Source organism: Cellulosimicrobium sp. GQ32, assembly GCF_059758455.1.
Window position 1 is genome coordinate 1 of sequence record NZ_JCAXEP010000001.1, and the last position, 56,555, is coordinate 56,555.

General features: G+C 74.6%; 55 protein-coding genes and 1 pseudogene (1 of these 56 running past the window's edge). 12 read left to right on the forward strand and 44 right to left on the reverse strand.

The features are described 5' to 3' along the window. The 23 genes and pseudogenes from AC6CH9_RS00005 to AC6CH9_RS00115 all read right to left on the reverse strand — a co-directional run. Nucleotides 1-985 (reverse strand): annotated as a pseudogene (locus tag AC6CH9_RS00005) (Ig-like domain-containing protein); the annotation flags it as partial. A gap of 358 nt (nt 986-1,343) precedes the next feature. Beyond that, a complete protein-coding gene (locus AC6CH9_RS00010) occupies nt 1,344-2,348 on the reverse strand; it encodes a polyprenyl synthetase family protein (RefSeq protein ID WP_498153694.1) in 1,005 nt (334 codons plus the stop codon). A 65-nt stretch (nt 2,349-2,413) separates the two neighbouring features. Further along, nucleotides 2,414-4,189 carry an NADH-quinone oxidoreductase subunit NuoN gene (gene nuoN / locus AC6CH9_RS00015; protein WP_498153064.1) on the reverse strand — a complete coding sequence of 592 codons (1,776 nt, stop codon included), beginning with the start codon at nt 4,187-4,189 and terminating at the stop codon, nt 2,414-2,416. Continuing rightward, nucleotides 4,186-5,856, reverse strand: coding sequence for an NADH-quinone oxidoreductase subunit M (locus AC6CH9_RS00020; RefSeq protein ID WP_498153065.1), 1,671 nt, complete (start codon nt 5,854-5,856; stop codon nt 4,186-4,188). Before AC6CH9_RS00020 ends, nuoN begins: the two co-directional genes overlap by 4 nt. Nucleotides 5,857-5,869: 13 nt before the next feature. Further along, nucleotides 5,870-7,900 (reverse strand): NADH-quinone oxidoreductase subunit L, encoded by a 2,031-nt coding sequence (nuoL, locus tag AC6CH9_RS00025; RefSeq protein WP_498153066.1) that lies wholly within the window; start codon nt 7,898-7,900, stop codon nt 5,870-5,872. Nucleotides 7,901-7,913: 13 nt separating this feature from the next. Further along, nucleotides 7,914-8,213 (reverse strand): NADH-quinone oxidoreductase subunit NuoK, encoded by a 300-nt coding sequence (nuoK, locus tag AC6CH9_RS00030; protein WP_047234414.1) that lies wholly within the window; start codon nt 8,211-8,213, stop codon nt 7,914-7,916. Further along, entirely contained in the window at nt 8,213-9,178 is a 966-nt protein-coding gene (locus AC6CH9_RS00035) for an NADH-quinone oxidoreductase subunit J (protein ID WP_498153067.1), read from the reverse strand. The genes nuoK and AC6CH9_RS00035 overlap by 1 nt, the downstream gene beginning before the upstream one ends. Continuing rightward, nucleotides 9,175-9,906, reverse strand: a complete 732-nt coding sequence (gene nuoI, locus AC6CH9_RS00040; protein ID WP_498153068.1) for an NADH-quinone oxidoreductase subunit NuoI — start codon at nt 9,904-9,906, stop codon at nt 9,175-9,177. The genes AC6CH9_RS00035 and nuoI overlap by 4 nt, the downstream gene beginning before the upstream one ends. After that, on the reverse strand, nt 9,899-11,296 hold the full coding sequence (nuoH, locus tag AC6CH9_RS00045) for an NADH-quinone oxidoreductase subunit NuoH (protein ID WP_498153069.1): 1,398 nt from the start codon (nt 11,294-11,296) through the stop codon (nt 9,899-9,901). Before nuoH ends, nuoI begins: the two co-directional genes overlap by 8 nt. After that, a complete protein-coding gene (locus AC6CH9_RS00050; RefSeq protein WP_498153070.1) occupies nt 11,293-13,983 on the reverse strand; it encodes an NADH-quinone oxidoreductase subunit G in 2,691 nt (896 codons plus the stop codon). The genes nuoH and AC6CH9_RS00050 overlap by 4 nt, the downstream gene beginning before the upstream one ends. Next, complete coding sequence (nuoF, locus tag AC6CH9_RS00055; protein ID WP_498153071.1) at nt 13,983-15,350, reverse strand: NADH-quinone oxidoreductase subunit NuoF; 1,368 nt, start codon at nt 15,348-15,350, stop codon at nt 13,983-13,985. Before nuoF ends, AC6CH9_RS00050 begins: the two co-directional genes overlap by 1 nt. Then, nucleotides 15,347-16,231: an NADH-quinone oxidoreductase subunit NuoE gene (nuoE, locus tag AC6CH9_RS00060; RefSeq protein ID WP_498153072.1), complete on the reverse strand. Its 885-nt coding sequence runs from the start codon at nt 16,229-16,231 to the stop codon at nt 15,347-15,349. Before nuoE ends, nuoF begins: the two co-directional genes overlap by 4 nt. Beyond that, nucleotides 16,228-17,607, reverse strand: a complete 1,380-nt coding sequence (locus AC6CH9_RS00065; RefSeq protein WP_498153073.1) for an NADH-quinone oxidoreductase subunit D — start codon at nt 17,605-17,607, stop codon at nt 16,228-16,230. The genes nuoE and AC6CH9_RS00065 overlap by 4 nt, the downstream gene beginning before the upstream one ends. Continuing rightward, nucleotides 17,604-18,305 carry an NADH-quinone oxidoreductase subunit C gene (locus AC6CH9_RS00070; protein ID WP_498153695.1) on the reverse strand — a complete coding sequence of 234 codons (702 nt, stop codon included), beginning with the start codon at nt 18,303-18,305 and terminating at the stop codon, nt 17,604-17,606. The genes AC6CH9_RS00065 and AC6CH9_RS00070 overlap by 4 nt, the downstream gene beginning before the upstream one ends. A 71-nt stretch (nt 18,306-18,376) precedes the next feature. Further along, nucleotides 18,377-18,928, reverse strand: coding sequence for a NuoB/complex I 20 kDa subunit family protein (locus AC6CH9_RS00075; protein WP_047234408.1), 552 nt, complete (start codon nt 18,926-18,928; stop codon nt 18,377-18,379). A gap of 56 nt (nt 18,929-18,984) precedes the next feature. Then, nucleotides 18,985-19,347, reverse strand: coding sequence for an NADH-quinone oxidoreductase subunit A (locus AC6CH9_RS00080; protein WP_047234407.1), 363 nt, complete (start codon nt 19,345-19,347; stop codon nt 18,985-18,987). A gap of 106 nt (nt 19,348-19,453) precedes the next feature. Next, nucleotides 19,454-20,755, reverse strand: a complete 1,302-nt coding sequence (locus tag AC6CH9_RS00085; protein WP_498153074.1) for a geranylgeranyl reductase family protein — start codon at nt 20,753-20,755, stop codon at nt 19,454-19,456. 311 nt (nt 20,756-21,066) lie between these two features. Further along, nucleotides 21,067-21,771: a hypothetical protein gene (locus AC6CH9_RS00090; RefSeq protein WP_498153075.1), complete on the reverse strand. Its 705-nt coding sequence runs from the start codon at nt 21,769-21,771 to the stop codon at nt 21,067-21,069. After that, entirely contained in the window at nt 21,768-22,346 is a 579-nt protein-coding gene (locus tag AC6CH9_RS00095; protein ID WP_498153076.1) for a signal peptidase I, read from the reverse strand. The genes AC6CH9_RS00090 and AC6CH9_RS00095 overlap by 4 nt, the downstream gene beginning before the upstream one ends. Continuing rightward, a complete protein-coding gene (locus AC6CH9_RS00100; RefSeq protein WP_498153077.1) occupies nt 22,339-22,815 on the reverse strand; it encodes a hypothetical protein in 477 nt (158 codons plus the stop codon). The genes AC6CH9_RS00095 and AC6CH9_RS00100 overlap by 8 nt, the downstream gene beginning before the upstream one ends. After that, nucleotides 22,812-23,363: a hypothetical protein gene (locus tag AC6CH9_RS00105; protein WP_498153078.1), complete on the reverse strand. Its 552-nt coding sequence runs from the start codon at nt 23,361-23,363 to the stop codon at nt 22,812-22,814. The genes AC6CH9_RS00100 and AC6CH9_RS00105 overlap by 4 nt, the downstream gene beginning before the upstream one ends. Nucleotides 23,364-23,373: 10 nt before the next feature. Beyond that, nucleotides 23,374-23,907 carry an alternate-type signal peptide domain-containing protein gene (locus AC6CH9_RS00110; RefSeq protein ID WP_498153079.1) on the reverse strand — a complete coding sequence of 178 codons (534 nt, stop codon included), beginning with the start codon at nt 23,905-23,907 and terminating at the stop codon, nt 23,374-23,376. Between the two features lie 162 nt (nt 23,908-24,069). After that, nucleotides 24,070-24,765 (reverse strand): demethylmenaquinone methyltransferase, encoded by a 696-nt coding sequence (locus AC6CH9_RS00115; RefSeq protein WP_498153080.1) that lies wholly within the window; start codon nt 24,763-24,765, stop codon nt 24,070-24,072. Between the two features lie 67 nt (nt 24,766-24,832). Here AC6CH9_RS00115 and AC6CH9_RS00120 point away from each other — a divergent pair, with 67 nt between their 5' ends. Beyond that, on the forward strand, nt 24,833-26,200 hold the full coding sequence (locus AC6CH9_RS00120; protein WP_498153081.1) for an isochorismate synthase: 1,368 nt from the start codon (nt 24,833-24,835) through the stop codon (nt 26,198-26,200). A gap of 106 nt (nt 26,201-26,306) precedes the next feature. Further along, on the forward strand, nt 26,307-26,843 hold the full coding sequence (locus AC6CH9_RS00125; protein WP_498153082.1) for a GNAT family N-acetyltransferase: 537 nt from the start codon (nt 26,307-26,309) through the stop codon (nt 26,841-26,843). A 208-nt stretch (nt 26,844-27,051) separates the two neighbouring features. On the opposite strand, the gene AC6CH9_RS00130 is transcribed toward AC6CH9_RS00125, so the two are convergent. The 6 genes from AC6CH9_RS00130 to pdxR form a co-directional block, all read right to left on the reverse strand. Next, complete coding sequence (locus tag AC6CH9_RS00130) at nt 27,052-28,764, reverse strand: S1C family serine protease (RefSeq protein ID WP_498153083.1); 1,713 nt, start codon at nt 28,762-28,764, stop codon at nt 27,052-27,054. 96 nt (nt 28,765-28,860) lie between these two features. Continuing rightward, nucleotides 28,861-30,822 (reverse strand): 2-succinyl-5-enolpyruvyl-6-hydroxy-3-cyclohexene-1-carboxylic-acid synthase, encoded by a 1,962-nt coding sequence (menD, locus tag AC6CH9_RS00135; protein WP_498153084.1) that lies wholly within the window; start codon nt 30,820-30,822, stop codon nt 28,861-28,863. Beyond that, a complete protein-coding gene (locus AC6CH9_RS00140) occupies nt 30,819-31,820 on the reverse strand; it encodes an o-succinylbenzoate synthase (protein ID WP_498153085.1) in 1,002 nt (333 codons plus the stop codon). The genes menD and AC6CH9_RS00140 overlap by 4 nt, the downstream gene beginning before the upstream one ends. 52 nt (nt 31,821-31,872) lie before the next feature. Further along, on the reverse strand, nt 31,873-32,478 hold the full coding sequence (locus tag AC6CH9_RS00145; RefSeq protein ID WP_498153086.1) for a TetR/AcrR family transcriptional regulator: 606 nt from the start codon (nt 32,476-32,478) through the stop codon (nt 31,873-31,875). A 5-nt stretch (nt 32,479-32,483) separates the two neighbouring features. Next, complete coding sequence (locus tag AC6CH9_RS00150) at nt 32,484-32,807, reverse strand: DMT family transporter (RefSeq protein WP_047231563.1); 324 nt, start codon at nt 32,805-32,807, stop codon at nt 32,484-32,486. Nucleotides 32,808-32,882: 75 nt separating this feature from the next. Next, entirely contained in the window at nt 32,883-34,358 is a 1,476-nt protein-coding gene (gene pdxR / locus AC6CH9_RS00155) for a MocR-like pyridoxine biosynthesis transcription factor PdxR (RefSeq protein WP_498153087.1), read from the reverse strand. 67 nt (nt 34,359-34,425) lie between these two features. Here pdxR and AC6CH9_RS00160 point away from each other — a divergent pair, with 67 nt between their 5' ends. Further along, nucleotides 34,426-35,448: an EamA family transporter gene (locus AC6CH9_RS00160; protein WP_498153088.1), complete on the forward strand. Its 1,023-nt coding sequence runs from the start codon at nt 34,426-34,428 to the stop codon at nt 35,446-35,448. Between the two features lie 5 nt (nt 35,449-35,453). Further along, nucleotides 35,454-36,473: a 1,4-dihydroxy-2-naphthoyl-CoA synthase gene (locus AC6CH9_RS00165; protein WP_498153089.1), complete on the forward strand. Its 1,020-nt coding sequence runs from the start codon at nt 35,454-35,456 to the stop codon at nt 36,471-36,473. A gap of 9 nt (nt 36,474-36,482) precedes the next feature. On the opposite strand, the gene AC6CH9_RS00170 is transcribed toward AC6CH9_RS00165, so the two are convergent. After that, complete coding sequence (locus tag AC6CH9_RS00170; protein WP_498153090.1) at nt 36,483-36,740, reverse strand: hypothetical protein; 258 nt, start codon at nt 36,738-36,740, stop codon at nt 36,483-36,485. Nucleotides 36,741-36,879: 139 nt separating this feature from the next. Next, nucleotides 36,880-37,956, reverse strand: coding sequence for a DUF3048 domain-containing protein (locus tag AC6CH9_RS00175; RefSeq protein ID WP_498153091.1), 1,077 nt, complete (start codon nt 37,954-37,956; stop codon nt 36,880-36,882). A 98-nt stretch (nt 37,957-38,054) separates the two neighbouring features. On the opposite strand from AC6CH9_RS00175, the gene AC6CH9_RS00180 reads away from it, so the two are divergent. Both AC6CH9_RS00180 and AC6CH9_RS00185 read left to right on the forward strand, forming a co-directional pair. Beyond that, a complete protein-coding gene (locus AC6CH9_RS00180) occupies nt 38,055-39,332 on the forward strand; it encodes an AMP-binding protein (protein ID WP_498153092.1) in 1,278 nt (425 codons plus the stop codon). A gap of 53 nt (nt 39,333-39,385) precedes the next feature. Further along, nucleotides 39,386-40,255, forward strand: a complete 870-nt coding sequence (locus tag AC6CH9_RS00185; RefSeq protein ID WP_498153093.1) for a 1,4-dihydroxy-2-naphthoate polyprenyltransferase — start codon at nt 39,386-39,388, stop codon at nt 40,253-40,255. Between the two features lie 27 nt (nt 40,256-40,282). On the opposite strand, the gene AC6CH9_RS00190 is transcribed toward AC6CH9_RS00185, so the two are convergent. Further along, complete coding sequence (locus tag AC6CH9_RS00190; RefSeq protein ID WP_498153094.1) at nt 40,283-40,633, reverse strand: DUF4229 domain-containing protein; 351 nt, start codon at nt 40,631-40,633, stop codon at nt 40,283-40,285. Between the two features lie 31 nt (nt 40,634-40,664). Here AC6CH9_RS00190 and AC6CH9_RS00195 point away from each other — a divergent pair, with 31 nt between their 5' ends. Further along, entirely contained in the window at nt 40,665-41,135 is a 471-nt protein-coding gene (locus AC6CH9_RS00195) for a PLD nuclease N-terminal domain-containing protein (protein ID WP_498153095.1), read from the forward strand. Between the two features lie 111 nt (nt 41,136-41,246). Here the strand turns inward: AC6CH9_RS00195 and ccsB are convergent, their stop codons facing one another. The 6 genes from ccsB to AC6CH9_RS00225 form a co-directional block, all read right to left on the reverse strand. Beyond that, the gene (gene ccsB, locus AC6CH9_RS00200) at nt 41,247-42,266 is read right to left on the reverse strand and encodes a c-type cytochrome biogenesis protein CcsB (RefSeq protein WP_498153096.1); all 1,020 of its coding nucleotides are present in this window, start codon (nt 42,264-42,266) and stop codon (nt 41,247-41,249) included. A gap of 3 nt (nt 42,267-42,269) precedes the next feature. Beyond that, nucleotides 42,270-44,156, reverse strand: coding sequence for a cytochrome c biogenesis protein ResB (gene resB, locus AC6CH9_RS00205; RefSeq protein WP_498153097.1), 1,887 nt, complete (start codon nt 44,154-44,156; stop codon nt 42,270-42,272). Between the two features lies 1 nt (nt 44,157). Then, a complete protein-coding gene (locus AC6CH9_RS00210) occupies nt 44,158-44,913 on the reverse strand; it encodes a cytochrome c biogenesis CcdA family protein (protein ID WP_141389617.1) in 756 nt (251 codons plus the stop codon). 110 nt (nt 44,914-45,023) lie between these two features. Beyond that, the gene (locus AC6CH9_RS00215) at nt 45,024-45,656 is read right to left on the reverse strand and encodes a TlpA family protein disulfide reductase (protein WP_237841854.1); all 633 of its coding nucleotides are present in this window, start codon (nt 45,654-45,656) and stop codon (nt 45,024-45,026) included. Between the two features lie 127 nt (nt 45,657-45,783). Then, nucleotides 45,784-46,455 (reverse strand): histidine phosphatase family protein, encoded by a 672-nt coding sequence (locus tag AC6CH9_RS00220; protein ID WP_498153098.1) that lies wholly within the window; start codon nt 46,453-46,455, stop codon nt 45,784-45,786. Nucleotides 46,456-46,560: 105 nt separating this feature from the next. Next, nucleotides 46,561-47,088: a MarR family winged helix-turn-helix transcriptional regulator gene (locus AC6CH9_RS00225; RefSeq protein ID WP_498153099.1), complete on the reverse strand. Its 528-nt coding sequence runs from the start codon at nt 47,086-47,088 to the stop codon at nt 46,561-46,563. Between the two features lie 171 nt (nt 47,089-47,259). Between AC6CH9_RS00225 and AC6CH9_RS00230 the strand changes: the two genes are divergently transcribed. After that, a complete protein-coding gene (locus AC6CH9_RS00230; RefSeq protein WP_498153100.1) occupies nt 47,260-47,811 on the forward strand; it encodes a YceI family protein in 552 nt (183 codons plus the stop codon). 106 nt (nt 47,812-47,917) lie between these two features. Here the strand turns inward: AC6CH9_RS00230 and AC6CH9_RS00235 are convergent, their stop codons facing one another. Both AC6CH9_RS00235 and AC6CH9_RS00240 read right to left on the reverse strand, forming a co-directional pair. After that, nucleotides 47,918-48,592 (reverse strand): redox-sensing transcriptional repressor Rex, encoded by a 675-nt coding sequence (locus AC6CH9_RS00235; protein WP_498153101.1) that lies wholly within the window; start codon nt 48,590-48,592, stop codon nt 47,918-47,920. Nucleotides 48,593-48,650: 58 nt separating this feature from the next. Beyond that, on the reverse strand, nt 48,651-48,944 hold the full coding sequence (locus AC6CH9_RS00240) for a glutaredoxin family protein (protein ID WP_498153102.1): 294 nt from the start codon (nt 48,942-48,944) through the stop codon (nt 48,651-48,653). Between the two features lie 60 nt (nt 48,945-49,004). On the opposite strand from AC6CH9_RS00240, the gene AC6CH9_RS00245 reads away from it, so the two are divergent. After that, nucleotides 49,005-49,886, forward strand: coding sequence for an HAD family hydrolase (locus AC6CH9_RS00245; protein WP_498153103.1), 882 nt, complete (start codon nt 49,005-49,007; stop codon nt 49,884-49,886). A gap of 522 nt (nt 49,887-50,408) precedes the next feature. Here AC6CH9_RS00245 and AC6CH9_RS00250 read toward each other — a convergent pair. Beyond that, entirely contained in the window at nt 50,409-50,507 is a 99-nt protein-coding gene (locus tag AC6CH9_RS00250; protein WP_003792170.1) for a 30S ribosomal protein bS22, read from the reverse strand. 221 nt (nt 50,508-50,728) lie between these two features. Continuing rightward, nucleotides 50,729-51,958: an acetoin utilization protein AcuC gene (locus tag AC6CH9_RS00255; RefSeq protein ID WP_498153104.1), complete on the reverse strand. Its 1,230-nt coding sequence runs from the start codon at nt 51,956-51,958 to the stop codon at nt 50,729-50,731. A 166-nt stretch (nt 51,959-52,124) separates the two neighbouring features. Between AC6CH9_RS00255 and AC6CH9_RS00260 the strand changes: the two genes are divergently transcribed. Together AC6CH9_RS00260 and AC6CH9_RS00265 are read left to right on the forward strand one after the other, a co-directional pair. Beyond that, nucleotides 52,125-53,501 carry a TrkH family potassium uptake protein gene (locus AC6CH9_RS00260; protein ID WP_498153105.1) on the forward strand — a complete coding sequence of 459 codons (1,377 nt, stop codon included), beginning with the start codon at nt 52,125-52,127 and terminating at the stop codon, nt 53,499-53,501. 141 nt (nt 53,502-53,642) lie between these two features. Further along, entirely contained in the window at nt 53,643-54,347 is a 705-nt protein-coding gene (locus AC6CH9_RS00265) for a potassium channel family protein (RefSeq protein WP_253055131.1), read from the forward strand. 17 nt (nt 54,348-54,364) lie between these two features. Here the strand turns inward: AC6CH9_RS00265 and AC6CH9_RS00270 are convergent, their stop codons facing one another. Continuing rightward, nucleotides 54,365-54,940 (reverse strand): ArsR/SmtB family transcription factor, encoded by a 576-nt coding sequence (locus AC6CH9_RS00270; RefSeq protein WP_498153106.1) that lies wholly within the window; start codon nt 54,938-54,940, stop codon nt 54,365-54,367. Between the two features lie 77 nt (nt 54,941-55,017). Here AC6CH9_RS00270 and AC6CH9_RS00275 point away from each other — a divergent pair, with 77 nt between their 5' ends. Next, nucleotides 55,018-56,331 (forward strand): MFS transporter, encoded by a 1,314-nt coding sequence (locus AC6CH9_RS00275; protein ID WP_498153107.1) that lies wholly within the window; start codon nt 55,018-55,020, stop codon nt 56,329-56,331. 48 nt (nt 56,332-56,379) lie between these two features. Here AC6CH9_RS00275 and AC6CH9_RS00280 read toward each other — a convergent pair whose 3' ends face one another. Then, nucleotides 56,380-56,555, reverse strand: the final stretch of a protein-coding gene (locus AC6CH9_RS00280; protein WP_498153108.1) for a hypothetical protein. The gene runs 460 nt beyond the window's last position; the window shows 176 of its 636 coding nt (coding positions 461-636); its start codon lies beyond the right edge, outside the window; it ends in the stop codon at nt 56,380-56,382.

Here is a 56,555-nt window from a genome sequence, read left to right on the forward strand (position 1 = left end):
CGAGATCGTTCAGCACGATCACCTGCCGGTTCACCCGGTACTCGAGCCGCGCCTGAGGATCGATCCCCTCCAGGCGGGTGTCCAGGTCGCGGTCGGTGCCCTCGCAGTCACGGATCACCTGACCCGTCGAGGCCCACGCGCCGTACGTGCACGCACCGAGCTGCACCGGCGCACCCGGTCGTCCCTCGGCCGACCGTCGCAGGGCGTCGCCGCCCTTCAGCGGCTGCGTCACCAGTCCCGTGTTCGTGGCCACGACGACGTTCTGCGAGCCGGCCGAAGGCTGCTGCAGGCGCGCCTCCGCGCCGTCCTCCAGGGCGACCGTCTTCCCGCCCGGCAGGACCAGCTGCGACGCGGACCGGTCGAGCACCACGGGCTCGTCGCCCACCGCGGTCACCTCGACCTCGGCACCCTTGCTCACCGGGAGCGCGGTGGACGACGCCTCTCCGTCCACGGTGCCCCTGGACGTCGTCGCCACCGTCCACAACGTGCCCGTGGAGGGGATCGCCGCGAAGACCGTCCCGTCCTGCGCGACGACGACGTCACCCCCGCCGTCCACCTCGACCGTGGGATCGAGCTCCTCCGCGTCGAACGTCGCGACGCCGTCGAACGGCAGCACCCACAGCCGGCCCTCCTCGCCGTCGAGGATGGCGGTCGTCGCACCTCCGGAGACCACCAGGGCGTCGGGCGGCAGGCGGAGCTGCCCGTCCAGCTTGAGGTGCGCGACGCTCACCGGCGACGCCGTCCCGGTCCCCGAGTCCTCGAGGAGCACCCGTCCGGCGTCCTGCTGCACGTCGAACGACGCGCTGCCCGCGTTCAGGGTCCCGTCCACCGCCTGCGAGGCGGAGTTGAACCGACCCAGCAGCCCGGCCGACGTCTTCGTCACCCACACGCCCGAGTCGTTCAGGTCCACGTCCGCCGTGGCCTCGCCCTCGTAGAACAGCGCCATCCCCACCAGCGCCGTGGAGAACACCGACACGGTCGTCACCGACGCGACGGTGCGGCGGTGCTCGTTCAGACGCGCCAGGAAACCCACAGGTCCTCCGAGGAGTTGGATCGGGAGACGATCGGTCTCCTTCCCCAGCCCCCTCGATCTCGCACTCTCCAGGCGGCCCCACCGATCGCGCACTCGAGGATAGCGGGCGACAGGGTGAAATCCGACACCCGTTCCATGGGGAGCACTCCCCACCTTCCCGGCTGCGACGTCACGTCACAGTGACCTCCGCGACGGGGCGACGCGACGACGCGGCAGGTCAACCCGGTGACGGAGGCAACGATGCAGCCCGACGGCGCCGACGTACCGGGCGACCGGCCACCGGACGAAAGATCACCCTTCCGCGAGCCCGTCAGGCGGCGCGGTCGGCGAGCGCCTCAGCGAAGGAGCGCAGCGCGTCGGTGACCGGGCCCGCGGGGAGCGCGTCGAGCTCCTCCACGGCGGAGCGCGCCCAGCGCACCGCCAGCGCCCGCGTCTCCCCGAGCACCTCGTGGCGTCGCAGCGCGGCCACGGTCGCGGCGAGCGCGGCGTCGTCCGTCAGGTCGGAGTCGAGCAGCTCGACGAGCCCGGCGTCCGCCTCGCTCGCGGTCCCGTTCGCGATGCGGGCACGCAGCAGCAGGACCGGCATGGTCGGCACCTTCTCGCGCAGGTCCGTGCCCGGGGTCTTGCCCGACTCGTCGCCCGACGACGCCAGGTCGAGCACGTCGTCGGCGAGCTGGAACGCGACCCCGAGCTTCTCCCCGTAGGCCGCGACCGTGTCGACGACGGCCGTCGGGCACCCCGCGAACATCGCACCGAGCCGGGCGGACGTCGACAGGAGCGAGGCCGTCTTGTCGGCGAGCACCTCGAGATAGTGCTCGACGGGGTCGTCGCCCTCCCCCGGACCGATCGTCTCGTGCAGCTGTCCCAGGCACAGCCGCTCGAACGTCTTCGCCTGGATCAGGACGGCCTCCGGCCCGAGCGCCGCGACGGTCGACGCCGCGCGGGCGAAGAGCAGGTCGCCGACCATGATGGCGACCGAGTTCCCCCACACGGCGTGCGCGGACGGGGCTCCTCGGCGCACCGGGGCGGAGTCCATGACGTCGTCGTGGTACAGCGACGCGAGGTGCGTGAGCTCGACCACGACCGCGGACTCCACGACCTCCGGGCGCGTCCCGTCCCCGAGCTCGGCGGCGAGCAGCGTGAGCAGCGGCCGCAGCCGCTTGCCCCCCGCGTTGACGAGATGGCGGGACGCGGTGTCGGCGAGCGGGTCGGCGTGCGCGACGGCGTCGCGCAGCCGAGCCTCGACCCCGGCGAGCCGCTCGGTGAGGGCGGCCGCGAGCACGGGGTCCGAGATCGGGATCGCGGTGGTCGTCACGGGCGCGGTCCGATCACGCGGGCCGCGGGGCCCGGCGGGCGCGGGCGGCACGGAAGGCACAGAGGTCACGGGACGAACTTAACCGCCTCGGCCGCCAGATCGAGAACCGGGGACGGGAACACACCGAGAAGGAGCACCCCGAGCGCGCACACGGCGATCGCGATCGTCGTCGGGCCGGTCGACCGGACGACGGTCACTCCCGGCCCCTCGAGCGCGGCGCCGTCGTCGTCCGCCCCGTCCGCTGGCCCCCCGGAGGGCGCGGTGAAGAACATCAGCACGATGATGCGGACGTAGAAGAAGACCGCGACCGCCGACGCGAGGACGCCGACCACGGCGAGCACCCACGTCGAGCCCCCGCCCTGGCCGTCGGGCCCGGCGATGGCCGCGCCGAACGCGGTGAACTTCGCCACGAAGCCCGCCGTGAGCGGGATGCCCGCCATGGAGAGGAGGAAGAGGGAGAACACGCCCGCGAGCCACGGGCTCCGGCGTCCGAGCCCCGCCCACTGGGCGAGGTGCGTCGCCTCGCCGAGGACGGCGACCGGCTGCTCCGCCGCCCCGTCGGTCACGTTGTCCGCGGGGTCGCCCGCCCCGTCGGCCCCCGCTCCCACCGTGGCCGGCACGCGCTCACGCACGGGCGCGGTCTCGCGCACCAGCGTGACGACCGCGAACGCGCCGACCGTCGCGAGGCCGTAGACGAGCAGGTAGAAGACGGTGGCCCGCAGCGAGAGCTGCGAGAACCCGACGACGCCGACGAGGATGAAACCCGCGTGCGCGATCGACGAGTAGGCGAGCAGGCGCTTGACGTCGGTCTGCACGGCACCGACGACGGTCCCGACGACCATGGTGAGCAGCGTGACGATCCACAGCGCGACGAAGAGGTCCTCGCGCGTCGCCAGCGACGACTGCGCGAGCCCGAGGCTCACGACGTACAGGACGCGCAGGAGCGCGCCGAACGCCGCCGCCTTGGTGCACGCGGCCATGAAGCCGGTGATGGGCGTCGGGGCGCCCTGGTAGACGTCGGGCGTCCAGGCGTGGAACGGAGCCGCACCGATCTTGAAGAGCAGGCCCGCGAGGATGAGCAGGACGCCGACGACGACGAGACCGGGCATGGTCGCGAGCGGCCCCTCGGGCGTCGCGAGCGACTGGTACACCTCGACGAGGTCGACCGAGCCGGCGAAGCCGTACACGAGCGCGACGCCGAACACGAACAGCGCGGACGCGAACGCCCCGAGGAGGAAGTACTTGAACGACGCCTCCTGCGACAGGAGGCGACGCCGACGCGCCATCGCCGAGAGCACGTACAGCGGGAGCGAGAGCACCTCGAGCGCGACGAACATCACGAGGAGGTTGCCCGTGGCGGGGAAGATCATCATGCCGCCGACGGCGAAGAGCACGAGCGGGTAGACCTCGGTCTGCTCGAGGCCCTTGCGCCGTGTGAGGTCCTCGTACGGCGACCCGGGGACGGCCGCCGCGGACGGCGCGAACGCGTCCTGGCCGGTCGACGTCTTGTCCGCGATGACGAGGATCGCGAGGAACGCGAGCAGGACGACGATGCCCTGGATCGCGAGCCCGAACGGGTCGATCACCATCGACCCGCCGAGCACCCGCACCCCGTAGGGCGCGCCGTCGCTCCCCTGCACGGCCGGGTCGCGCCACAGCACGACGACGAGCGCGAACGCCGCCGCGGTCGCGAGCAACGCGAGGACGACCTGCGTCGTGCGCCGCACGCGCGCCGGGACGAACGCCTCGATCAGCACGCCGACGACGCCGGCACCCAGCACGACGAGGATCGGGGCGAGGTAGAGCCAGTCGACCGTGGGGGCCACGAAGGAGTCGTTCACGACTCGCTCCCTTCGTCGGTGCTACGGGTGAGGGACGACCCCTGGCTCTCGAAGGCGACCAGCTCGGTCCCCTCGGCGAACGGGTCGGAGCGCGGCGGGTCCTCGACGCCGGCGACCGCGAGGTCGGACAAGGTGACCTCCGCGGGCTCGCGCACGAGGTCGAGCGCCGGCGCCGGGTAGAAGCCGAGGACGAGCAGGACCGTGATCAGCGGCGCGACGACCCACTTCTCGCGCGCGCCGAGGTCGGGAAGCTGGTCGAGCCCTTCACGGGTGCCGCCGGTGAAGATCCGCTGGTAGGTCAGCAGCACGTAGAGCGCGGCGAGCACGACGCCGAGCACCGCGACCAGCGCGGCCCACGGGCTGCGCGCGAACGTGCCGACGAGCACCATGATCTCGCTGACGAACGTCGACAGGCCCGGCAGCGAGAGCGCGGAGAGGCCCGCCACGAGGAACGTCCCCGCGAGCACGGGGACGACCTTCTGGAGGCCGCCGTAGTCCGCGATGCGCTGCGAGCGCTCCGGGTGCCGGGCGATGAGGAAGCCCGCCAGGAGGAACAGCGCACCGGTCGAGATGCCGTGGTTGACCATGTACAGCGACGACCCGGACACGCTGAGCGACGTGAACGCGAAGATGCCGAGCACGATGAACCCGAAGTGCGACACCGACGTGTAGGCGATGAGTCGCATGAGGTCGCTCTGGCCGATCGCCATGAGCGCGCCGTAGAGGATCGAGACGACGGCCAGGACGATCACGACGGGGGCCGCCCATGCGCTCGCGTGCGGGAAGAGCGGGAGGCACAGCGTGAGCATCCCGAACGTGCCGACCTTGTCCAGCACGCCCACGAGGAGCGTGGAGGTGCCCGCGGGCGCGTGCTGCGCGGCGTCGGGCAGCCAGGTGTGGACGGGGAAGAGCGGCGCCTTGATGGCGAACGCGAGGAAGAACCCGAGGAACAGCAGCCGCTCGGTGGTGACCGGCATCGGGTTCTCGGCGAAGTACCCCACGAGGTTCGACGTGAGGAACGCGTCCTCGGGGCGCGCGCCCGTCGTCGGGTCGATCGGCACCTGCACGTACAGCGCGATGACGGCCGCGAGCATGATCAGACCGCCGGCGAGCGAGAACAGCAGGAACTTCACCGCCGCGTACCGCCGCCGCGCCCCGACGCCGAACCCGCCGATCATGAAGTAGACCGGGATGAGCATCGCCTCGAACAGCACGTAGAAGAGGAACACGTCGCGCGCGACGAACACCGCGACCATGAACGCCTCGAGCAGCAGGACGAGCGCGAGGTAGTGGCGCAGGCGGCGCACGTCGCCGTCCTGCTCCTTCCACGCGGCGAGCACCACGAGCGGGACGAGCAGGACTGACAGCGCCACGAGCGCGAGCGCGACGCCGTCGGCGCCCACGGCGTAGCTCGCGCCGATCTGCGGGATCCAGCGGTACGTCTCGGTGAGCTGGTGCGTGCCGGCGGCGGACGTGTCGAACGCGGTGAAGGCGCCGACGAGCAGGCCCAGCTCGACGAGCGCGGCGCCGAGGGCGATGCCGCGCACGGTGCGCAGCGCTCCCGCGCCGACGCCGCGCGTGCGGGCCGCGGCCGTGAGCCACACCGCCGCGGCACCCACGAGGGGCCAGGCGACGAGCAGGGACAGCCAGGGGACGGAGGTTGTCATGGGTGTCTCCCTCTCAGCTCGCGGAGCCGGTGGTCAGGGCGAGGACGACGGCGACGATCACCACGAGGCCGCCGAGCATCGTCGCGCCGTACGAGCGCACGTAGCCGTTCTGCCACCTGCGCAGCCACTCCCCGATCCGGCCGATCATGCCGGCGAGGCCCATCCAGCCGCCGTCGACCATCTCCTTGTCGGCGTAGACGAGCGAGCGCGTGAGGTACTGGCCGGGCCGCATGAACACGGCCTCGTTGACGTCGTCCTGGTACAGGTCGCGCCGGGCGGCACGCGTGAGCACGGAGCCCCGCGGCGCACGGACCGGGACGCTCGACATCGCGTACTGCCGCCACGCGAGCGCCGCACCGGCGAGGACGAGCAGGAGCGTCAGGGTGATGAGCGACCACACCGGCAGGACCGGCTCGTGGTGCTCGGCGTGCCCGGTGACCGGCTCGAGCCACGTGACGAACCGCGAGCCTGCGGCGAGGATGCCGCCCAGCGCGACCGACCCGACCGCGAGGACGATCATCGGCCACGTCATGAGGCGCGGGGACTCGTGCGGATGCTGGACGGGGCCGTCCTGCGGGCCGAGGCCGTCCGCGGATCCGCTGCCGTCGTTCCAGCGACGGCGCCCGGAGAACGTCATGAAGAACAGGCGCGACATGTAGAACGCGGTGATCCCGGCGCCGAGCAGCGCGACGCCGCCGAACACCCACGCCCGCCACGGCTCGCCGTCGACGGGGACGAACGCGGCCTCGATGATCTTGTCCTTGCTCCAGAATCCGGAGAACGGCGGGATGCCGAGGATCGCGAGCCAGCCCATCATGAACGTGATCCACGTGACCTTCATGTACCGCGCGAGCCCGCCGAACCGGCGCATGTCGACCTGGTCGTCCATGCCGTGCATGACCGAGCCCGCGCCGAGGAACATCCCGGCCTTGAAGAAGCCGTGCGTCACCAGGTGGAAGATCGCGAACGCGTACCCGATCGGCCCGAGCCCGGCGGCGAGGATCATGTACCCGATCTGCGACATGGTCGACGCCGCGAGCGCCTTCTTGATGTCGTCCTTGGCGCAGCCGACGATCGCCCCGAAGAGCAGCGTCACCGCACCGACGATCACGACGACGAGCTGCGCCGTGGGCGCGCCCTCGAAGATCGGGGCCGACCGGACGACGAGGTAGACGCCCGCCGTGACCATGGTGGCCGCGTGGATGAGGGCGGAGACCGGCGTCGGGCCGGCCATGGCGTCCCCGAGCCAGGCCTGGAGCGGGAACTGCGCCGACTTGCCGCACGCGGCGAGCAGGAGCGCGATGCTCGTGGCGGTGAGGAGCGCGGTGGACGCCTCCGGCGCCTGCGCGAACACCGTCGTGAAGTCGACCGCGCCGAACGTCGCGAACATGAGCATGAGCGCGACGATCAGGCCGATGTCGCCCACGCGGTTCATGACGAACGCCTTCTTGGCCGCGACCGCGTACGCGCGGTTGTGGTTCCAGAACCCGATGAGCAGGTACGACGCCAGGCCCACGCCCTCCCAGCCGACGAACAGCAGGAGGTAGGAGTCGGCGAGGACGAGCACGAGCATCGCCGCGACGAACAGGTTGAGGTAGGCGAAGAACCGTCGCCGGTCGCGGTCGTGCGCCATGTAGGCGACCGCGTAGACGTGGATGAGCGTGCCGACGAACGTCACGAGGAGCACGAACGTCAGGGACAGCGGGTCGATCCGCAGCCCCATCGCCAGGTCGAGGCCGCCGGAGACGATCCAGTCGCCGATGCGGAAGTCGACCACGCGCTCGTCGACGGGCAGCCCGAGCATCACGAGGAAGAGGACCAGGCCCACCACGAACGCGGCGCCCGACATGAGCACGCCGAACCACGCGCCCCAGCGGTCGCTGCGGCGCCCGGCGAGGAGCAGGACGGCCGCCCCGAGGAGCGGGAGCAGCACCAGGAACGGTGCCGCGAGGAACGCGCCCGGCACGGTCTCGGACGCGGGCACGACGTCGGTCGCGGCCAGCAGTCCGCTCGCCGTGGGCAGGGCGGGAAGGAGCGTCGTCATCGGTGCCGGCCCCTCAGCTCTTGAGCAGGTTGACGTCGTCGACCGAGGCGGACCGACGGGTGCGGAAGATGGACACGATGATCGCGAGGCCGACGACGACCTCCGCCGCCGCGACGACCATGACGAAGAACGCGAGCACCTGACCGGTGACGTCGCCGTGCATGCGGGCGAACGTCACGAACGCGAGGTTCGTCGCGTTGAGCATGAGCTCGATGCCCATGAACACGATGATCGCGTTGCGCCGCAGCAGCACGGTCGCGGCGCCGATCGAGAAGAGGATCGCCGCGAGCACGAGGTAGTTGGTGAGCTCCATCAGTCCTCTCCTCCCCGGTTCTCGCCGGGGTTGCCGTCCGGACCGGTGCCCGTCGACCCGCCGGGCACACGGGACCGCCCCGGGTCGTCCGGGCCGGCGACGTCGCCCGCCGGCGCCTCGCCCTCGGGCTGGTCGGCGGTCACGGTCTGCACGGTGCGCTCGTTCGCGTCCTGGGCCCGCAGCGCGGGCAGCGCCCGCAGCGGCTCGTGCTCGACGAGCACCTCGCGCTCGGCCTCGAGGATCGTCCCCGCCGATCGCTCCTGACCGCGGATGCGCAGGATGCGCGAGACCGACTCCTCGATGGGCCGGCCCTGCGGGTCGAGCGCCGGGGTGTCCATGGCGTTGTTCTGCGCGTACACGCCGGGGGCGGCGAGCGGCGTGAGCCGACCGCCCGCAGGCAGCGCCGCGACCTTCGCGTCGGCCTGCTCGCGCTGACCCACCTTCGGGGTGAGCCGGCGCCGGTGCGTGAGCACGAGCGCCGAGACCGCGGCGGTGATGAGCAGGATGCCCACGACCTCCATCGCGAACACGTAGTCCGCGAAGAGCACGCGCGCGAGCGCGACCGGGTTGGTCGCCGCGTTGGCGAGCTCGAGGCCCACCGACGGCGGGAACGTCGCCTGGGCGACCACGCCCACCAGCACGACCCCGAGCCCGAGCCCGAGGAGCACCCCGACCCAGCGCTGACCGCGGATCGTCTCCACGAGCGAGTCCGACGCGTCGACCCCGACGAGCATGAGCACGAAGAGGAACAGCATCATCACGGCACCCGTGTACACGACCACCTGGACGACGCCGAGGAACGACGCCTCCTGCGCGATGTAGAGGATCGCGAGGTCGACCATGACGAACATGACCGCGATGGCGGCGTGCACCGCCTTGCGCGCGAAGAGCAGCGAGAGCGCCGCCAGGACCATGAGGGGGGCGAGGACCCAGAAGAGGACCGCCTCGCCGCCGCTCGCGGTCACCGGGCGGCCTTCCGGGCCGACGCGGCGGAGGACCGCCCCGAGGTCGGCGTGACCCGCCGGACCTCCGGCGGCGGCCCCGTGGGCTCGGGCGGGAGGGTCGTGTCGTCCGGTCGGTGCTCGCGCACCCAGTCCACCTGCTCGGCCACCGGGCCGCTCACCTCTCCGCGGTAGTACTCGGTGTCCGAGGTCCCGGGCACCATCGGGTGCGGCGCGGCGAGCATCCGCTCCTGGAGCGGCGCGAGCAGGTCCTGCTTCTCCCAGATCATGCCCTCGCGCGTCGGTCCGGCGAGCTCGTACTCGTTGGTCATCGTCAGGGCGCGCGTCGGGCAGGCCTCGATGCACAGGCCGCAGAAGATGCAGCGCAGGTAGTTGATCTGGTAGACGCGCCCGTACCGCTCGCCCGGCGACATGTGGCCGCCGTCGGGGAGGTCCGCGTTGTCCGCGCCCTCGACGTAGATCGCGTCCGCGGGGCACGCCCACGCGCACAGCTCGCACCCGATGCACTTCTCGAGGCCGTCGGGGTACCGGTTGAGCTGGTGCCGCCCGTGGTAGCGCGGCTTCGTCGGCACCTTCTGGCGCGGGTACTGCTCGGTGACCGTCGGGCGGAACATCGAGGAGAACGTGACGCCGAACCCCGCGACGGGGGCGAGCGCCTCGCGCAGCCCCTTCGCCTGGGGGCGCCGGACCTCGTACTCGCCGGGCCGGGTCGGCTTCTGCTCGTCAGCCACGGTCGACCTCCTTGTCGTGGGGCGTGCCAGTTGACCCGGGCGTCCCGGGCGAGCCCACGTCGTCGGGCACGAGGGCGCGACGGCGCGGCGAGGGCGGGAGCGACTGCCCGGGCAGCGGCGGGACGGGGAACCCGCCCGCGAACGCGTCGAACGGCTCGGGCGCGGTACCCGCGGCGCGGGGCGTCGCACCGGGTGGCGCCTTCTTCTCGGGCCAGAACCACACGACGACCACCACCACGAGGGCGAGCGCGACGGCGATGCCGACGAAGACGCGCAGGTCGACGTCGAGGAACTGGCGCACGGCCTGCGCGACGGCGAGGAGCACGAGCCACGCGAGCGCGAACGGGATGAGGACCTTCCAGCCGAACCGCATGAACTGGTCGTAGCGCAGCCGCAGCAGCGTGCCGCGGACCCACACGAAGAAGAACATGACGGCCCAGACCTTGACGAGGAACCAGAGGATGGGCCACCAGCCCTCGTTGAACATCCCGTCGTTGATCGTCGACAGCGGCCACGGGGCGCGCCACCCGCCGAGGAACAGCGTCGTCGCGACCGCGGAGACGTTGAGCATGTTGATGTACTCCGCGAGGAAGAACCACGCGAACTTCATCGACGAGTACTCGGTCATGTACCCGGACACGAGCTCGCCCTCGGCCTCGGGGAGGTCGAACGGCAGGCGGTTCGTCTCGCCGACCATGGAGATGACGTAGATGACGAACGCGGGCAGGAGCGGGATGAACCACCAGAGCTGCGTCTGCGAGTCGACGATGCGCGACGTCGACATCGACCCCGCCATGAGGAAGACGGAGACGAGCGAGAGGCCCATCGCGAGCTCGTAGCTGATGACCTGCGCGGTCGAGCGGACCGAGCCGAGCAGCGGGTACGTCGACCCCGACGACCAGCCGCCGAGCACGATGCCGTACACGCCGAGCGACGCGCACGCGAGGATGTAGAGCGTCGCGACCGGGAAGTCGGTGAGCTGGGCGGGCGTCACGTAGTCCGTGAACGGGATCTGCACCTCGGGCCCGAACGGGATGACCGCGAACACGAGGAGCGCGCAGAACACGGAGATCATCGGCGCGAGCAGGTAGACGAACTTGTCCGCCGCCTTGACCGTGATGTCCTCCTTGAGCAGGAGCTTCATCGCGTCGGCGAGCGACTGGAGCAGGCCGAACGGGCCGTGCCAGTTGGGGCCGGGCCGCACCTGCATGCGCGCCACGACCTTGCGCTCGAACCAGATCGCGAACAGCACGCTCGTCAGCAGGAACACGAGGATGAGGACGGCCTTGACGAGGTACGTCCACCCGTTGTCCTGCGAGAAGTTCGCCGTGATCCCGGGTACGCCCGGTGTCTCGGTGGCGAGCGCGTGGATCACGTGGACGCCGCTCATGCGCCCTCCCCTCCGTCGGTGCTCACGGTCTCGAGGCGGACGACGTCGCCCGGCACCGCGCCGAGCGTCGCGTGCACGGACGAGCCCGGCGAGCGCAGGGGCAGCCACACGACGTGGTCGACCATCTCCGTCACCACGACCGGGAGCGTGATCGCGCCCCGGTCCGTCGAGACGCGCACGACGTCGCCGTCGAACACGTCGGCCGCGGCCGCGGTCGCGGCGGACAGCCGCGCCACGGGGCGCTTCGCCGTCCCGGCGAGGTAGCGCTCGCCGTCCTGGCCGCGCGCGTCGTCGAGCAGGAGACGCCAGCTCGCGAGGACCGCGGTCCCCGGCGCGACGGCGGGCGGTTCCGTGGTCTCGACGTCCGGCGCGGCGCCGCGCTCGCCGTCCCACGCGCCGTCGCCCACGAGCTGGTCGAGCTCGGCGCGCACCGCGTCCACGGTGCCCAGGCCGAGGTCGACGCCCGCTGCGTCGGCGAGCGCGTCGAGCACGCGGTGGTCCGTCATCGCCGTCGAGGCGAGCGCCGCCGGGAACGGGCGCACGCGCCCCTCCCAGCTCACGAACGCGCCCTCACGCTCGACGGGTGGCGCGACCGGGAGCACGACGTCCGCGAGCTCGGTCACCGCCGAGCGTCGCACCTCGAGCGAGACGACGACGTCCGCCGCCTCGAGCGCGCGGCGCGCGTGCGCCGGGTCGGGGAGGTCGTCGAGCTCGAGCCCGCCCACGAGCGCGCCCGCGAGCTGGCCGACCGACAGGGCGTCGAGCATCTCCCCCACGTCGCGGCCCGCCGTCGCGGGGAGCCCGGTCGGCTGGTCGTCCGTGGCGGCCACGCCCCATACGGTCGCGACGTCGACGCGGGCCGCGGCGTCGGCGACCGGGCGCCCGCCCGGCAGGAGGTTGGGCAGGGTGCCGGCCTCGACGCCGCCGCGCTCGCCGGCGCGGCGCGGGACCCACGCGAGGCGTGCGCCCGTCGCGGCGACCGCGCGCAGCAGCGCGCTGTACCCGCCGCGCGTCGCGGCGAGCCGCTCGCCGACGAGGATGACGGCGCCCGGCGTCCGGAGCGCGTCGCTGACCTCGGCGAGGAGGTCGGTGCCCTCGGCCTCGTCGAGCGTGCGGACCTGGTCGCCCGCGGCGATGCCGTCGAGCCACTCCGCCTCGGTGCCCGGCGCGGCCGGGAGGAGCGTGCCGTGCATGCGCTGGACGCCGCGCGACGCGAACGGCGCGACGGAGAACACCCGCACGCCGTGCCGCAGCGCCCCCTTGCGCAGGCGCAGGAACGTCACACCCGCCTCCTCCTCGGCCTCGAGGCCGACGAGCAGGACGGCGGGCGCCTTCTCGAGGTCGGTGAACGTCACCCCGCCGGCGTGGCCGACGGACCGGCCCGCGACGGCGTGCGCGAGGAAGTCCGCCTCCTCGGCGCTGTGGGCGCGGGCGCGGTGGTCGACGTCGTTCGTGCGCAGCCAGGTGCGCGCGAGCTTCGCGTACGCGTACGCGTCCTCGACCGTGAGGCGCCCGCCCGGCAGGACGGCGACGCCCCCGGCGTCGCGCGCCCGCGTCAGGGCGTCCGCCGCGACCTCGAGCGCCTCCGCCCACGAGGCGGGGCGCAGCTCGCCGCGCGTCACCGTGCCGTCCGGGGCGACCTCGCGGTCGCGCACGAGCGGGTGCGTGAGGCGGTCCGGCGCGGACTGCCACGTGAACGCGAAGCGGTCGCGGTCGGTGATCCACTCCTCGTTGACCAGCGGGTCCTCGCCCGCGAGGCGGCGGAGCACCACGCCGCGACGGTGGTCGACACGGATCGCGGAGCCCGACGAGTCGTGCTCGGAGACCCCGGGGGTCGAGACCAGGTCGAACGGGCGCGAGCGGAACCGGTACGCCGCGCCCGTGAGCGCGCCCACCGGGCAGATCTGCACCGTGTTGCCGGAGAAGTACGACGCGAACGGCAGGCCCGACTCGTCCTCGAGCGCGAGCCCGACCGGGCGGTCGCCCGGCGCCTGACCCGCGGGCGGCGCGAAGTCGAGCACCGCCTCGTCGAAGCGCCCGATCTGCTGCGCGGCCCCGCGCTTCTGGAGGTCGATGAACGCGTCGCCCGCGATCTCCTGGGAGAAGCGCGTGCACCGCTGGCACAGGACGCAGCGCTCGCGGTCGAGCAGGATCGTCGTCGACACCGCGATCGGCTTGGGGAACGTGCGCTTGACGTCGACGAACCGGCTCGTCGCGCGGCCGTTGCTCATCGCCTGGTTCTGGAGCGGGCACTCGCCGCCCTTGTCGCACACCGGGCAGTCGAGCGGGTGGTTGATGAGCAGCAGCTCCATGATCCCGTGCTGCGCCTTGTCGGCCACCGGGCTCGTGCGCTGCGTCTTGACCACCATGCCGGGCGTCGCCTCGAGCGTGCACGACGCCTGCGGCTTCGGCATGGGCCGGACGTTGCCCTCGCGGTCCGGCGTCGCCACCTCGACGAGGCACTGGCGGCACGCGCCCGCCGGCTCGAGCAGCGGGTGGTCGCAGAACCGCGGGATCTGGATCCCGATCTGCTCGGCCGCGCGGATCACGAGCGTGCCCTTCGGCACCGACATCTCGACGTCGTCGATCGTGAACGTCACGTGGTCCGCGGGGACCGGGGGCTTGGCCGCGCCACCCGCGGGGACGGCCGCTGAGCCGGTGCCCGGGGCGGGGGTCGTGGTCGTCATCAGTGCACTCCTGCCGTCAGGACGCGGGCCGGGCGGGGCGTGTAGTCGAAGAGGGCCGCTGCCGCGGGGTCGAACGGGCAGCGGTGCTCCGCGATGTGCGCCTCGTACTCGTCGCGGAACAGCTCGATGCTGCTCGTCACGGGCGACGTGGCGCCGTCGCCGAGCGCGCAGAACGCGCGGCCCAGGATGTTGTCGCACGTGTCGAGGAGCAGGTCGAGGTCGGACTCCGAGCCCTGGCCCGCCTCGATGCGCGCCAGGACCTGCTTCATCCAGTACGTGCCCTCGCGGCACGGCGTGCACTTGCCGCACGACTCGTGCGCGTAGAAGTCCGTCCACCGGCTCACGGCCCGCACGACGCACGTCGTCTCGTCGAAGAGCTGGAGCGCTCGCGTACCGAGCATCGAGCCCGCCGCCGCGACCGACTCGTAGTCGAGGGGCGTGTCGAGGTGGGCGTCCGTGAACAGCGGCGTCGACGAGCCGCCCGGCGTCCAGAACTTCAGCGCCTTGCCGCCGCGCATCCCGCCCGCGAGGTCGAGCAGCTCGCGCAGCGTCGTGCCGAGCGGCGCCTCGTACTGGCCGGGGCGCGTCACGTGACCGGACAGCGAGAACAGGCCGAACCCGGCCGAGCGCTCCGTCCCCATCGACGTGAACCAGTCCGCGCCGCGCGCGACGATCGACGGCACGCTCGCGATGGACTCCACGTTGTTGACGACGGTCGGACGCGCGTACAGGCCCGCGACCGCGGGGAACGGCGGCTTGAGCCGCGGCTGCCCGCGGCGCCCCTCGAGCGAGTCGAGCAGCGCCGTCTCCTCGCCGCAGATGTACGCGCCCGCACCGGCGTGGACCGTGACGTCCAGGTCGAAGCCCGAGCCCTGGACGTTCTTGCCCAGGAATCCGGCCTCGTACGCCTCCTCGACCGCGCGCAGCAGGCGGCGGTACACGTGCAGCACCTCGCCACGCACGTAGATGAACGCGTGGTCGCACCCGATCGCGTACGACGTGATCGCGACGCCCTCGACGAGCGCCTGCGGGCTCGCGAGCATGAGCGGGATGTCCTTGCACGTGCCCGGCTCGGACTCGTCCGCGTTGACGACGAGGTAGCGCGGCCCGCCGTCGGGCGCGGGCAGGAAGCCCCACTTCATGCCCGTCGGGAAGCCCGCGCCGCCGCGGCCGCGCAGGCCCGACGCCTTGACCGTCGCGACGACGTCCGCCGGGTCCTGGGCGAGCGCCGCGCGCAGGCCCTCGTAGCCGCCGCGGTCCACGTAGGACGCCAGCGTCCAGGACCGGTCCGCGTCCCACGTGTCCGACAGGACGGGGGTCAGCGGGTCCGGGGTCGGTCGGGCCACGGTGCCCTGCTGCTCGCTCATGCGTCCGCTCCCTTCGACGGGTCGGGCTTGGTGCCAGGAGACTCGGCCTTGCCGCCGGGGTCGACGTCGGCGTCGGTCGTCGGCTTCCGCTCGGCGCTCGACTGCGCCTCGCCGGCGTCGGGCGCACCGCCGGCGGGGGCGCCGCCGTCCGGGGCCGCCTGGGCGTCCGTCTCACCGGCCGGGGCGGTCCAGCCCTGCTCGCGCGCGAGGCGGAGGCCCGCGAGGGTGGGCTCGCCCGCCCCGACGCCCTCGTCGGCGCGGCCGTCGGGGAAACCTGCGAGGACGCGGCTCATCTGCTTGAAGGTGCACACGCTCGCGGCGCCGCGCGTCGGGGCGACGGGCTCACCGGCACGGAGGCGGTCGACGACGTCGGTCGCCGAGCCGGGCGTCTGGTTGTCGAAGAACTCCCAGTTGACCATCATCACGGGCGCGTAGTCGCAGGCCGCGTTGCACTCGACGCGCTCGAGCGTGATCGCGCCGTCCTCGGTCGTCTCGTCGTGCCCGACGCCGAGGTGGTCCGACAGCTCGTCGAAGATCGCGTCGCCGCCCATGATCGCGCACAGCGTGTTGGTGCAGACGCCCACGGTGTACGTCCCGTTGGGGTGGCGCTTGTACTGGGTGTAGAAGGTCGCGACGGCCGAGACCTCGGCCGCGGTGAGGCCGAGCTGCTCCGCGCAGAACAGGATGCCGTCGCGCGAGACGTAGCCGTCCTCCGACTGCACGAGGTGCAGCATCGGCAGCAGCGCCGACCGGGACTCGGGGTAGCGGGCGACGATCTGCGCGGCGTCGGCGGCGAGGCGGGCCGTCGTCTCCGCGTCGTACCCGGGGCGCGGCCCACCGGCGGGCGTGCCGTTCGTCGCAGGTCCGGCGTCGATGGTCATCGGTCCACCCCTCCCAGCACGGGGTCCAGGGAGGCGACGGCGACCACGACGTCGGCCACCTGGCCGCCCTCGCACATCGCCGCCACGGCCTGGAGGTTGTTGAACGACGGGTCGCGGAAGTGCGCCCGGTAGGGGCGCGTGCCGCCGTCGGAGACGAGGTGCACCCCGAGCTCGCCGCGCGGGTGCTCCACGGTCTGCCAGGCCTGGCCGACCGGGACGCGGAAGCCCTCGGTGACGAGCTTGAAGTGGTGGATCAGGGCCTCCATGGAGGTGCCCATGATCTCCTTGATGTGCTCGAGCGAGTTGCCCTGGCCGTCGCTGCCGATCGCGAGCTGCGCCGGCCACGCGATCTTGCGGTCGCCCACCATGACGGGCTGCCCGGCCGTCCTCTCGAGGCGCTCGAGGCACTGCTCGACGATGTGCAGCGACTGGTAGCACTCCTCGAGCCGCAGCACGACGCGGTCGTAGCAGTCGGCACCGGTCGCGGTCGGGACGTCGAAGTCGTACGTCTCGTAGCCGCAGTACGGGTCGGTCTTGCGCACGTCGTACGGGTGGCCGGTCGAGCGCAGCACGGGCCCGGTCACGCCGAGCGCCATGCAGCCCGCGAGGCTCAGGTGCCCGACCCCGACGAGGCGGCCCTTGAAGATCGGGTTCGCGAGCATGAGGTCGCCGAGCTGGCCGAGGTACCGCCGGATGAGCGGGTCGGCCGCGCGCACCTGCTCGACGAGGTCCGGCGGGACGTCCTGCGCGACGCCGCCGGGGCGCACGTACGCGTTGTTCATGCGCAGGCCCGTCACGGCCTCGAAGATCCGCAGGATCTCCTCGCGCGCGGTGAACGCGATGGTCATGACGGTCGTCGCGCCCATCTCGTTGCCGCCGGTGCCCAGGCACACGAGGTGGGACGCGATGCGGTTGAGCTCCATCATCAGCACGCGGATGACGCTCGCCCGCTCGGGCACGTCGTCCGTGATGCCGAGCAGCTTCTCGACCGCGAGGCAGTACGCCGTCTCCTGGAACAGCGGCGCGAGGTAGTCCATGCGCGTGCAGAACGTGACGCCCTGCGTCCACGTCCGGTACTCCATGTTCTTCTCGATACCGGTGTGCAGGTAGCCGATGCCGCAGCGCGCCTCGGTGACCGTCTCGCCGTCGATCTCGAGCATGAGGCGGAGCACGCCGTGCGTGGACGGGTGCTGCGGGCCCATGTTGACGACGATGCGCTCCTCGCCGAGCGCAGCCGCCGCGACGGCGCTCTCCGCGATGTCTGCCCAGTCGCCGCCCGACGCCTCGAAGCTCGGGACGCCCTCGTCGAAGTCGCCGACGGGCGGGCGGGTCGAGTGCGGGGCGGCGCCGGGGGCGCCGGTGGTGTGCGTGCTCACGAGTACGACCTCCTCGTGTCGGGCGGGGGCACCGTCGCGCCCTTGTACTCGACGGGGATCCCGCCGAGCGGGTAGTCCTTGCGCTGCGGGTGGCCCGGCCAGTCGTCGGGCATCTCGATGCGCGCCAGCGACGGGTGACCGTCGAAGACGATGCCGAAGAAGTCCCACGTCTCGCGCTCGTGCCAGTCGTTCGTCGGGTAGACGGACGTCGTGGTCGGGACGTGCGGGTCGGCGTCGGGCACCGACACCTCGAGGCGCAGGCGCCGCCCGTGCGTGATCGAGGTGAGGTGGTAGACGGCGTGCAGCTCGCGGCCGACGTCGTGCGGGAAGTGCACGCCGCTCACGCCCAGGCTCAGCTCGAACCGCAGGTCCTGGTCGTCGCGCAGCGCGCGGCACACGTCGACGAGGTGGTCGCGGTGCACGTGGATCGTCAGCTCGGCGTGCGCGCCGGGCGGGTCCACGACGACGCGCTCCACCGCGGCCTCGAACCGCGTCCCGCCCTCGGCGAGCACCTCCGCGAGGACGTCCACGACGTCGTCGAACCAGCCGCCGTACGGCCGCGGGCTCGCCCCGGGCATCGCGACGGGCTGGACGAGCCCGCCGTACCCCGACGTGTCGCCCGAGCCGTGGACGCCGAACATGCCCTCGCGCACCTCGACGACCTCGAGCGTGCGCGGCGCGCCCGCCCCCGTGACCAGGTCGCCCGACCGCGGGCCGTTGACCTCCTCGGGCTGCGGCACGGGCGTGCCGCCGCCCGTCTTCTCGTCCGTCACCGCAGCAGCCCCTTCATCTGGAACGTGGGCGTCGCCTCGAGCGCCGCCGCCTCGGCGGCGCGCGCCGCCTCCTTGCGGTTCACGCCGAGCGGCTCGTGCTGGATCTGGTCGTGCAGCGCGAGGATCGCGTTGATGAGCATCTCCGGCCGCGGCGGGCAGCCCGGGAGGTAGATGTCCACGGGCACGATGTGGTCGACGCCCTGCACGATCGCGTAGTTGTTGAACATGCCGCCGCTGGACGCGCACACGCCCATCGACAGCACCCACTTGGGCTCGCTCATCTGGTCGTAGACCTGCCGCACGACCGGCGCCATCTTCTGGCTCACGCGCCCGGCCACGATCATGAGGTCCGCCTGGCGCGGCGAGGCGCGGAAGACCTCCATGCCGAAGCGCGACAGGTCGAACCGCGAGGCGCCGGCGGCCATCATCTCGATCGCGCAGCACGCCAGCCCGAACGTCACGGGCCAGAGCGAGGCCTTGCGCAGGTACCCCGCGAGGTCCTCGATCGTGGTCAGCAAGAAGCCCGAGGGAGCTTCCTCGATCCCCATGGTGTTCTCCTAGTTCTCTCGCCGGTGCCCGCTGGCGCGGACGGTCGGTCGTCCGCTCAGTCCCACTCGAGACCACCCCGGCGCCACTCGTAGACGAACGGGACGGTGATGAGCGCGAGGAACGCGAGCATCGCGACGAGGCCGAAGGTCGCGAGCGTGGCGAAGTCGACCGCCCACGGGTAGAGGAAGACGACCTCGATGTCGAAGACGATGAACGTCATGGCGACGAGGTAGTACTTGATCGGGAACCGCCCGCCGCCGATCGCGTGGGGCGTGGGCTCGATGCCGCACTCGTAGGCGTCGAGCTTGGCGCGGTTGTAACGCTTGGGGCCGATGACCGCGCTCGCGGCCACGCCGCCGAGAGCCAGCACGGCGGCCACGCCCATGAGGACGAGAAGCGGTACGTAGGGGTTGGTCATCGCGTACTCCTCGAGTGGGGGCTCGGGACGGGAACGCCCGAGCGGTGCCCGGGAAGACCTGTGGGTGGTGCGAGTGCCCGCGTCGTTGCGGACCCACCTCGGGGGCTCATGACGAGGGCACCACCCTCGTCAGCCCCGCGATGACGCGGTCGACCCAGTCGCCGCCGCGGGGCTCGTAGCAGTCGGACAGGAGCTTGAGGACGAACCGCATGACGACCGGGCGCGGGAGCCCGTAGCGCGTACAGATCCGCATGATCTCGGGGTGCTCGATGAGCTTCACGAAGTACCGGCCGAGCGTGTAGTAGCCGCCCAGGTCGCGGCGCATGATCCGCGGGTACGTCTGGAGCGCGCGCTCGCGACCGCCGTCGGTGAGCCGCACGCGCGACTGCGCGACGACGTCGGCCGCTGCCCGCCCGGCCTGCATCGCGTACGCGATGCCCTCGCCGTTGAACGGGCTGACCATGCCGCCCGAGTCGCCGACGAGCAGCACACCGCGCGTGTAGAGCGGGGACCGGTTGAAGCCCATGGGGAGCGCCGCGCCGCGCACGGGGGCGAGCTGGTTCTCCTCGGTGAACTCCCACTCCTCGGGCGCGTTGCGCATCCACGTGGCGAAGAGGTCCTTGTAGTCGACGTTCGCGGCCGACTGGCGCGCCGGGGTCGAGCTCACCGAGCCGAGCCCGACGTTCGCCGTCCCGTCCCCGAGCGAGAAGATCCAGCCGTAGCCGGGCAGCAGGTTGGACTCGCGCGGCGTGCCGTCCCACAGCTCGAGGTGGGACTCCATCCACGGGTCGTCGTGGCGCGGGGTGCGGAAGTACGTGCGGACGGCGACGCCGATCGGGCGGTCCTCGCGCCGCGCGAGGCCGAGCGCGAGCGCGAACCGCGACGAGACGCCGTCGGCCGCGATGACGACGGGCGCGCGGTAGGTGACCTCGTCGCCCGCGCGCCGACCCTTGTCGTCCACGGGCCGGGCGGTGACGCCCACGACGCGTCCGGTGCGCTCGTCGAGCACGGGACCGGTGACGGCGGTGCGCTCGAGGAGCTTGGCCCCCGTGCGCTGCGCGTGCTCGGCGAGCGTGCGGTCGAACGAGTGGCGCGCACGGGCCATTCCGTAGCTCGGGTACGACGCGAGGTCGGGCCACGCGAGCTCCCACGAGCGGCCGCTCGCGACGACGCGCAGGCCCTGGTTCCGGATCCAGCCGTCCTCGGCGCGCGTCGGCACTCCCATGCGCACGAGCTCGGCGACCGCGCGCGGCGTCAGGCCGTCGCCGCAGATCTTGTCGCGCGGGAACGACGACTTCTCGAGCAGGAGGACGCTCAGGCCGGCGGCGGCGCAGTAGTGGGCCGCCGCGGAGCCCGCCGGACCCGCACCCACGACGATGACGTCGGCGTCGTCGAGCCTCGCGCCCACCGTGCTCACCTCACCGTCCGGTCGTCGGGACACCCTCGTGGAGGTCCACCGTCACCCGAGCCGGGACACGGCGCACCCACCGTCCTTGTGAAGTCGGTCACAATGGACATCGCCACTCTAGTCACTCCCGGCGCGGGATGTGTAGCAAGGCGACCCTTCCCTGGGAGATCCTGTGACGAAGGTCCTCCCCCGCGACGACTCCCGACCCTGTGGCTCGGGACCGCCGGGCAAGGGGGCCCGCGCGCGGATGGCCTAGCCTCCCGGCGCTGCCCCGGGTCGCGCGACGAGCTGCCTGCTCGCGTCGCCGCAGGTCAGCGACCTCCGGACGACGCCGCCCGCGTTCGTCCGAGCCGAGCGAGCACCACACCGGTCGCGGCCGCGAGCGCCGCGGCGGTCGCGAGCCACCACGCGTCGACCCCGGTGCGCGCCAGCCCCGGACCGGTCGACGGGGGCTCCTCCCCCGCTGCGGGCGGCGGGGCGGGGTCCGTGACGCCCACGAGGTGCACGGTCTCCAGCACCCCGGCGACCGAACGGCGCATGGACGACGGCGCGTCCGGCGACATCGCGACGCTCACCTCGACCCGACCCGACTCGCCCGGGTCGAGGACGGGACCCTCCCAGGTCGCGGCGACCGGCGCGGCACCGTCCAGCCGGACGTCGAGCCACGCGCCGAGCCCCGTCCGTGGGACCGTCGGGTCGACGTCGGTCGCGAGCTCGACGAGGACGCGCGCCGCCGTCGGGCCGTCGTTGCGGACCCACAGGTCGCGCGCGACGGTCGCCCCCGGGACGACGAGCGCGTCCGACCCGAAGAGGGACGCCGGGAGCCCGGGTGCCCACGCGGCGCCGTCGACGCTCAGCCGGAGGGCGTCCTCGTCCCCCGGCGCGCTGCTCGCCGGAGCTCCTGGCGACGTGCCGGCCGTCGCTCCCACGGCCACCTGTCCCGGCCCGGCGAGCACGACCGCGAGCAGCACCCCGGCGAGCGCGCGTCGTGCCCCTCGTCCCGGCCCCCTGCTCACGGGTTCACCGCCGTGGGCCTCCGGCGCCGCGAGCGCTCGCGCAGTCCCGCCGCGACCTGCCAGGCGCCCCACCCGAGGAGCCCGGCCGCCGCGACGACGGCGACGGTGCGGCGCGCGTCGCCCGACACCGCGGAGCTCACCCAGCCGAGCAGCGGGACCGCGTAGACGACCGTGCCGCGGACCTGCACGGGGCGGACGGGCTCCGGGTCGGGCGCGGCGTTGGCGTCGCCCTGCGTCGTGAGGACCCGCCCGTCGTCGGCCCCCACCCCGACGGCCACCACCCGGTGCGTGACGACCTCCGGCCGACCCGAGGCGAGCTGGTACGTGACCACGTCGCCCGGCGCGACGCGCTCGACGTCGACCGGCCGCACGACGACCATCGTCCCGGGCGGGTAGGTCGGCCGCATGGACCCGGTGAGCACCGTGTACGGCGTCGCCCCCAGCACGAGCGGCACGACGACCCCGACGAGCGCGAGCGCGACGGCGCACCCGAGCGCGAGGACGCGGAGCACCCGGGCGAGCGGCCCGTGCTCCTTCGCACCGCCCTCGCGGTGCCGCCCGCCCCGCTCAGGCACAGGAGACCCCCGACAGACCGGTGCCCGCGACGAGCGCGCCGCGGACCGACACGGCGTTGCCCGGGACCGAGACCCACCCCGACGCGTGCACGGACTGGACGCTGACCTGCAGTGTCGTACCGCCCAGCAGCAGGTCGAGGATCGACTGGAGGAGCCCGCCCAGCAGCGACTCGGTGATGACGAGCTGCGTCGCCGTGGTCTCGGTGGTCGTCGACTGACCGCCTCCCGCGATCGTGACGCGATAGCGCGCCGGGGCGGGGGTGGGCGCCGTCCACCGCACGGTCGCGCTCCGCGCGAGGTTGGTTCCCGTCGTCGTGCACGTCGTCCCGGTCGGTGCGGGCACCGTCCCCGCGGACACCGTCGACCAGAGCGACCCGCTCGCGGTCCACCACGCGGCGGCCGGGGCGCCCACGAGCGCGAGCGCCACGGCCAGCGCGGCGACGACCCGGAGCCGGGCGCCGCGCCTCACGACGGCCTGCTCTCGAGCGTGACCGTCACCGCGACCTGGGCGCTCTGGCCCTGCCAGCCGCTCGGGCTCCCCGCGGGCAGCGTGTAACGGACGCACACCTGCGTCGTCGCGCCCCGCGCGTAGGTCTGCGGGCTGAGCGTCCCGGCCGGCAGCGCCGTCCCCGTGCACGTCGCCCCGGGGTAGAACGCGACGGTCGGCGCCACGACGCCCTCGGTCGCGACCGCGAGCCGGTAGCGCCACGTCCCGTCGCCCGTGTGGTGGACGGCGATCACTCCGTCGCGCGACTGGCCGGGGAACATGCCCGCGAGGTCGGGGAACGACTGCCACGACGTCTCGACGCCGAACGAGCCCGATCGCACGTCCGCGCCGCTCACCGGCTGCGACGCGGACCACGTGGCCCACGCCGCGCCCGCCGAGAGCGGGAGCGCGGCGAGCGCGAGCACGACGACGGCACGCGTGACGGCCCGGCGGCCGCTCAGGACGCCGCCCGCACCCCGGTCCGGGGCCGGACCGGGCGACCGTGCGCGGCGGGAGCGGACGATGCCCACCGCGAGCCTGTCAGAGGTGCTGCTCGAGCGTGAACGTCAGGCTCGACAGGTTCACGACCGAGTTCGTCGCGACCTGGTCGGCCGTGGCCTCGTCGAACGTCAGCGTGACGTCGGCGTCGACCGCCGGGTAGGCCGCCGTCGACGGCGCGACCTCGAACGTGCCGTCGCCGTTGTCCGTCGCCCACGCCGGCGGGCCGTCGAGCACGAACGCCACGTCGAGCGCGTCGACGAGCGCCGGGTCGCCCGTGAGCGTGTCCGTGCCGGAGACGGCGAGGGTCGACTGGAGCGAGTCGCCGATCGCGGTCACGGTGAGCGGCTGGCTGAGCGCCAGCACGTCGCCCGGGACGATGCGGACCGCGGTGACGTCCGCGACCGCGGCCCCGTTGAGCGTCCAGGCCGCGGTGCCCAGCGCGAGGTCCAGGTCACCGGAGGCGATGTCCCCCGCCTCGGCGACGGCCTGCGAGTCGGACCACAGCGCGTACGTCCCGGCCCCGCCGAGCAGGAGGAGCGCCCCCGCCCCGATCGCCAGCGCACCCTTGGTCATCCGTTCTATGTCGTGCCCCCGTCATGCCGCGCGCGGGCCCCCTGTGGCCGCGCTCGTCCCTCGACGGTAGGTCGGGCACGGCGGAGCGGCCTGCCCAGCCGTCGGGCGGGCCGGGTGAATTCGGCGTCGCCCGCGCCGACGGCGCCGACTGCGGCGACGGCGTCAGGCGGGTCGCGTGCCCCGGTGGAGCGCGACGATGCCGCCGGAGAGGTTGCGGTAGGCGACCTTCTCCCAGCCCGCGCGGAGCAGGAGCCGGCCGAGCCCGACCTGGTCGGGCCAGGCCGCGATGGACTCCGCGAGGTACTCGTACGAGCCGCCCTCGCGCGTGACCGCGGCGGCGATGCGCGGCAGCGCCTGCACGAGGTACTCCTGGTAGACGACGCGGAACGGGGCCCACGTCGGGGTCGAGAACTCGCAGATCACGACCCGACCGCCCGGACGGACGACGCGCAGCATCTCGCGCAGCGCGCCCTCGGTGTCGACGACGTTGCGCAGCCCGAACGAGATCGTGACGGCGTCGAACGTGCCGTCCGCGAACGGAAGGTGCGTCGCGTCACCGGCGACGAACGGCAGGTCGGGCCGGCGCTCCTTGCCGACCTGGAGCATGCCGAACGAGAAGTCGCAGGGCACGACGCGCACCCCGTCGTCGGCGAACGGCTCGGACGACGTCCCGGTCCCGGCCGCGAGGTCGAGGACCTTCTCCCCCGGCAGCGCGCCGACCGCGCGCACCGTCGCCCGGCGCCAGGCACGGTCCTGGCCGAGCGACAGGAGGTCGTTCGTCAGGTCGTAGCGCGAGGCGATCCCGTCGAACATCGACGCGACCTCGGAGGGCTTCTTGTCCAGGTTGGCGCGGGGCATGCCGCCCATGGTTCCACGTCCCCGCACCGCAGGGCGCACCCGCTGACGCGGCTTACGCTGGGAGGCGATGACTGCAGAACCGTCGGCCACGGCCGCACAGCCCCACCCTCTGGTCGTGAGGACCACCCGGATCCCCGACCTGCCCGGCGGTCTGGACGCCCTCGTCGACCTCCTGCCCGACGCGCGGCCCCTCGCCTGGGTGCGCCGCGGCGACGGGATCGTGGGCTGGGGCGAGGCGCTGCGCCTCGAGACGTGGGGTCCCGGGCGGTTCGCCGACGCCGAGACCGCGTGGCACGAGACGCTCGCGCGCGCCGTCGTGCGGGACGAGGTGGGGCTGCCCGGGACGGGACCGGTCGCGTTCGGCTCGTTCGCGTTCGACGACTCCGCCCCCGGCGACGACGCGCACGACCCGGTCCGCGCGGGCGGCGTGCTCGTCGTGCCGCGCGTCGTCGTCGGCCGGCGCGACGGGCAGTCGTGGCTCACCACCGTCGACACCGCGGGCTCGCTCTCGTCCTCGCCGACCGACGCGCTGCGGCGCACGCCTCGCACGCCCGTCACGTCGCCCGGCGAGGTGGCGTGGCACGACGGCGCGCTGCGGGCCGACGACTGGGCGGCCGTCGTGGCGGAGGGGGTCGAGCGCATCCGCTCGGGCGCGCTCGAGAAGGTCGTCCTGGCGCGCGACGTCGTCGCGCACACCGCCGAGCCCGTCGACCCGCGCTGGCTGCTCTCCCGGCTCGCCTCGGCGTACGAGGCGTGCTGGACGTTCTCCGTCGACGGCCTCGTGGGTGCGACGCCCGAGCTCCTGGTCCGCAGCGAGAAGGGGCTCGTCACGTCGCGCGTGCTCGCGGGGACGATCCGCCGCGCCGGGCTGTCCGACGACGAGGCGCTCCTCCGGGCGGCCCAGCTCGCCCGGTCCTCGAAGGATCTCGAGGAGCACGAGTACGCCGTGCGGTCCGTCGCGCAGGCACTCGCCCCGTTCTGCTCGTCGATGAACGTGCCCGACGCGCCGTTCGTGCTGCACCTGCCGAACGTCATGCACCTCGCGTCGGACGTGACCGCGGTCCTCGCACGCGGCGCCGTCGTCCCGGGCTCGTCGGGCGGGGCGGCGGCGGGGCCCACGAGCCTCGCGCTCGCCGCGGCCCTGCACCCGTCGGCAGCCGTGTGCGGCACGCCGACGAGCGTCGCGCGCGAGCTGATCCGCGAGATCGAGGGCATGGACCGCGGTCGCTACGCGGGACCGGTCGGGTGGCTCGGTGCGGACGGCGACGGCGAGTGGGGCATCGCCCTGCGCTCGGCCGAGCTCTCGGCCGCGGACCCCCGGTCGGTGCGGCTGTTCGCCGGGTGCGGGATCGTCGCCGCGTCCGACCCGACGGCGGAGGTCGCCGAGTCGGAGGCGAAGCTCGAGCCGATGCGCTACGCCCTCGGCGGGTCCTGACGCCGCACCGGCCGAGCGCCGGGGTGTGGAACGTCACCCACGCTGACTGCCGACCGCCACCCGGGACGCCCCGACCGGGGCGTGACCGCGCTGCTAGGTTCGGGAGGTGTCCGAATCCTCCCAGATCTCCGTCTCCCGCCCCAGCGTCCCGACCGGCGTTCTCGTCCGCCGTGCCGTCGTCGCGGACCGTGACGACGTGTGGCCGCTCGTCCTCGAGCTGCCCCGTCACGACCCCGAGCGCGAGGCGTTCGAGCGGTCCTTCGGGCCCCTGCTCGCCGCGCTCGACACGTACTTCGCGGTGGCGGAGCTGCCCGACCGTGGCGTCGTGGGGTACCTGCTCGCGAACCGGCACCTGACCTTCGCGTCCAGCGGCGTCGTGTGCCGGGTCGAGGAGGTCGCCGTCCTCCCGTCGCACCGCCGCCAGGGCATCGGTCGCCTCCTCCTCGAGAGCGCCGAGGAGTGGGCGGCCGAGGTCGGCGCGCGCCGCGTCGGCCTCGCCACCGGTCTCTCCAAGGAGTTCTACCTCTCCGGCGGGTACGCCGAGACCGCCGGCTTCTTCACCAAGCACGTGGAGGCACCGGCCCCGCCCGCCTCGTCGGGCGGCGAGGCGCCGTGGGCGCCGAGCGCCGCGGTCGCCGACTGAGCCGGACGACGACGAGCGGCCGGCACGGGGGATCCGTGCCGGCCGCTCGGTGCGGTGCCCCGACCGCGGGGGGACGTCCACGGTCCGGCCACCCGCCCGCCGCGGTCAGAGGTCACGGCGGGACGTGGCGCGGGGTGCGGGTCGCGCGTGCCGGCACGACGACCCGCCCCGCAGATCGTGGGCGCCCCTCGCGGGGCGCCCGCCAGGGTCAGCCCTGGCCGCCGAAGAACCAGTCGAACGGGTTCGGCACGTTGCCCGGGTCGGTCGGGTCGGTCTGCTGACCCTGGTCGCCGCCCTGCTCGCCACCCTGGTCGCCCTGGCCGGGGAGCTGGCCCTGGCCCTCCTGACCCGGGAGCTGGCCCTGGCCGTCCTGGGGCCCCTGGCTCTCGTCGTCGGCGGGACGCGTCGCGAGCGTCACGTCGACCTCGGTCGTCTTCCCGTCGCGCACGACGGTCAGCGTGGACTTGGCGCCCGCCGCGCGCTCGCGGACGAACGCGGTGAGCGACTCGGCGCCCCCGACGGCGTGGCCGTCGATCTCGACGATCACGTCACCGGACCGGATGCCGGCCTCGGCGGCCGGCGAGCCGTCGGTCACCTCCTGGACCTCGGCGCCGCGGCGCGTGACACCGTCGGCGGTCGCGGTCGCGTCCGCGAGCGTCACCCCGAGGAACGCGTGCTCGGCGGTGCCGTTCTCGATGAGCTGCTCGCTGATCGACTTCGCGAGGTTCACCGGGATGGCGAACCCGAGCCCGATCGAGCCGGACTGGGTGCCGCCGCCCGAGAGCGTCGCGATCGACGACGTGATGCCGATGACACGACCCTGCGCGTCGAACAGCGGACCGCCCGAGTTGCCGGGGTTGATCGCGGCATCGATCTGGATCGCGTTGGTCACGACGGACGTGCCGCCGTCCTCGCCGGACGCGGACACCGGGCGGTCGACGGCCGACACGATGCCGGTGGTCGCCGTGTTCGCGAGGCCGAGCGGGTTGCCGACCGCGAGGACGGACTCACCGACGCTCACGTCGTCGGAGTCGCCGAGCGTCGCGGGCTGGAGGTCGTCGGGCGCGTCGACGAGCTGCACGACGGCGAGGTCGGTCGCCGGGTCGAGCCCGACGATCTTCGCCTCGAAGAGCCGCCCGTCGCTGAGCGTCACCTGGACGGTGTCGTTCTCCGCGCCGGACACGACGTGGTTGTTGGTCACGACGTGGCCCTGGTCGTCGATGATGACGCCCGACCCTTCGGCGCCGCCCTGCGAGGTCTGCACCTGGATCGCGACGACCGACGGGGCGACGGCCTTCGTCACGGCCTCCCAGTCGGGGTTCTGCGACGACGAGTCGGAGACGGGCGCGGCCGTGTTCTCCTGGTGCTGGCCGACGTCCGCGAGCGACGCCGAGTCCTGGTCGGCGCCGAACGCACCGGTGAGACCGGCGGTGCCGACGCTCGCGAGGACCGCGGCCGCGGCGGCCGCGCTCACCACCGGCACCCACGTGCGCCGACGCTTCGGGCTCTCCGCCGCGCCCTGCTCGGTCGGGACCGGCGGCGCGGGCGGCGGCCCGAAGCTGCCGGACGGCGCGTGCGGTCCGGACTGCGCGGGGCGCGCGTACGGGTTGGGCATGGGCGTCGCCGCGGTGTGCGCCGTGGGGGCGGGCTGCGGCGTGGAGAGATGCTGCACGTGCTGCGGCGCGCCGAGCGGCTGCGTCGGGTGCGTCGTGGGGTGCGCCGCGGTCGCCGGGAGCGGCTGCGTCGCGGCGACGGGGGCCGGCGGCTGCGTGGGCGTCCCGGCAGGCGTCTCGGCAGCGACCGACGCGGCACGCTCGGCGGCGGCGGGCGTCGTCGCGGCGGGAGCGGCGGCCGGCGTCGACGCGGGCGCGTCGGGGGCCGGCGTGGTGGGGGTGGGCTCCGTGCCCGGGGTGTTCGTCATGGTGGGCCTCCTCGGTTCTGCCCACTACTTCACACCGCCGCGCTTGAACGAGGCTTGAACGAGCCTGGGAGTTCGCTGCGAGTTTTTGACGCGTCGTCAGCGGCCCGCCACGAGCGTCGCGCGGACGGCGTCACGCACCCGCTCCGCCAGGCGCAGGCCGGCCTGCCGTCGCTCCGCCCGGGACACGCGCACCTCCAGCACCTGGACGCCGTGGCTCGGAGCCGCGAGCGCGTGCCGCAGCGAGGGGACGTCCTGCACGAGCTGGTGGTCCACGCCGTACCCGGCGCAGAGCTGGGCGAGGTTCGCCCCGTGCGGGGTCGCGAAGACCCGCTCGAACGTGCGCCCCGCCGCCTCGGACGTCTCCCCGAGCCCGCCCGGCTCGAGACCGGCGAAGATCGAGCCGCCGTCGTCGTTCACCACGACGAGCTGGAGGTCGACGTGCGGCTCGTGCGGACCGCGCAGGAGACCGCCCGCGTCGTGCAGGAACGTGAGGTCACCGAGCAGCGCGCGCGTGCGTCGGTGCAGGCGGACGGTGGCCACCGCCGCGCCGAGCGCGGTGGACACGGTGCCGTCGATCCCGGCGAGGCCCCGGTTCGCGAGGACGCGCGGTGCGTCGGCGTCGACGCCGAGCACGAGGGCCAGGTCGCGCACGGGGTTGGACGACCCGACCACGAGGAGGTCGTCCGGCCCGCACGCGCCGACCACGGCTCGCGCCACGCTCGGGCCGTCCGCCAGCGACCCGTCCGTCGCCGCGGCGACGACCTCTGCCGCCGCTGCCGACGCCGCGCGCCAGCGCGCGAGCCACCCCGGGTCGGTCGCGTGGCCCGAGCTCGGCCCGGGCGCGGGCCCGGACGGGTCCGGGACGCCCGGGCGCGGGTCGAGCCACCGCTCGGGTACCGCCGGCAGGACCGTGGACGCGTTGCGCGCGGCGTCGGGCCACGGGCCGGCACCCGGCGCCACGACGCTCACCTCGACGTCGGGACGCCCGAGCAGACGCTGCACGGGCCGCGAGAGCGTCGGGCGGCCGAGCACGACGACGTGCTCGATGCCGTCCACGAGCGCGTCGACCCCGAGCACGAGCGCGTGCGCGACGACCAGGTTCGGGCCGCCCGCCGCCCCCGACGACGGCTCCGCGAGCAGGGGCCAGCCACGCGCCTCGGCGAGGTCGCGCGCGACGCGGCCGGCGCCGTCGCCCGCGACGACGACGGTCCGCACGCCGGGCACCGGCACGGCGACGGGCGCGACCGGCGCGCCGAGGAGCGCGGCGTCGTCGCGCGGCTGCGGGATCGACGGCACGGGCGGCACCGCGGCAGGCAGCACGACGGCCGAGCGGGCACCGCGCGGGTCGGGACCCGGCGCGGCGAGCGCGTCGGTGCCGGTCGCGACGCCGGGGACGAGGGGCTCGCGGTACGCGAGGTCGAGGTGCACCGGGCCGGGGTGCCCCGAGCGCGCGCCGACCGCCTCGGCGAGCGCACGCGTCGCGACGGCGAGGAGGTCGCGCACCTCGCCCGGGCGGCCGTCGGGGGCGGGGACGTCCGCGGCGAACCGCACCGCCGCGCCGAAGATCCCGGCCTGGTGCGTCGTCTGGTTCGCACCCGTGCCGCGCAGCTCGTGCGGCCGGTCGGCGGTGAGGAGCACGAGGGGGACGCCGGTGTGGTGCGCCTCGAGCACCGCCGGGTGAAGGTTCGCGACGGCCGTCCCGGACGTCGTGACGACCGCGACCGGCCGGGGCAGAGCGACGCCGCCGCGCACGACCGGACCCGCGCCGCGCGAGAGGCCGACGGCGAGGAAGCCGGCCGCGCGCTCGTCGACCCGGACGTGCAGCGTGAGGTGCCCGAGGTCCGACGCGGCCGCGAGCGCGTAGGCGAGCGGCGCGCTGCGCGACCCTGGCGCGAGGACGACGTCCGCGACACCCTCGTGCAGCAGCCGGTGCACGAGCGCGAACGCGCTGCGCACCGCGGGCGGCTGCGCGTCCAGGCCGTCGAGCAGAGCGTCGAGGTCCGAGCCGCCGGGCGGCGTCCCGGCGCCCGGGCCGGGCGGGGTCCCGAGCGCGCTCATCGCGCACCTCCCGCGAGCACCAGGCCCGAGACACGGTCGAGCCGTTCGCGCCAGCGGCGGTCGGTCTCGTCGTCGGGCGCGGTGGCCGCGAGCGCCGCGGCGGAGGGCTCGGGGCGGACGACGGGCAGCGCGCCGTCGACGGGCACGAGCGGCGGGTCGGCCACGTCGGCGACGAAGAGGTTCACGGTCGCGAGCCCGCACGCGTAGGGCAGCTCGGGGAGCGCGGCCGCGAGCGCGACGCCCGCGGCGATGCCCACGGACGACTCGAGTGCGGACGACACGACGACGGGCAGGCCGACCTGCTCGGCGAGGTCGAGGCACGCGCGCACGCCGCCGAGCGGCTGCACCTTGAGCACCACGACGTCCGCGGCGTCGGCGCGCACCACCGCGAGCGGGTCCGCGGCCCGGCGGATCGACTCGTCGGCGGCGACCGGCACCGCGGTGTCGCCCCGCTGCCCGCGCCGCACGGCGGCGAGCCCCGCGACGTCGGCGCACGGCTGCTCGACGTACTCGAGCCCGCCCGCCGCGCGGTCGAGCGCAGGGAGCCGGCGCAGCGCCTCGTCCACGTCCCACGCCCCGTTGGCGTCGACGCGCACGCGCCCACCCGGCCCGAGCGCGTCGCGCACGGCCTCGAGGCGTGCGACCTCCGCTTCGAGGGGTTCGAGCGCGCCGTCGGGACCGCGCTGCGCGACCTTGACCTTCGCGGTACGGCATCCTCCGGACGCGGCGACGAGCCGGCGCGCGCGGGCAGGCCCGACCGCGGGGACGGTGACGTTGACCGGGACGTGGTTGCGCACCGCGTCCGGCCAGCCCTCGTGCGCGGCCTCGTGGGCCGCGCGCAGCCAGGCAGCCGACTCGGCGTCGTCGTAGTCCCAGAACGGGGAGAACTCGCCCCACCCGGCCTCCCCGCGCAGCAGCACGCCGTCGCGCGCGTCGAGCCCTCGGAACCGCGTGGTCAGAGGGGTGCGGTAGACGACGGTCTCGAGAGGGTCGGGCACGCGTTCCAGGCTAGGCCACCGCGGCCGGTCCCACGTCGCCGACGGCGGGCCGTCAGCTCGAGCGAGGACGGCCCACGAGCTCGCCGACGAGCTGCACGGCGAGCGCGCGCACGTCGTGGCCCTCGCTCAGCGCGCTCACCGCGGCGCCGTCCACCACGGCGACGAGCAGCCCGGGCGGCACGCTGGCGAGACCACGCACCGCGAGGAGCTGCCCGACGGCGTCGTCGAGCCCCTGCCTGCCCTCGCCGTAGGCGCGGGCGAGCGCCGGGTAACGACCCGCGCCCACGAGGTGCTCGTAGAAGCCGCGCAGCTCGCTCTCGCCACCGGGCGGCAGGACCGCGTCGACGAGCACGTGCGCGTCCTCGCGCGCGCGGTCCCCGCCCCGCGCGGCCCGCTCGGCCGCGCCGCGGGCGTGGGCCGCCCACCCGGCGACGACGACCTCGCCGGCCGCGCCGATGAGGTCGTCGAGGCCGGTGAAGTAGTACGTGGTCGCGGCGAGCGGGACGTCGGCCCGGGACGCGACGGCGCGGTGGGTCACCGATGCCGGGCCCTCCTGGAGGATGAGGTCCGCGGCGGCGCGGACGATCGCGTCCCGGCGCGCGACCCCGCGCGCCTGGCGGCGCGGCGCGGGCCGCGGGTCGACGGTCTCGGTCGGCATGGGTGTCAGTGCCCTCCCCCGGAGAGGTTGAGCCCGACGACCCCCGCGACGATCAGCACGAGGGAGATCACCTTGAGGATCGTGACGGGCTCGTCGAACAGGACGACGGCGAGGACGGCGGTGAGCGAGGCACCGATCCCCACCCAGACACCGTAGGCCACGCCGACGGGCAGGGACTTCAGGGCGATGCTCAGGCCGACCATGCTCAGGACGAGCATGACGACGAACGCGACGCTCGGCCAGAGCTTGGTGAAGCCGTGCGACGCCTTGAGGCTCAGGGCCCAGCCGGCCTCGAGCATGCCGGAGAGGATGAGGACGATCCATGCCATGGGGAGACTCCCTCGGGTCGACGCACCGGGTGGCAGGGCCCGCCGTCGTGCGCAGAACTGGTACTAACGTACCAGTTATCGCGCTCGGGTCAAGACCGCCGCCCGCAGCACGTCCGCCACGAGCCCGACGTCGCCCTCGCGCACGCGCGCCGTGCCGACCACCACCCCCGCCGCACGGTGGCCCACCCCCGTCCCGCTGAGGGGCTCGGCCGGCACCCCGAGCGCGTGCAGACCGTCGACCGCGGCGCGCTCGGCCGCCGGGTCGGGGAGCGGCACGACGAGGTGCAGCCCGGCGGCGACCCCGCCCACCTCCACCCCCGGCAGGGCGCGCGCGAGCGCGTCGAGCAGCAGGCGCCGCCGCCGCTGGTACACCGACCGGGCCCGGCGCAGGTGCCGCTGGTAGGCGCCCGAGCCGAGAAGCGCCGCGAGCGCCGCCTGCTCGGGCACGGAGGTCCCGAGGTCCGCGTGCCGCTTCGCCTCCACCAGCGGCCCGACGACGCGCGGCGGCGCCACGACCCAGCCGAGCCGCAGCGCGGGCGAGAGCAGCTTGGACACCGAGCCGAGCAGGACGACGCGCTCGGGGTCCAGGGCCTGCACGGAGGCCACCGGCTGCCGGTCGTACCGCAGCTCGGCGTCGTAGTCGTCCTCGATCACGAGGCGGCCCCCCGCCGCCGCCCACGCGAGCAGCGCGCGCCGTCGGGCGGGCCCGAGGACGACACCGAGCGGGAACTGGTGGGCGGGTGTCACGAGGACGGCGCGCGCGTCGTCGGGCAGCAGGTCCGCGCACAGGCCCTCGGCGTCCACGGGCACGCCGACCGTCCGCAGGCCGGCGTCGTGCAGCAGCTCGAGCGCCCCGCGCGACGACGGGTCCTCGACGGCCGCCGCCACCCGCTGCGCGGGGGCAGGGCCCGCGAGCCGTCCCGCGGCGAGCAGCCGGGCGAGGAGGGAGAGCGCCTGCGCGACCCCGCTCACCACGACCACGTCGTCCGCCGTGACGTGGGCCCCCCGCGCGCGCCGCAGGTGGACCGCGAGCGCCTCGCGCAACGCCGGCAGACCCTGGGGGTCCGGGTAGCCCAGGTCGGCGTCGGCCAGGCCTCGCACACCGTCGCGCACGGCGCGCGCCCACGCGGCGCGCGGGAAGAGCGCGGGGTCGGGCGTGCCGACGCTCACGGGCCGCGCCCCGGGCGCCAGGTCAGGCCCGGTGCCAGGCCCGGTGCCAGGCTCGGCGCCGGGTGCCGCACCGGTCGGGCGGCGCGCCGCACCCGCACCGCCCGACGGCGGCGCGGGCAGCGCCGCCACGACCACCCCCGACCGGGGCCGGGACACGAGCAGCCCCTCGCCGACGAGCACGTCGACGGCGGTGGTCACCGTGCCGCGCGAGACGCCGAGCGCCGCCGCCGCGTCGCGGCTCGAGGGGAGCACGGCGCCCGCCTCGAGCCGGCCGTCCACCACGGCCGCGCGCAGACCGGCGTGGAGCCACCGCCCGACGTCGCGGCCCGGTCGTGGCCCGAGTGCGAGCAGCAGGGCGTCAGGCTCGATCCGGGTCGTCATCTGGCCCAGTGAACCAGGCACGTTCTGGACCTGCACCCTGGTCCAGAACCGACCCTACGGTCGACGCATGGCCCTCGCCCCTCGCCCCTCCCGCCGCGTCCCGTCCGACGACGGCGACCGTACGCCCGACCACCCCGGCCCGACGCGGTCCGGCGACCTCCGGTGCGCCCTCGGCATGATGATCGTCGGCTCCTCGTTCGTCGCGTCCGCCGCCCTCGCCGACTTCCCGGTCCTCGGCGGGCAGGCCGCCCGCTACGCCGTCGCGGCGCTCGTCCTGCTCGCCGTCCTCGCCGCGCGGCGCGTGCCGTGGGTCCTGCCGTCGCCCGGCGCGCTGCTGCGCCTCACCGCCCTCGCGGCGACCGGTCTCGTGGGGTTCAGCGTCCTCGTCGTCGAGAGCGCAGGTCGCGCGGACCCCTCGCTCGTCGGGGCGGTCGTCGGCGCCTCGCCCGTCGTGCTCGCCGCGGCCGCCGCGCTCCGGGCACGCCGCGTCGCGGTCCGGACGCTCGCGGCGGCGGTCGTGGTGACGGCCGGCGTCGTGGTCGTCGAGGGCGGCGGCTCCGGGGACCCGGTCGGCGTCGCGCTCGCGCTCGGGGCGCTCGCGTGCGAGGTGTGCTTCTCGCTGCTCGCCGTGCCGCTCCTGCCGACGCTCGGCGCGCTGCGCGTCTCCGCGTACGCGTGCGTCCTGGCCGTCCCCCAGCTCGCCGTGCTCGGCCTCGTCCGGCAGCGCGTCACCGGGCAGCCGCTCCTCGCCGTGCCCGACGCCGCCGAGCTCGCGGCGCTCGCCTACCTCGCCGTCGTCGTCACGGCCGTGGCGTTCCTGCTCTGGTACTCCGGGCTGGCCGTGATCGGCCCCGCGCGGGCCGGCCTGTTCGCGGGCCTCCTGCCCGTCGCGGCGCTCGCGACCTCGGTCGTCCTCGGGTTCGAGGCGCTCGACGCCCGCTCCTTGGTCGGGACGCTCGTCGTCGGCGCCGGCCTCGTCCTCGGCCTCGCCGCGCCGCCGCGGGACGGCGCGGCTCCGGCGCACACGCCCCACGCCGACGAGCCGGCCCCTGCGCCGAGCGCGTCCCTCGCCCCGCAGCGGCTACCGTGACGACCGTGAGCAGCACCGAACCCACCCCCGCCGTCCCCGCCGACGACCCGCGCGCGCACGCGCTCCCCCGCCAGGTGTCCGAGACGTTCGACCCGGGCGCGTGGCGCGACGTCGCCGGGTTCGAGGAGCTGACCGACGTCACGTACCACCGGGGTGTGGAGCGCGGCACGGACGGCGCCGTCGTGCGCGACCTGCCCGTCGTGCGCGTCGCGTTCGACCGCCCGGAGGTGCGCAACGCGTTCCGCCCCCACACCGTGGACGAGCTGTACCGCGTGCTCGACCACGCGCGCATGACGTCCGACGTGGGGACGGTGCTCCTCACGGGCAACGGCCCCTCCCCCAAGGACGGCGGGTGGGCGTTCTGCTCCGGGGGCGACCAGCGGATCCGAGGGCGCTCGGGCTACCAGTACACGACCGCGCCCGACGGCGGCGGCGACGTGCACACGCGCGACGCGGTGGACCCGGCCCGCGCGGGGCGCCTGCACATCCTCGAGGTGCAGCGGCTCATCCGGACGATGCCCAAGGTCGTGGTCGCGGTCGTCAACGGGTGGGCGGCGGGCGGCGGGCACTCGCTGCACGTCGTCGCGGACCTCTCGATCGCGAGCCGCGAGCACGCGCGGTTCAAGCAGACCGACGCGAACGTCGGCTCGTTCGACGGCGGCTACGGCTCGGCGTACCTGGCACGGCAGGTGGGGCAGAAGCGGGCGCGGGAGATCTTCTTCCTCGCGCGGGAGTACTCGGCGCAGGACGCGTACGAGTGGGGGGCGGTGAACGAGGTCGCGGACCACGCGGACCTCGAGGATCTCGCGATCGAGTACGCGCGCACGATCGCGTCGAAGTCGCCGCAGGCGATCCGGATGCTCAAGTTCGCGTTCAACCTCGCGGACGACGGGCTCATGGGCCAGCAGGTCTTCGCGGGCGAGGCGACGCGGCTCGCGTACATGACGGACGAGGCCGTGGAGGGGCGCGACGCGTTCCTGGAGCGGCGCGACCCGGACTGGGGCCGGTTCGGCTACGCGTTCTGACCTGGCGGGTCAGGAGCCGGCGACGAGGCTCGTCAGCATCTCGATGAGGCCGCGGCCGACGAACGCCGCGGCGACGGCGAGGCCGAACAGGAGCCCGACCGAGATCGCGACGGGCGCGGCGGAGCGAGCGGCGCCGGGCTCGTCGTCGCGCGGCGTGCGCGGCGCGTAGGACGGCGGGAGCCGGCCCTCGGTCGAGCGCTGCGTGGCGCCCTCGCCGGGGGTGCCGGGCTGGGACGGGTGGACGGGGTGCGGGACGACGGTTGCCATGACTCCACGGTGCCGCGCGCGGCCCCGTCACCGCGTCGGCCCCGCGGCTCGACCTGGGTGCCCGCCGGTCCCCCTCGGGGCGGAGCGGTCGTACGCCGTGGGGAGGACCCCGGAGGCGACCGCGGGGCGAGAAGGGCGCTCAGCCGATCTCCCAGCTCCCCGACCCGACCGGCACGAGCTCGATCCACGAGGCCCCGGGCTCGAGCTCGACGGGTTTCCCGTCCGCCCCGGTGAGCACCATCGCAGACTCGACCGTCTCCTTGGACCACGTCACCGGCACCTGCTTGCCGCCGCTCGCGACGACGCCCTCGCCGGTCCCCACGAGCTGCGTCTCCGGGACGGGCACCCCCGCCGGGTCCTTGAACGCCGTGTCCTCCATCGGCGCGGACAGCAGCACGACGTTCGTCGCCGAGAGCCGCACCTCGTCCGACGACACGGCGGGCGTGTCGCCCTCGCTGCGCACGTAACGACCCTCGTCGGCGTTCCACTCCCACACCGCGCTGCTCGCGAACGTGAGCCGCACGTCGAGCCGCGTCGCGGCGCTGCCCGCCACGGTGGCCGTGCCGGTCCCCGGCTCCCGGGCGAAGACGAGCTGGGCGGGCGGGGGCGTGGTGCGGTCGCCGTCGGCCTGGGCCCAGAACTCCTCCGGGCTGCCGTACACGTTGTGCGGCGCACGGCGCGCGCGGGTCGTGGTGAACCCGTCGTCGCCCTCGTCCATGACGACCGACTGGACCCCCGCCGCACCGACGGCATCGATGAACGGCTGCTGGCCGCCGGTGTAGGCGAGGATCCCGTGCAGCGGACCGACGATCGCCGGGTCCATGGGACGGACCGAGCGGACGGGGCCCACGCGCTCCGGGACCTGCGAGTGGTAGACGGCGACGAAGCGCGTGATGCCGCCCTCGACGACCTCCTCCCACACGACGTCGGCCTGCTCCAGGCCGGTCTGCGGGCGCGCCTGGGGCGCGTTCTCGATCTTCACCGCGAGCGCCGGGCGGTCCGCGACCTCCTCGGCCTCGACGCCGGTCAGCGGCCAGACGAGCGGCACGTCCGGCGTCGGCGGCGTCCCCTTGTCCGCGGACACGTCCGCGTCGACCGTCTCCGTGGTGGGCGCGGCCGGCTCGCCGCCGCACCCCGCGAGCAGGACCGACGCCGCGACGAGCGCGACCACCAGCCCCGCCCGGACCGCACCGGTTCCTCGTGCCGTCCTCGTCATCCTCGACCTTCCCGTCGGTCCAGGACCTGGTCCTGGCACTGCCCCTGCGACGGACGTGCGCTTCCCGGTCACCCTACGGCCCGGCCTACGCTGATCCGGTGAACCGCGCCGTCGTCCCCGCCGATCTCGACGCCCTGGTCGCGGCGGTCGGCGCCGCGCTCGACGGCGCCGGCCCCCCGGTGGCGCCCGTCCCGCTGCTCTCCGGCCCCGGTCACGCCGACGTGCCGCCGGGCGCCGCGCTCGTCCTGCGCACGTCGGGCTCGACCGGCGAGCCGCGCGAGGTGGTGCTGTCCGCGGCGGCGCTGCGCGCCTCGGGCGCCGCGACGCACGAGCGCCTGGGCGGGCCCGGGCACTGGCTCCTCACGCTGCCCGCGACCCACGTCGCGGGCGTACAGGTGGTCGCCCGCGCGCACGCGGCCGGTCGAGGCCTCACGGTCGCGCCGGAGGGCGAGCCGTTCACCCCGGCCGGCTTCGCCGCGCTCGTCGCCCGGGCGCCGCGCGCCGAGCGCCGGTACGTCTCGCTCGTCCCCACGCAGCTCCACCGCCTCCTCGCCGCGGCGGACGCAGGGGCCGAGGGCGGCGCCGCCGGTCTGGACGCGCTCCGCGCCCTCGACGCGGTCCTGCTCGGCGGAGCCGCCGCGCCGCCCGCGCTGCTCCGCCGCGCGCGGGCGGCGGGCGCGCGCGTCGTGACCACGTACGGCATGACGGAGACGAGCGGGGGGTGCGTGTACGACGGCGTCCCGCTCGCAGGCGCGCGCGTGCGGCTCGCACACCTCACGCCCGCGGACGAGCCGGGCGGAACCACGGGCGTCGTCGAGCTCTCCGGACCGTTCCTCGCCGACGGCTACCTCGGCGACCCGGCCGCGACCGCGCACGCGTTCCGCACCGACGACGACGGCACGCGCTGGTTCCGCACCAGCGACCTCGGCCGGCTCGACGGGGCTCCGGACGGACCCTCGCTCACCGTGCTCGGCCGGGCGGACGACGTCGTCGTCTCGGGCGGCGTCAACGTCGCCCCGGCGGCGGTCGAGGCCCTGGTCGCCGAGGTCGACGGCGTGGGCGAGGCGTGCGTCGTCGGCGTGCCGCACCCGGAGTGGGGCCAGGAGGTCGTCGCGGTCGTCACGACGGCCGGGCCCGCGCCCGCCGCGCCCCGCTCGGCCCCCGAGCCCGGCGCCGAGGGCTCGGGCGCGGTCACGGACGCCCCGGACACGCTCGTCGCCACGGTCCGGGACCACGTCGCAGATAGGCTGGAGCGGGCGGCCGCACCACGCCGCGTGCTCGTCGTCGCGGACCTCCCGCGCCGCGGGCCCGGCAAGGTGGACCGCGCCGCGGTGGCGCGGCTCGCCGTCGGGCACCTCCAGGCCCGCCCCGGTTGAGCCGCCCGCGGTCCCACCACCCTGCACGACCCGCACGACCGAGACGGAGCACCATGGCCAGCACCACCGAGTGGGTCGCGGGCGCGCGCCCGCGCACCCTCCCCGCCGCCGCGACGCCCGTCATCGTCGGGTCCGGCGCCGCGGCCCAGGTGGACGGCTTCGCCTTCTGGCCCGCGCTGCTCGCCCTCGGCGTCGCGCTCGCGCTCCAGGTGGGAGTGAACTACGCGAACGACTACTCCGACGGCGTGCGCGGCACCGACCTCGACCGCGTCGGCCCCATGCGGCTCACCGCGACCGGCGCCGCACGACCGGGGCAGGTGCGCGCCGCGGCGTTCGGCGCGTTCGCCGTCGCCGCCGTGCTCGGGCTCGTGCTCTGCGCGGTGACCGGCCACTGGTGGCTGATCGCCGTGGGCGCGCTCGCGATCCTCGCGGGCTGGTACTACACGGGCGGCCGCAACCCGTACGGCTACCGGGGACTGGGCGAGGTCGGGGTCTTCGTCTTCTTCGGCCTGGTCGCCACGCTCGGCACCACCTACACGCAGGCGGGCGTGGTCACGTGGCCGTCGGCCGTCGGGGCGGTCGCGGTGGGCCTGCTCGCGTGCGCGATCCTCATGGTGAACAACATCCGCGACATCCCGACCGACGTCGTCGCGGGCAAGCGCACGCTCGCGGTCAGGCTCGGCGACTTCCGTGCCCGCCGGGCCTACGTCGCGATGATCTGGGTCCCGCTGCTGCTGGCGGTCGTGTGCGCGTTCGCGTCGCCCTGGGCGCTCGGCACCCTGGTCCTCCTGCTGCCGGCCGTGCTCCTCACGCTCCCGGTGATCGCGGGTGCGCGCGGCCCGCTCCTCGTGCCGGTGCTCGCCGGGACCGGGCTGTTCGAGCTCGCGTACGGCGTGCTGCTGGGGGTCGGGCTCGCGCTCTGAGCGCCGGCAGGCCGAGCCCCGGCGGGCTCAGCGGGAGGACGAGGCCCCGGGCTGCTCCGTCGGCGCCGGGTCCGAGCCCGACGACGCGACGTTCCCCTCGCGGTCGAGGACCGCGTCGAGGGCCGCGTCCTCGGCCGCCGCGTCGTCCTCGATCTCGCGCGAGAACCGCTCGCCCGTGCGGGCGCGGTGCTCGGCCCGCTCGGCGAGGTAGCGCGACGCCGCCTCGCGGGGCTTGCGCAGGGTCAGGTACGACAGCATGAGCGCGACGACCGCGGCGACGAGGACGAGCAGCCAGCCCCGGAGGCCGGCGAACCAGAGCACGCCCAGCGCGGCGGCGAAGAGCAGCAGACGCAGGACGGAGTAGACGACGACAGGCACGACTCCAGGGTACGGCCCGTAGGCTGGAGCCATGCTTCGCGTGCTGCTGCCCCTCATCGCCGTCGGCCTCGCGGTCTACGCGCTCGTCGACCTCGCCTCGAGCGACGAGGAGGAGCGCGGCGGCATCCCCAAGGGACTGTGGATCGTCCTCATCATCCTGCTGCCGTTCCTCGGCCCCATCGCCTGGATCCTCGTCAAGCGGTCCGCGGCGCGCTCGGGCTCGCGGTACGCGGGCGGGCGCCCGTCGGGCGGCTCGTCGAACGGCGGCACGCGCCGGCGCCGCAACGCCCCCGTCGCGCCCGACGACGACCCCGAGTTCCTCTGGCGGCTCGAGCAGCAGCAGCGTCGCCAGGCGCGGGACGAGGCACCCTCGGGCGCGACGGACGACGCTCCCCCGGCAGCCGGGGACACGACGGAGGACGACCGGACCGAGGACGACGGCGACGCGCGCCGTCCCGGGGCGAGCAACGGCTCCGACGACGGCGACGACGCGGCCCGCTGACCGAACCACCGCGCACAGGTCGAGCGCTGCGTCCGCGGTCGAGCGCTGCGCGTCTGGACGCAGCGCTCGCGCGGGGACGCAGCGCTCGGTGCGGCGCGGTGCCGGAGCGGGTCAGTCGCCCGGGTTGAGGCCCGAGTACGAGTGCTTGCCGTTGAACAGCAGGTTCACGCCCGTGAAGTTGAACAGCACGCACGCGTAGCCCACGATCACGAAGTACGCCGCCCGGCGGCCGGACCAGCCGCGGGTCGTGCGGGCGTGCAGGTACGCCGCGTACACGATCCAGACGACGAAGCTCCAGACCTCCTTGGGGTCCCAGCCCCAGTAGCGGCCCCACGCATGCTCGGCCCAGATCGCGCCACCGATGATGGTGAACGTCCACAGCACGAACGCGACCGCGTTGAGGCGGAAGCTCAGCGCCTCGAGCTGGAGCGGCCCGGGCGTCGAGTCGAGCCAGCGCCAGCCGCGCGCGCCGAGGAACGCGTTCCCGGAGTCGCGCGAGTCGCGCAGGAGCTGGAGCACCGACGTGACGAACGCGACGGTGAAGATGCCCGTCGCGATGATCGCGACGCCCACGTGGATGACGAGCCAGTAGGACTGGAGCGCGGGCTGCACGCCGGTCGCGGCGACGAAGAACGCGTTCTGCGCGAGCACGAGGAAGAGCACCGCGAGGCCGGTCACGAACGACCCGAGGAAGCGCACGTCGCGCTTGAGGGAGACGACGAGGAACACCGCGAGCGCCACGAACGCGCCGACGAGCGTGAACTCGTACATGTTGGCCCACGGCGTGCGGCCTGCAGCGATCCCGCGCGTGACGATCGCGACGAGCAGCAGCGCCGTCCCGAGCCACGTGAGCGAGATCCCGATGTTCGCCGCCTTGCGGGACGGCTCGGGCGCGGCGACGGGTGCGGGGTCGACGGCGTCCGGCGCGTCCGGGCCGTACGGCGAGGCGGGCGCGCCCGCGCCCGCGAGCACCTCGGCGCCGGGTGCCTTCGCGTCGGCCCGCGCGCCGGCACGCTCGTCGTCCGCCCGGCCCGCGAGCCGCGCGAGGTCGATCGCAAACGCGACGAGCGCGACGGTCAGGGCAGTCGCAGCGGCCCAGACGAGGTCCTGGCTCAGCTCGGCTACGGTCATCGGTCAGCCTTTCGTGCGCGGTCGCGCGGTCGGGTCCTGTGCGGGACGCGCGGTGGAGCGGGTGCGGTCGGCCGGTGCGCGTCCCGGCGACGAGGTGAGGTCACCCTCACCCGATGGTGCCACGCCGGGGAGCGCGGCGAGAAGCGAGTCCACCTCGCCCTGGAGGCCGGCGTCGTCCCCGCGAGCCAGGCCCGCGACGGCGACGACGGTGCGCTCGCGCGGGGCGTCGTCGCCCGTCCCGGGCACCGCCTCCCGCCACGCGCGCACCCACACGCGGCGGCGCGGGGTGAAGAGCGAGACGGCGAGCCCCGTGAGCGCGCCGAGCGAGAACACGAGCACCCACGTGAGCGACGGGTCGTGGCGCAGGTCGAGCGCGACGTAGCGCGGCAGCGAGTCGAACGTGATCGTGCCGAGGCCGTCAGGCAGGTCCACGGTCTCGCCGGGGGCGACGAGCAGCTTCACGCGCTCGCCGTCCTCGTCGACCGACGGCGTGAGGTCGTCGGTGTCGAGGCGGTAGACGTTCTGCGGCAGCCCCTCGTCGAGGCCGAGGTCGCCGCGGTACACCTCGAGCACGAGCAGCGGGTTGATGGGCTGCGGGTACACCGACTCCGCGGTCTCGCCGTCCTCGCTGAGCTGGGCCGTCGGGAGGAAGTACCCGACGAGGCCGATCTGGTCGAGGCCGGCCGACACGTCGGGCACCTTGATGACGCCGCGCGACGTGTACATCGTGTCCTCGGGCAGGAACGGCACGCGGCCGGAGAACGCGACCTCGCCGTCGGCGTCGTGCACCGTGACCTCGGGCGCGAACCCGTTGCCCTGGAGGTAGATCTTGGCGCCGCCCGCCGTGAGCGGGTGGTTGACCTTGATGGTCTCCTCGTGGGTCGCGCCGTCGGGGTCGCGCACGGTGACCGTCGCGGTGAAGTCGCGCGACTGCGCGAACGCGACGGAGTCCTGGGCGAACTCGGACTCGAACGCGTCGAGCGTCATCGAGAACGGCACGAGCGACGACGGGCGGAACCACGCGCCGTTCTCGAACGTGTCGTAGTCGACGACCGCGTTCGCGAACCCGCGGCCCTCGGTGACGATCGCCTGGCCGCGGTAGTGCAGGAGCTGGCCCGTCGCGACGGCGACCAGGAGGCCGACGAGAGACAGGTGGAACAGCAGGTTGCCGGTCTCGCGCACGTAGCCCCGCTCGGCGGACACCGTGCGCGCCGCGGGCCGCGCGGCGGCGCGGCCCCGTGCCGGGGCGGCCTCCTCGGTGCCCGTGTCGACGCGGAACGTCGGCAGCCAGCGCAGACGGCCGCGCAGGTGCGTGCTCGCGGCCGCGACGACGTCGTCCGGCGACGCGTCCGTGACGGCGTGCGCCTGGGCGGGAAAGCGGTCGAAGCGCCGCGGCGTGCGCGGGGGCCGCGTGCGCAGCGCCTGCCAGTGCGCCGTGGTCCGCGGCAGGATGCACCCGACGAGCGAGACGAACAGCAGGATGTAGATGGCGGAGAACCACACCGAGGCGTAGACGTCGAAGAAGCCGAGCCGGTCGAGCCACTCCCCCGTCGTCGGGTTCTCCTGGAGGTAGCGCAGCACGGCCGCCGGGTCCTGAGGGCGCTGCGGCAGGACGGAGCCGGGCACCGCCGCTACCGCGAGCAGCATGAGCAGCATGAGCGCGACGCGCATGCTCGTGAGCTGGCGCCACGTCCAGCGCAGCGTGCCGCGCCAGCCGAGCCTCGGGAGCGACGGGCCACCGTCGCCTCCTGCGCCGCCCCCGCTCTCCGAGGGCGTCCCGGCGCCCAGGCCGTCGCCCGCGGAGAACGCGTCGTCGATGCCCTCGGGGCGGTAGCCCGTCGACGTCGGACGCTCTTCTGATCTCTCGGCCTGGCCGGTCCGCTCGGTCATCTCACACCACCGTCACGTAGCCGTCGATCCAGCCCTGCATGGTCGACGTCCACGTCGTCCACAGGCCCGTGACCAGCGCGAGGCCGATGAGCACGAGCAGCCCGCCGCCGATCCGCATGATGGCGAGGCGGTGCCGACGCAGGAAGCCGAGCATGCGCTGCGAGCTCTGGAGCCCGAGCGCGATGAGCAGGAACGGCACGCCGAGACCGAGGCAGTAGGCGACCCCGAGGATCGCGCCACGGCCCGCAGAGGCCTCGTTCAGCGACAGCGACTGCACGGCGACGAGCGTCGGACCGAGGCACGGCGTCCAGCCGAGCCCGAACACGATGCCGAGCAGCGGCGCACCCCAGAGCCCGGCCTGCGGGCTCAGGTGCAGGCGCCGCTCGCGCTGGAGGAACGGGACCGCCCCCATGAAGGCGAGCCCCATGAGGATGACGACCACGCCCAGGACGCGCGTGATGACGTCCTCCCAACGGACCAGGTGCACGCCGATCGCCCCGGCGGCCACCATCAGCGCGACGAACACGAGCGTGAAGCCGGCGACGAACAGCCCGACCCCGGCGAGCACGCGCCCGCGGCTCGGCGCCGCGACCCGGGTGGCCGTCGTCGTGCCCCCGGACGCGCCACGCCCGCTGCCGGCGTTCGCCGCGGCCATGCCCGAGACGTACCCGACGTAGCCGGGCACGAGCGGCAGCACGCACGGCGACGCGAAGGAGACGAGCCCCGCCAGGACCGCCACGGGGACCGCCAGCAGCATCGACCCGCTCCAGACCGTCGCGGCGAACGTGTCGCCGACGCTCGTCGCGGCGGCCGCGGGGAGCGCGGCGGCCGGGACGGTGGCGGCGAAGGGCGCGAGGGGGACCACGGTCAGCCGGCCGCCTCGTCCTCGGCGAGCACGTCGTCGACGAGCGCGTTCAGGGTCGAGCCCTCGGCGAGCCCGATGACGCGCGCCGCGACGCGGCCCTCGCGGTCGAGCACGACCGTCGACGGCACGGCCTGGAGCGGCACGGTGCCGGAGAGCGCCGCGACGACCTCCCCGCTGCGGTCGTCGATCGACGGGTAGGGCACCTCGAACCGGCGCTGGAACGCCTGCGCGGCACCCGCCTCGTCGGTCGTGTTGATGCCGAGCACCTGCACGCCGTCGTCGGCGCGGTCGTTCGCGAGCGCCACGAGGTCGGGGGCCTCGGCGCGGCACGGCGCGCACGCCGCGTACCAGGTGTTGAGGACGACGACGTCTCCCAGCCAGGCGCTGGTGTCGACCTGCTCGCCCTCGTAGTCCGTGCCGGTGAGCGCGACGACGTCGCCCCGCTCGCCGGCGTCCCAGGTGCGGACCGAGCCGTCGCCGGAGACGTAGCCCTGCCCGACGACGTCCGTCGTCGCGCCGGAGTCCTGGGCGCACGCCGCGAGGCCGAGCGTCGCGGCGACCACGACGCCCGCGGTCAGCACGCGGCGGACGGGCGGGAGGGCGCGCGGGTCACGCGCGCGCGAGCTGGCGGTCACGGCGTCATCACGGGAGGCACCCTGCCCGGGGTTCCTGGACGCCACCTGAGAGACGTGACCTCCGCCACGCCCGAACGGGACGGTTCGGGCGTCCGGACGGCGACGACGGCGCGAGACATGACCGACGTCACGCCCCCGCGACGGTCGCGGCGCCCGGGAGGAGGTCGGCGACCGGCTCGGAGTAGTGCACGCCGACGAGGCGGTCGTCCTCGAAGTGCAGCGACGTGAGCGACGCGAGCGAGCACTGCCGCTTGCGCGGGTCGTGCCACAGGCGGCGGTTCTCGAAGCTCAGGCGCGTGAGCCACACGGGGAGCTGGTGGCTCACGAGGAGGGCCTCGTGGCCCGCGGCCTTGTCCCGGGCGTCCGCGACCGCGGCTCGCATGCGCGCGACCTGCTCGGTGTACGGCTCACCCCAGGACGGCCGGAACGGGTTCCACAGGAAGCGCCAGTGCTGCGGGTGGCGCAGCGACCCGTCCCCGACGCCGAAGGTCATGCCCTCGAAGTGGTTCGCGGCCTCGATGAGCCGCTCGTCGGTGCCGAGCTCGAGGCCGAACGCCTCGGCGGCAGGCGTGGCCGTCTCCTGGGCACGCTGGAGCGGCGACGCGACGACGACGGCAAGGTCCGCACGAGGGCGCGACGCGCCGTCGGGACCGGGCTCGCCCGCGAGGTGCGCAGCGACGCGGCGGGCCATCTCGTGGCCTCGCTCGGAGAGGTGGTAGCCGGGGATGCGGCCGTAGAGGACGCCGTCGGGGTTGTGGACCTCGCCGTGGCGCAGGAGGTGGACGATGGTGGAGACCATGCGTACCAGTGTCCCGCACTCCGGGGCCCGGACCCGCACCGGCGAACCAGTCGCCCCGAGACGCTCCCGGGACGCGCCTCGGACGACCCCGAGGCGACCGCGGCGTCAGGAGTCGCGGTCCGCCTTGCACGCCTCGGCGACGGCCGCCATCGCCTCGCCGAGCGCACGGAACTGCTCCGGCGTGAGCACGTCGACCATGAACCGACGCACGGCGGCCACGTGCGCCGGGGCGGATGCCACGAGCACACGGTAGCCCTCGGGCGTCATCGCGCAGTTGACCCCACGTCGGTCGCCGGTGCTCGCCGAGCGCTGGACCAGCCCGCGCGCCTCCATGCGCGCCACGGTGTGGGTGACGCGGCTGCGGGAGCGCGCGAGCCCGTCGGCGAGCGCGGACATGCGCAGCGTGTGGTCGGGGCTCTCCGAGAGGCGCACGAGGAGCTCGTACTCGTTGAGCGAGACCTCCGACCGCTCCTCGTGGTCGCGCCCCAGCGACTCGATGAAGCGCACGGTCCCGTCGAGGTAGGCGCGCCACAGGCGCTGCTGCTCGGCGTCGAGCCAGCGAGGCTGCTCGCTCGCGGTCGCGGCGGTGCTTCCGGTCGTCGTCGGCTGGGCGTCGACGTCGTTGCTGGTCATAGGTCCTCGGGCGCTCGCGGACGGGGTCGGTTCGGGGGCGGAACCTCGCGGAACATTCTTCCACCCCACCGGGAATAGACGGATCACCCCCTGCTGTTGATACGCTCGTACGAAGTTGAACCTTCAACCAAGTCCGGTCCCCCGGGACCCACGACCCCCTCAGGAGCACCCATGGCCACGCCGCTGCCCGCCGGACTCAACGCCGGTACCTACGCCCTCGACTCGTCCCACTCGCAGGCGGCCTTCACGGTCCGCCACGCCGGCATCTCCAAGGTGCGCGGCACGCTCGCCATCACGGCCGGCACCATCACCGTGGGCGACGACCTCGAGTCGACCTCCGTGACCGCCGAGCTCGACGCGGCGTCCGTGAGCACGGGCGACGCGAACCGCGACAACCACCTGCGCAGCGCGGACTTCTGGGACGCCGAGAACAAGCCGACGTGGAGCTTCGCGTCGACCAGCATCTCCGGCGACGGCGACGACTACGTCGTGGCGGGCGACCTGACCATCAACGGCGTGACCAAGCCGGTCGAGCTCGAGACCGAGTTCGCGGGCACCGCGACCGACCCGTTCGGCAACGCGCGCGCCGGGTTCGAGGCGACGACCGAGATCTCCCGCAAGGAGTTCGGCCTGACCTGGAACGCCGCGCTCGAGACCGGCGGCGTGCTCGTCGGCGACAAGATCAAGATCGCGCTCGACGTCTCGGCCATCAAGCAGGGCTGACGACCGACTCCCGGGACCCTTCCCGGGACCTTCCCCGGAACACTGCACCCACCGGCAGGGGTGCCGCCCGAGGGGCCGCGTGCACCAGCACGCGGCCCCTCGTCGTTCAGCGGTCCTGGGCCGCCGCGAGCGCGCGGGCCTGGGAGTGGAACGCGAGGATCTGGAGCTCGCTGCCGACGTCCACACCGCGCACGTCGACGTCCGCGGGCACCTGGAGCGCGCGCGGCGCGAAGTTGAGGATCTCCCGCACGCCGGCCGCGACGACGCGGTCCGCCACGGACTGCGCGTGCGCCGCGGGCGTCGCGAGGACCACGATCGACACCTTCTCGCGCGCCACGACCTCCTCGAGCACGTCGACGTGCTCGACGACGAGACCCGCCGCCCGCGTCCCGACGACGTCCGGTGACGCGTCGAGGAGAGCCGCGACGTGGAAGCCGCGCTGCTCGTAGCCCGAGTAGTTCGCGAGCGCGTGCCCCAGGTTGCCGATCCCGACGATCGCGATGCGGTGCTCGTCCACGAGCCCCAGCGCCTCGGTGATGTACTGCGCGAGCGAGTCGACGTCGTAGCCGACGCCGCGCGTGCCGAACGAGCCCAGGAACGACAGGTCCTTGCGGAGCTGCGCCGGACCGACCCCGGAGAGCTCCGCGAGCTCGACCGACGACGTCGTCGCCACTCCCCGCGCCACGAGGTCCCGCAGCGCCCGTAGGTAGGACGGGAGCCGCGCCACCGTCGCGCTCGGGATACCCGGCGCCGTCACCTCACCGACTACCTGCTCAGCCACCCGTCACCCCGTCGTCCTGGGACCGTCCTCGTCGACGGTCGCGCTCCACCGGGAGGAATCATCCCAGGTCCGCGCGCGCCGTCGAAATCCGACCCACCGCGCGAGCGAGCCGACGCGCGTCGACCCGCCAGAACCCCTGCTGGACGCCGCCGACCGTCACGACCGGGACGTACTCGCCGTACTGCTCGCGCAGCGCCGGGTCCGCGCCCGGCGCGTCCACGTCCACCTCGGCCCACGCGACCCCCGCCTCGGCGCACACCGCCTCGACGACCGCGCGCGCGTCGTCGCACAGGTGACACCCCGCGCGGCCGTAGAGGAGGACGGGAGGAGCCGGGGTGTCGGAGGTGCTCACGCCTCCCAGGGTACGAGGGGCCGCCCCCGGACCGGTCCGACGAACGCCTAGAGTGGGGCTATGGCGACGTCTTCCGGTCCGGGCCCCGTCCCGACCCCCGGGTCGACGGACCCCGAGGACGCACCCGCCGCGCGGCGCACCTCGCCCGCCCCCGCGCACCGCACCGCCGCGTTCTTCGACGTCGACAACACGATCATCCGTGGCGCGTCGTCGTTCCACCTCGCCCGCGCCCTGTACCAGCGCGAGTTCTTCTCGACGCTCGACATCGTGCGCTTCGCCGTGCACCAGGCGCGCTACCTCATGTTCGGCGAGAACAAGCAGCAGATCGACCGCATCCGGTCGCGCGCGCTCGCGCTCATCGCGGGGCGCTCCGTCGCCGAGGTCACGGCCATCGGCGAGGAGGTCTACGACACGGTCCTCTCGCTGCGCATCTATCCCGGCACCCGCCGCCTGCTCGACGAGCACCTCGCCGCGGGGCACCAGGTGTGGCTCGTCTCCGCGACCCCGGTCGAGATCGGCGAGCTCATCGCCCGTCGCCTCGGCACGACCGGCGCGCTCGGCACCGTCGCGGAGCACGAGGACGGCTTCTACACGGGGCGCCTCGTCGGCGACATGATGCACGGCCGCGCCAAGGCCGCCGGGGTGCGCGCGCTCGCCGAGCGCGAGGACATCGACCTCGCGGCGTCCTACGCCTACGGCGACTCGCTCAACGACGTCACGATGATGGAGACGGTCGGGCACCCCTGCCCCATCAACCCCGACGCGCGGCTGCGCCGGCACGCGCAGGACGTCGGCTGGCCCATCCGCGAGTTCCGCGGCCGGCGTCGTCGCGTCGCCCGCAGCAGCGTCCGCACCGCGAGCTGGGCGGGCGCCGCCTGGGCCGCGGCCCTCGTCCTGCGCTCGGTCCGCCGCGCCGTCGACCGCCGCATCGCCCGCCTCTGACCACCCCGCTCCCCCGAGCCAGCGCCCTCACCCCAACAAGGGAGAACCCTGGTCACGCGAGGTAGAGGCCTGGTAGTCCGAGGTAGAGCCCTGGTCAGCCGAGGTAGAGGCCTGGCCCGGCGAGGTAGAGGCCTGGTCCGGCGAGGTAGAGGCCTGGTTCTTGTGACCGACGGCGTGGGACTGGGTGGGGTGGACGGGGTCTCACCCGGGTCGTCGCGCGCCTCGGGCCACTGCTCGCGGGCTACCTCCCCCGTACCGCCAGGGTCTGGGGAGGCGCGACCGACCCCGGGAGGCGACCCACCGTCGTCGGGCACGACGGGGGCTCCACGTCAGCCAACCACGGCTCTACCTCGGCCAACCACGGCTCTACCTCGGCCAACCACGGCTCTACCTCGGCCAACCACGGCTCTACCCCGCGCTCCCAGGGGTCGACCTCGGTGACCGCCGGAGACACGTCGAGCCCGGTCCCCTCGGGAGGGGCCGGGCTCGACGGCGGGTCGGCGCGTCAGGACGCGCGCGACGTCACTTCTTGTTACGACGCTGGTGACGCGTCTTGCGAAGCAGCTTGCGGTGCTTCTTCTTGGCCATGCGCTTGCGGCGCTTCTTGATGACGGAGCCCATACGGTCCTCGCAATGCTCGAGCGGCGTGTCGGTCGGCGACCGGTCGACCGGCCGCGTGTGGTCCACGGTTGATCGGGGCGCCCGGCGACCACGAGGGCGCCGCGAGCCGACCAACACGAGAGAAATCCGCCCCCTAGACTACCCGCTCGCGCTCGCGCCCCGGTACGCCGCAGCCCGTGGGTGCCCGCAGCGCTCCCGGGAGGGGCCGCCCGCCACCGACCTCAGTCGAAGTGCGGGTCCAGGCCGAGGAGCGGGAAGACGGCGCGACGCGTGGCCGCGACGGCGCGGTCGACGTCGTCGTCCGGGTCGTAGCCGCTGCTCCAGCGCCGCACGTCGACCGGCGGGCCGAACGCGAGCGGCGCGTCGAACCCCGCGACCTCGGCGACGCGCGCGCGCCACTCCTCCGGCAGCGGCTCGCCTGCCGTCACGGGCCGGTGCACGACCTCCCCCACGACGGCCGACCACACGAGCGGGACGACGCGCGCGATCGCGTACCCGCCGCCGCCGAGCGCGAGCCACCGGCCGTCGGCGAGCTCGTGCGCGAGGTCGTGCACCCACCCGAGGGCGGTGCGCTGCGCGTCGACTGACACGTCGAGGTCGGACAACGGGTCCTCGCCGTGCGCGTCGCACCCGTGCTGGGTGACGAGCGCCTCGGGGCGGAACGCGCGCAGCACGGGCGGCACGACGGCGTCGACCGCGCGCAGCCAGCGGGCACCGTCGGTGCGGCGCGGGAGCGCGACGTTGACCGCCGTCCCCTCGGCACCGGGTCCGCCGACGTCGGTCGGGTGACCCGTCCCGGGGAAGAGCGTCGCGCCGCTCTGGTGGACGGAGACCGTGAGGACGCGCGGGTCGTCCCAGAACGCCTCCTCCACCCCGTCGCCGTGGTGCGCGTCGAGGTCCACGTAGGCGACGCGCGCGACGCCGTCGTCCAGCAGGCGGCGGATCGCGACGGCCGCGTCGTTGTAGACGCAGAAGCCCGACGCCGCGCCCGCCTTGGCGTGGTGCATGCCCCCCGCGACGTTCACTCCGTGCGCGACGCGGCCGGCGGCGATCTGGCCCGCCGCCTCGTACGAGCCCGCGACGATCCGGGCGGCCGCCTCGTGCATCCCGGGGAAGACCGGGTCGTCCTCGGTGCCGAGCCCTCGGGCCGGGTCGGGCGTCCCGTGCTCGGACGCCGCGCGCACGGCCGCGACGTACTCGGGGTCGTGCACGAGCTCCAGCACGTCGTCGCTCGCGGGCTCGGGTCGCAGCACCGCGGGCGCCGCGTCGCCGTCGAGCAGACCGAGCGCGCGCACCAGACCCATCGTCAGGTCGAGCCGCGCGGGGGCCATGGGGTGGCCGTGGCCGAAGTCGTAGCCGAGGAGCTCGGGGCTCCACACGACGCAGGATCCGGGCGCCGCGGCGCCCGCACCGGTCGGGGCGGGCGACGACGTGGGGTCGGTCGTGGGCATGGCTCACGGTAGCGCCCGACGGCGCGCGCCCGCCCCGACGGACCGGTCACCGGACCCCGGTGCGGCGCGGGGGCACCGGAAGCGGCATGATGTCCCGGCGCCGGAGCGGCGACATGACGGGCCACCGGGCCCGTGGCAGAGTGACGCGAGTGGTGAGGGAGGCTCCATGCCGACGAGCATGACCGGGCGCCTGTTCAAGGGGCGGGAGATCGTCGACCGCCTCGCCCGGCAGTCGCCCGCACGCCTCGCGGTCACGGTCTTCGCCGCCGTCATCGCCGTCTTCACCGCCCTGCTCATGGCGCCCTGGGCGACCGCGAGCGGACGGGCGGCACCCTTCGTCGACGCGCTGTTCACCGCGACGTCCGCGGTGTGCGTGACGGGCCTCGTCGTCGTCCCGACCGGGACGTACTGGTCGACGTACGGGCAGGTCGTCATCCTGCTCGGCATCAAGATCGGCGGCCTGGGCGTGATGACGCTCGCGTCGATCCTCGGCATGGCCGTGTCGCGGCGCATCGGCCTCACGCAGAAGCTCCTCACGGCGTCCGAGACCAAGACGACCCGGCTCGGCGAGGTCGGCTCGCTCGTGCGGGTCGTCATCATCACCTCGACGTCGCTCGAGCTGCTCATCGCGCTGCTCCTCCTCCCCCGCTTCATCGTCCTCGAGGAGACGTTCGGGGAGGCCGCCTGGCACGGGATCTTCTACGGCATCTCGGCGTTCAACAACGCCGGCTTCATCCCCACCGAGCAGGGGCTCGCGCCCTACGTGGGCGACTGGATGCTGTGCCTGCCGATCATCCTCGGCGTGTTCATCGGCTCCCTCGGCTTCCCCGTGATCCTCAACGTCATGCGCAACCGCAAGCGGGTCGCGAAGTGGAGCCTGCACACCAAGCTCACGCTCACCACGAGCGCCGCCCTCGTCGTCGTCGGCACGGTCCTCTTCGCGGCCGTCGAGTGGACGAACCAGCGCACGCTCGGACCGCTCGCGTTCGGGGAGAAGCTCCTCGCCTCGCTCTTCGCGGGCGTCATGCCACGCTCGGGCGGCTTCTCCACCGTCGACACCGGCGGCATGCACGAGGCGAGCTGGCTCATCACCGACGCCCTCATGTTCGTCGGCGGCGGCTCCGCGTCGACCGCGGGCGGCATCAAGGTCACGACGCTCGCCGTCATGCTCATCGCGATCGTGTCCGAGGCGCGCGGCGACCGGGACATGGACGCCTTCGGGCGCCGCATCCCGCGGGACACGCTGCGGCTCGCCGTCGCCGTGTCCTTCGTCGGCGCGACCGCGGTCCTGCTGTCGAGCCTGCTCCTGCTGGAGATCACGGGCGAGACGCTCGACGTCATCCTCTTCGAGACGATCTCCGCGTTCGCGACGGTCGGCCTCAGCACCGGCATCACGCCCGACCTCCCCGACGCGGGCAAGTACGTGCTCGTCGCGCTCATGTTCGTCGGCCGCACGGGCACCATGACGTTCGCCGCCGCTCTCGCGCTGCGCGACCGTCGCCGCATCGTGCGCTACCCCGAGGAGCGCCCCATCATCGGGTGAGCGACCCGCCCCGGCGACGCGCGCGACGTCGGGCACCAGCACCGACTCTCCGGACCGACGAAAGGCCCTACCGTGACCGACCCCTTCACCCGCGCCGCCGACGGGAAGGAAGCCCTGCCCGTGGACCCGGTGGCGCAGCGCATCGTCGAGCGTGGCCGCGCCGAGCGCTCCCGCCGCGACGAGGCGAAGGCGCCGCGCAAGGACGCCGGCGTGCTCGTCATCGGCCTCGGACGCTTCGGTACGGCCATCGCCGCCACGCTCGACCGCCTCGGCCAGGACGTGCTGGCCGTCGAGCGCGACCCCGAGCTCGTCGCCCAGTGGAGCGGACAGCTCCCCCTCGTCGAGGCCGACGCGTCGAACCCCGTCGCCCTCGAGCAGCTCGGCGCGCGCGACTTCCCCGTCGCGGTCGTCGGCGTGGGCACCTCGCTCGAGGCGAGCGTGCTCATCACCGGCAACCTCGTGGACATGGGCACGCCGCAGATCTGGGCCAAGGCCATCTCCGCCGAGCACGGGCGCATCCTTCAGCGCATCGGCGCGCACCACGTCGTCTTTCCCGAGGCCGACGCCGGCTCGCGCGTCGCGCACCTGGTCTCCGGCAAGCTGCTCGACTACATCGAGGTCGAGGACGGGTTCACGATCGTGAAGATGCGCCCGCCCAAGGAGGTCCAGGGCTTCACGCTCGCGCAGTCGAAGGTCCGCGAGCGCTACGGCGTCACCGTCATCGGCGTGAAGTCCCCCGGGGAGGACTTCCTCTACGCGACCCCCGAGACCCGGATCAGCGCCAACGACCTCCTCATCGTCTCGGGCCACGCCGACCTCCTGGAGCGCTTCGCCGCTCGCCCCTGACGGGATCGACCGGACGGTCAGGTCGGCGGGCGGTGCAGGAGGAACAGCCCGCGGTGGAGGGGGCGGTCGAGGCGCTGGTCGTCGGTCGCCACGTACTCGTCGAGGACGGCGAGGATGCGTCGGTCGAGCTCGGCGACGTCGTCGTCGGAGAGGTGCAGCCGGAACGCGGCGGACGTCGTGACGGCGTCGGGACCGGCCGCGAGGGCGTCGTCGAGCGCGGCGGCGACAGGGCCGAACCGGACGTCGGGCGCGGTGCCGCGCAGGGGGTCGTCGAGCCACCAGGTCGCGCCGGTCGCGCGGTAGGGGCGTTCGAGCGCTCCCCCCGCACCGGTCCGCACCTCCGCGGGCTCGAGCAGGCCCGCACGGACGAGGAGCCGGACGTGGTGGAGCGCCGTGCCGGGCGCGACGCCGAGGTGGTCGGCGAGCTCCTTGTTGGTCATCTCGCGCGTGCCGCACTGCCGGACGATGCGCTGGCGCAGGGGGTGGGCGAGCGCCTGGGCCTCGAGCGCCGTGGGAGGTCGCCGTCCGGGCACCCCGGGCGTCGTCGTACCCGGGCCGGGTGCGGGGTGCTGGGGCGTGGGCTCGGCGCTCATGACGCCCATCGTACGTCGACCGATCGAGATCGGACGATCGATTGGGATTTCTCGATCACTGTGCCATGCTGGGCGCCATGGCCTCCGCACCCCGCCGACGACGCCCGGCCGGCACACCCCTGGGAGCGCCGTTCCGACGCCTCTGGACGGCGTCCACGGTGTCCAACCTCGCGGACGGCGTGCTCAAGGTCGCGCTGCCGCTCGTCGCGGTCCGGTACACCGACTCCCCCGCGCTCGTCGCCGGGCTGACGTTCGCCCTCACCCTGCCCTGGCTCCTCCTCGCACTGCCCGCCGGCGCGCTCGCCGACCGCCTCGACCGCCGCCACGCGATGATCGGCGCCAACGTGGCGCGGTCGCTGCTCGTGGTCGCGCTCGCCGCCGTCGCGCTCGTGCCCGACGCCGGGAGCATCGCCGCGCTCTACGTCGTCGCGTTCGGCGTGGGCGTCACGGAGACGCTCTACGACACCGCGGCGCAGTCGATCCTGCCGCAGGTCGTCCCGCGCACCGCGCTCCCCCGGGCGAACGGGCGGCTGTACGCGGCGGAGCTCACCGCCAACCAGTTCGTCGGGCCCCCGCTCGGCGGACTGCTCGTCGCCGCGGGCGCGGCCGTGGCGTTCGGGCTCCCGGGCGCTCTCTGGGCGCTCGCCGTGGGGCTCCTCGTCGGCCTCCCCGGCTCGTACCGCCCCGAGCGCACGACCCGCACGACGCTGCGTGCCGACATCGCGGAGGGCCTGCGTTTCCTGTGGCACGACCGGATCCTGCGCACGCTCGCCCTCATGGTCGGCGGCATCAACTTCGCGAGCAACGCCGCGTTCGCGATCTTCGTGCTCTACGCCGTCGGGCCCGACTCTCCCCTGGGGCTGTCCGAGCCCGCGTACGGCGTGCTGCTCACGACGACCGCGGTCGGCGCGTTCGCCGGCTCGTTCGTCGCGGAGCGTGTCGTCGTGCTCGTCGGCCGGGCGCGCTCCCTCGCGCTGACCGTGCTCAGCACGGTCGCGCTGGTGGGAGTCCCCGCGGTGACGACGAACGCGTGGGTGATCGGCGCCGTCTACGCCGTGGGCGGCGCCGGGATCGCCGTGTGGAACGTCGTCACCGTCTCGCTCCGGCAGCGGATCACGCCCGACGCGCTGCTCGGCCGCCTCAACTCCTGCTACCGGCTCGTCGCGTGGGGGACGATGCCGCTCGGCGCGGCGGTCGGCGGCCTGCTCGGCGAGGTGTTCGGGCTGCGGAGCGTGTTCGTCGTCATGGCGGCGGTGTCCGCGACGACGCTCCTGGGCATGCTCGTCGTGGACGACCGCGCGATGGACGCGGCGGAGCGGGCCGCCGACGAGCGCGCCGGCGTCGAGGAGCCGGAGGTCGGGCCCACTGCGGACCCCGTCACCGAGGACTGAGCCGCGCCGCCACCGCCTCGTCGCCAGAGCCCTCGGCCCCGGCCGCGGTCAGGCGGCGGGACGGTGCCCGCGCGCCCGACGGCGCAGCGCGGCACCCGCGGCGACGGCGACCCCCGCGAGCACGGCGGCCCCGACGAGACCGGTGCCGGTCGTGGCGAGGCCGTCCGGGCGCGGCGAGGCCGACGTCCCGCCGCCGGTCGTCCCGCCCGTTCCGGTGGACGGCG

Bases quoted from the DNA above. Each gene is read 5' to 3' on its own strand.
- AC6CH9_RS00020 (WP_498153065.1), bottom strand. From the start codon at position 5,856: ATGACAACCTCCGTCCCCTGGCTGTCCCTGCTCGTCGCCTGGCCCCTC.
- nuoL (WP_498153066.1), bottom strand. From the start codon at position 7,900: ATGACGACGCTCCTTCCCGCCCTGCCCACGGCGAGCGGACTGCTGGCC.
- nuoK (WP_047234414.1), bottom strand. From the start codon at position 8,213: ATGGAGCTCACCAACTACCTCGTGCTCGCGGCGATCCTCTTCTCGATC.
- nuoH (WP_498153069.1), bottom strand. From the start codon at position 11,296: ATGAGCGGCGTCCACGTGATCCACGCGCTCGCCACCGAGACACCGGGC.
- AC6CH9_RS00050 (WP_498153070.1), bottom strand. From the start codon at position 13,983: ATGACGACCACGACCCCCGCCCCGGGCACCGGCTCAGCGGCCGTCCCC.
- nuoF (WP_498153071.1), bottom strand. From the start codon at position 15,350: ATGAGCGAGCAGCAGGGCACCGTGGCCCGACCGACCCCGGACCCGCTG.
- nuoE (WP_498153072.1), bottom strand. From the start codon at position 16,231: ATGACCATCGACGCCGGACCTGCGACGAACGGCACGCCCGCCGGTGGG.
- AC6CH9_RS00075 (WP_047234408.1), bottom strand. From the start codon at position 18,928: ATGGGGATCGAGGAAGCTCCCTCGGGCTTCTTGCTGACCACGATCGAG.
- AC6CH9_RS00080 (WP_047234407.1), bottom strand. From the start codon at position 19,347: ATGACCAACCCCTACGTACCGCTTCTCGTCCTCATGGGCGTGGCCGCC.
- AC6CH9_RS00110 (WP_498153079.1), bottom strand. From the start codon at position 23,907: ATGACCAAGGGTGCGCTGGCGATCGGGGCGGGGGCGCTCCTCCTGCTC.
- AC6CH9_RS00115 (WP_498153080.1), bottom strand. From the start codon at position 24,765: ATGCCCCGCGCCAACCTGGACAAGAAGCCCTCCGAGGTCGCGTCGATG.
- AC6CH9_RS00120 (WP_498153081.1), top strand. From the start codon at position 24,833: ATGACTGCAGAACCGTCGGCCACGGCCGCACAGCCCCACCCTCTGGTC.
- AC6CH9_RS00130 (WP_498153083.1), bottom strand. From the start codon at position 28,764: ATGACGAACACCCCGGGCACGGAGCCCACCCCCACCACGCCGGCCCCC.
- menD (WP_498153084.1), bottom strand. From the start codon at position 30,822: ATGAGCGCGCTCGGGACCCCGCCCGGCCCGGGCGCCGGGACGCCGCCC.
- AC6CH9_RS00145 (WP_498153086.1), bottom strand. From the start codon at position 32,478: ATGCCGACCGAGACCGTCGACCCGCGGCCCGCGCCGCGCCGCCAGGCG.
- AC6CH9_RS00150 (WP_047231563.1), bottom strand. From the start codon at position 32,807: ATGGCATGGATCGTCCTCATCCTCTCCGGCATGCTCGAGGCCGGCTGG.
- pdxR (WP_498153087.1), bottom strand. From the start codon at position 34,358: ATGACGACCCGGATCGAGCCTGACGCCCTGCTGCTCGCACTCGGGCCA.
- AC6CH9_RS00160 (WP_498153088.1), top strand. From the start codon at position 34,426: ATGGCCCTCGCCCCTCGCCCCTCCCGCCGCGTCCCGTCCGACGACGGC.
- AC6CH9_RS00170 (WP_498153090.1), bottom strand. From the start codon at position 36,740: ATGGCAACCGTCGTCCCGCACCCCGTCCACCCGTCCCAGCCCGGCACC.
- AC6CH9_RS00175 (WP_498153091.1), bottom strand. From the start codon at position 37,956: ATGACGAGGACGGCACGAGGAACCGGTGCGGTCCGGGCGGGGCTGGTG.
- AC6CH9_RS00185 (WP_498153093.1), top strand. From the start codon at position 39,386: ATGGCCAGCACCACCGAGTGGGTCGCGGGCGCGCGCCCGCGCACCCTC.
- AC6CH9_RS00195 (WP_498153095.1), top strand. From the start codon at position 40,665: ATGCTTCGCGTGCTGCTGCCCCTCATCGCCGTCGGCCTCGCGGTCTAC.
- ccsB (WP_498153096.1), bottom strand. From the start codon at position 42,266: ATGACCGTAGCCGAGCTGAGCCAGGACCTCGTCTGGGCCGCTGCGACT.
- resB (WP_498153097.1), bottom strand. From the start codon at position 44,156: ATGACCGAGCGGACCGGCCAGGCCGAGAGATCAGAAGAGCGTCCGACG.
- AC6CH9_RS00210 (WP_141389617.1), bottom strand. From the start codon at position 44,913: ATGCTGCTGGCGGTCCCCGTGGCGGTCCTGGCGGGGCTCGTCTCCTTC.
- AC6CH9_RS00220 (WP_498153098.1), bottom strand. From the start codon at position 46,455: ATGGTCTCCACCATCGTCCACCTCCTGCGCCACGGCGAGGTCCACAAC.
- AC6CH9_RS00225 (WP_498153099.1), bottom strand. From the start codon at position 47,088: ATGACCAGCAACGACGTCGACGCCCAGCCGACGACGACCGGAAGCACC.
- AC6CH9_RS00230 (WP_498153100.1), top strand. From the start codon at position 47,260: ATGGCCACGCCGCTGCCCGCCGGACTCAACGCCGGTACCTACGCCCTC.
- AC6CH9_RS00245 (WP_498153103.1), top strand. From the start codon at position 49,005: ATGGCGACGTCTTCCGGTCCGGGCCCCGTCCCGACCCCCGGGTCGACG.
- AC6CH9_RS00250 (WP_003792170.1), bottom strand. From the start codon at position 50,507: ATGGGCTCCGTCATCAAGAAGCGCCGCAAGCGCATGGCCAAGAAGAAG.
- AC6CH9_RS00255 (WP_498153104.1), bottom strand. From the start codon at position 51,958: ATGCCCACGACCGACCCCACGTCGTCGCCCGCCCCGACCGGTGCGGGC.
- AC6CH9_RS00260 (WP_498153105.1), top strand. From the start codon at position 52,125: ATGCCGACGAGCATGACCGGGCGCCTGTTCAAGGGGCGGGAGATCGTC.
- AC6CH9_RS00270 (WP_498153106.1), bottom strand. From the start codon at position 54,940: ATGAGCGCCGAGCCCACGCCCCAGCACCCCGCACCCGGCCCGGGTACG.
- AC6CH9_RS00275 (WP_498153107.1), top strand. From the start codon at position 55,018: ATGGCCTCCGCACCCCGCCGACGACGCCCGGCCGGCACACCCCTGGGA.